Genomic DNA, 57,671 nt, shown 5'->3' with positions numbered 1-57,671 from the left:
TCGCGCCACTCTGCTGTCGCAGGCGCAGAATGCCTATATGCAGGCTGGGAAGGGGCGCCGCGCAACCTATCCCCTGATCAACGCCGCCACGGTCGCTTTTCTCAACGGCAGGCCGGATCATGCCGCACGCCTTGCCCGCGACGTCCTCGCGCTGCTGGAAAGCGGCGACCATGAAGCCGAAACCCGCTATTGGCTTGCCGCCACAATGGCCGAGGCGCATCTGCTGCTTGGGGACGAGACCGCGAGCAGGGCTGCGCTGGAGCAGGCAATAAGCCGTGCGCCGGAAGCTTGGGAAGATCATGCTGCGACATTGCGGCAATTCCGCCAGATCCTGACGCTGACGGGGCGATCGGCCGACTTGTTCGATCATTTGCGTCCCCCGCCGAGCCTGTATTTCAGCGGCATCATCGGCGTACCGGACGATGAGGAGGAGGCTCGGCACAAGATCGGCGAGGCGCTCGACCACATTCGTCCTGGCGCGCTTTACGGGGCACTGGCCGCGGGAGCGGACATATTGCTCGCCGAACTGGCGGTCGCCCGGGGCGCGGAACTGCATGTCGTCCTGCCGACGGCCCTGGACGTCTTTCGCGATGCCTCCGTGATCCGGTTTGGTGAACGATGGCGACAACGGTTTGACCGGCTGATCGATGGCGCCGCGAGTCTGGAGGCGCCGGAGAGCATCATGAACCTGTCCGAGGCGGCGATCACCAGAGGGGCGGAAATTGCCATGGGGTTGGCCTTGCGGCGTGCCAGCGCCTTTGCAACGCACGCGGTTGCGCTGAATGTTGGACGGCGATCCGGTGTCTTCATGGCGTCGGACATAGTGTGGCAGGCACGGGGCCTCCCCTTGCATCGCGTTGTTCTGGACCAGTCGATCCCGCCAAAGGCGGGAGCGCTCGACATGGCCGTGAACCGGATATTGCTTGCCTCATCATCCCCCTTTCTATTGCCCGGTGCATTCCGCCATCTGGAGAGGCAGCATCCGGTGAACGACATGTTTTTCCTGGAGCTGGATGATCTGCCGACGGCGATCCACCTTGCGCAAGCCATGGTGAGCGCTCGTCCGGAATGCAGGCTGGGGCTGGAATATCATACGGCTGCGTTGGCCGGGGACGAAGTGCCGGACGAGGATCGCCTGGCCTTTGTCCTGGCCCGTGCCGCGCCTGCCGGCAGTATATGGGCGCTCTGGCCCCAGGCCGTCGCCATGGATATACTGGCGCCGCAATGCCGTTTCGAATTCGCGGGGGAGATTGCGACGCCCAATGGCGATTTTCCGGTCGCTGAATTTTGTCCGACTGTCCCTCTGGCTGAATGAGCGCGGCATTCGAGGAGCGGGGTGAGAGTTTCCGCAGCACCCTCGGTTGGGACAGGCTCGCCATCGTCGGCCGCTATTGACTGATCTCCAGGAGTGTCACCGACTTGGATGCAATCTTCAGTTCCACCTGATCCTGGACGATCCGCGCGGGTAACGGTTTGGGGATGAAGGGATCGGGGGCATCGAAGCTTATGCGGGTATCGATGCGGTCGGCGGTAAGTGTTTGGGCGGTCGCGGTGCGCCATCTTCCGCCCCTGAGCGTGATGTAGACAGTGCTCGCCCGGGCAGGATCGAGATTGACGAGCGTCATGTGCAACTTGCCTGCCTTGTCCTTCGATGCGGACACGCTCAGGCCCGGCAGGCGGGTATCGCCCTCGACATAGGCGTGCGCCTGCACTTCCGTCGGCACGAGCGCGGCACCCTGATGCACCTTGTACAGATCGAACACATGATAGGTAGGCGTGACCACCATCTTTGCGCCGTCGGTCAGGATGAGCGATTGGATGACATTCACCATCTGCGCAAGGTTGGCCATCCGTACCCGATCGGCGTGGTGGTTGAAGATGTTGAGGCTCAGTCCTGCAATCACCGCGTCGCGCAGCGTGCTTTCCAGATAGAGTTGCGATGGGGCATCCTTCTCGCTCTGGAACCAGGCGCCCCATTCGTCCACCGCCAGGGCGACGCGCTTGTCGGGATCATATTTGTCCATGATAGCCGAATGACGGCGGATCAACTCGTCGGTCAGGTTGGCCCGCGCCAGCGCCGCAGCCCATTCGGCCGTGCCGAAGCCGATATTGCGTCCCTTGTTGCGCCAGTCATTGCCGGCGAAGGTATAGAAGTGCAACGATAGCCCCCACATAAGCGGCTGGTCGGTCGTATAGGCGAGCGGCGTCGGATGGGGGCGCCACATCATGGCCTGTGCCATGACACGATCGGTCCAGTCATAATCGTCCGTATCGGCCCCTACCGCAATCAGCTTCGCCCGTTCCCCCGAATAGCTGCGCAGGAAGCTGGCATAATTGCGGAAGGTCGCGGCATAGCTGTCGGCGGTCATGTTGCCGCCGCAGCCCCAACTTTCATTGCCGACGCCGATGAAGGGGACTGCCCATGGTTCGGCATGTCCATTGGCGGTGCGGCTTCTGCCCGGCTGGCTGGCGGTCGGCGCGGTCATGTATCGCATCCAGTCGTCGGCTTCCCTGACGCTGCCCGATCCGACATTGACCGACACAAAGGCCTCGGCCCCGATCTGGTCGAGAAAATCCATATATTCATGCGTGCCGAAGGCGTTGGTTTCGGCTGACTTGTCCCAGGCGGCGTTGATGCCCTGTGGCCGCTGGTTGGCAGGGCCAATGCCATCCGCCCAGTGATAGCCATCGGCGAAGCATCCTCCTGGCCAGCGGATCACGGGAATATGCACTTTGCGAAGGGCAGCGACGACATCGCTGCGGATGCCGCGGACATTGGGAATGGAAGAGTCGGAGCCGACCCAGATGCCCTCATAGACACCGCGTCCCAGATGTTCCACGAACTGGCCGTAGATATTGGGGTCTATGATCGGACCGGGCTTGTCGGTGTCCACGATCAGTCGTGCATCGCTCGTTGGACCGGGTGACTGCGTCGCCCCCGACGACGCACCCGGAACCAGCATGCTGATCGCGGCCATCCCGCACAAAAACATTCGCCTGATCGTCATTATGCGCCCTCCCCATTTGTCCGACTAATTTTGCGAATGGAGGCCGGCCTCGTCAAGCAAGGAATGGTCGTATTATCCATCATATGAAAATATGTTCCACATTGAGAAGTATGAGAAAGCGCCTTAAGCTTCGGCTGAAGATGTAATCACAAGCAGGGGAGGGGACGGAGATGTTTCGTGCGATATCAAGGCGTGGGATAGCTTTGCTCCTGGCTTTCTGCGGGTTGCAACTTGCGGCGTCGGCGTCGGCCGAGGATGCGCTTCTGTTCGATGGCCGCCACGCCGCTACCATCCTGCATGGAAAGGACCGCGCATTCGTGCTGGCGGCCAACATGCTGGCCAATGACTTCGACAAGGTGACGGGTATGCAGCCGCGGCAGTCGACCGACATGGGAGATTGCGGAAATCTGTGCGTCGTCATCGCGGACCGGCAATCGTCCCTGATCGATGCCGTCGCCCGGGATACCGGCCTTGATCTGGCGCCCCTGTCCGGACAGTGGGAACGCTATGTGCGGGTTATGTTGCCGTCGCGTAGCCGACCGACCCGGCGTTATCTGATCATCGCCGGATCGGACGTGCGCGGCGCGATTTGGGGGACGGTCGATCTGACGCGCGAGATGGGGGTGTCCGCTTGGGAATGGTGGGCCGACGTGACGCCGCGCAAGCTGGACCGGCTGGCCGTCGATGGTCGTTATCGGCTGTCGAATACTCCATCCGTTCGCTATCGCGGCATCTTCCTCAATGATGAGGATTGGGGACTGCAACCCTGGGCGGCCAAGACGTTCGAACCCGACGTCGGCGACATCGGTCCCCGCACCTATGCCCGGATTTTCGAGCTGATGTGGCGGCTCAAGGCCAACCTCATCTGGCCGGCCATGCATGACAGCACACGCCCCTTCTATCATATAGCCGGCAATGCGCAGACGGCGCGTGACTATGCGATCGTCATGGGCACCTCCCATGCAGAACCGCTGATGCGCAACAATGTCCGCGAATGGGACGAAACGAGCCAGGGGCCATTCAATTTCTTCAGCAATCGCAATAATATGATCGGCTATTGGCGCGATCGTGTCACTGCGGTCAAATCGTTCGAAAATATCTATACGGTAGGTTTGCGCGGCAAGCATGATTCCGCGATGGAAGGAGCGCAAACCCCGGAGGTTGCGCGCGATGCGATGGCCGATGCTATTGCCGTCCAGCGCGATCTACTGGCCAAGGCGCAAGCGAAACCGGTCGATCAGGTTCCGCAGGCGCTGACGCTCTACAAGGAAGTGCTCGACCTCTATTCGCTGGGCCTGAAGGTTCCCGATGATGTCACGCTGGTCTGGCCGGAGGATAATTATGGCTATATCCATCGGCTGCCGACACCGCAGGAGCGGAAACGTAGCGGCGGGTCGGGCGTCTATTATCATATTTCCTATTGGGGCCGCCCGCATGATTATCTCTGGCTGGCGACGACGCATCCTGCCCTGATCCGCGAGCAGATGGATCGCGCCTGGCAAATGGATGCGCGTCGACTGTGGATGGTCAATGTCGGCGATATCAAGCCTGGCGAATATCTGACTCAATATTTCCTCGATCTGGCGTTCGACCACCGAATATTCGCGCAGAAGCCGCGAGATCATCTGGCCGAATGGCTGGTAGGACAGTTTGATGCGACGGTGTCCGGCAGGATCGCCGACATTCTGACCGACTATTATGACCTGGCGTTCAAACGACGGCCGGAGTTCATGGGCTTCAGTCAGGTTGAACCCACCACATCGATCAGGATCGGCGATTATATCCGCACAGGCGGGCAGGAGGCGCAACGACGGATCGATCATTATGCCGATCTCGTCGGCCGCGCGGAGGCGCTGGCTGCCGAGATCGCACCCGACAGGAAGGATGCCTATTTCCAACTGGTACTGTATCCCGTCCGCGGAGCGGCCAGCCTGAATGAACGCAACCTCAAGCTTGATCTGGCTGCGCTCTACGCCCGGCAGGGCAGGCCGGTGGCGAACCGGCTGGCGCGCGAAGCGGAGGCGGCGCATGCGCGCATCGTGGCCGACACAGCGGCCTATAACGGCCAGCGAGGCGGCAAGTGGCGGGGCATCATGGACATGGCGCCACGAAACCTGCCTGTCTTTGCCAAACCGGCTTTTCCTCAGGCGGAATTCCCGACGAAGCCCGGCTGTGCGGTGGATGCATCAGAACTGACCTTCGTCGAGGGGCGACCTGCTCGCCACGCGCTGACTATTTATGGATGGGGTGTGGCTACGGACTGGCGGTTGTCGGATCAGCGGGGGCTTGCTTCGACTGCGCGCGCGGGCGGCTTGACTCTCGATAACGGCTATCAGCAACGGATCATGCTATCCTATGATGGCAGGTCGGCGATTGACTTTGGGACCCTGCTATGCGGCGGGAAAACAGTCGATATAGCGGGGCGATACATCCGTCGGACGGACGGAAATCTCCCCGTCGAAATCGATCACGTCCTGTCGTTGACCGCGGCTTCCGCGATCGCCACCAGCGATGAGTGGGAAGAAATTCCAGGACTGGGATCGCGTCAGGTGGCGTTGCGTTCCAGGCTCGCCTTGCCGTCGCACATGGGTCTCGAAGCGGCGCAGCCATTGCATTACGCTTTCGAAATCGCGGATCAGACCGATGCCGAACTGCGCGTCATCGCGCTTCCGGCTCACCCATTGACCTCGGCCAATGGGTTGCGGCTGGGGATCCAGGTGGATGACGGCCCGATGCAGATTCTCGATTTCGAGACGCATGGCCGCAGTGAGGAGTGGAAGCAGAATGTGCTCAGCAACACGGCCGAACGGCGCATCGCGATCCCGCAACTGCGCAAAGGCCGGCATGATATAAAGATCCACGCCATCGATCCCGGCTTTCTGCTCGACCGGATCGACATTCGGCTGAATGGGGCAGCCGATCCTTACGGCGCCCCGCCCCTTTCATGAGGGCCGCAGGCCGGTGGTCGTATCGGCAACGTCCGATCGGCCAGTTTGCTGTTGTAACGGCATCGTTGCGAAAAGAATATGATAGCGCTATCAGTTCTGCCCGGCGAGAGGAGAGGACAGATGAAGAGTAAGCGACGCACGATACCCCTGGCATTGGGGCTGGCCTTGGCAGCGTGCCAACAGGCGCCGCATGACGCCCAGAAGCCTGGGACGGAAAAGCGCGATCCATCCGAATATCTATCGCAGCCACTGGTCAAGGACATCTATACCGCCGACCCGTCCGCCCATGTGTGGAATGGCAAGATCTACGTCTATCCCAGTCATGATATCGATGGCCCGACGCCCGAGGATGATCTCGGCAGCCATTTCGAGATGCGCGACTATCATGTCCTGTCGATGGACAAGATCGGCGGGCCTGTGACGGTCGGTCCCGTGGCGCTAGACGTCAAGGATGTGCCCTGGGCCGAAAAGCAGATGTGGGCGCCTGATGCGGCCTACAAGAATGGTACCTATTATCTCTATTTCCCGGCCAAGGACAAGGAAGGCGCCTTCCGCATCGGCGTCGCCACGTCCAAGGATCCGATGGGTCCGTTCAAGGCGCAGCCGCAGCCGATCAAGGGCAGCTATTCGATCGATCCGGCCGTCTTCACCGACGATGACGGGCAGAGTTATGTCTATTTCGGGGGTATCTGGGGCGGCCAGCTTCAGCGCAATATCGACGGCAAATATGATCCGAACGGGTCGAAGACCGACCTGCAACAGGATGACAAGCCTGCGCTCGCGCCCCGCGTCGCCAAACTGACCGGAGACATGCTGGAGTTCACCGAGAAGCCCAAAGCTGTCCAGATACTGGACGACAAGGGGAAGCCGCTGCTGGGTGGCGACCATGACCGCCGCTTCTTCGAGGCGTCGTGGATGCACAAATATAAGGGCAAATATTATTTCAGCTATTCGACCGGTGACACCCATTATCTGGCCTATGCGATCGGTGATTCCCCCTATGGTCCATTTACCTACAAGGGGCGCATTCTGGAGCCAGTGGAAGGGTGGACGACCCATCATTCGATCGTGGAATGGAATGGCAAATGGTGGCTCTTCTACGCCGACACGCAATTATCGGGGCAGACGCGTCTGCGCAATGTGAAGGTGACGGAACTTCACTATAATCCCGACGGGACGATTCAGACGATCAACCCGCTGCTGCCCGCAAAGGGGCACTGATCAGATGGACGGGAGCGCGATCCGTAACAGTCGCGCTCCCGTCATTGCTCAATCCGCTGCCAGCGGCGTCCATTTGCTGTCGCCCGCCGCATTGGCGATGACGGTTTCAACAAATGCCATGGTGCGCAGTCCGTCCGCGATCGACGGACACCAGTCGGCGCCCCCCTTGGCGGTTTCCGCGGCTGCTTCCCCAGACCGTATTCGTGCAGCGAAAGCGCGGTAAAGATTGGCGAAAGCCTCGATATAGCCTTCCGGATGCCCGCTCGGCGTGCGCAGCCGGGGAACGGTGGACGGCGAAAGGCCGGGGCCGGCGGCGCGCACCATCTCGGCTGGGCGATCCAGCCAGCGCAGGGTGAGCGTGTTCGGCTCCATCTGCGACCATTCCAGCCCGCCATGCTCACCATGGATGCGCAACTTCAGGCCATTTTCGTCGCCAGCCGCCACCTGCGTCGCCTTCAGCACGCCGCGCGCGCCTCCGCTCAGGCGCAGCAATACGCTGACATCGTCGTCCAGTCGTCGGCCTTCGACATGGATGGACAGGTCGGCGCAGAGTTCCTCCACACACAATCCCGATACATGTTCGGCCAGATGGAAAGCGTGCGTGCCGATGTCGCCCAGGCATCCGCCCAGCCCTGCGCGTGCGGGGTCGGTGCGCCATTCGGCCTGCTTGTTGCCGTCGCGGTCGATCGCCTGGCTCAGCCAGCCCTGCGAATATTCGACCTGCACCAGTCGGATCCGGCCGAAGTCGCCACGCGCCACCCGTGCGCGAGCCTCTTCGACCAGCGGATAGCCGCTATAGGTGAAGGCGAGGCCGAACTGGCATCCCGATCGCGCGGCCGCCTGCGCAATCAGCCGCGATTCGGCCACGCTCATCGCCATCGGCTTTTCGCAGAAGACGTGGAAACCCGCATCCAGGGCCGCGATCGCCATGGGGGCATGAAGATGGTTGGGTGTCACGATGGCGATGGCATCGACACGATCGCCTATCGGGCGCGCATTCTCGCCTGCAAGTAGCGTGTCGAGCGAATCATAGGTTCGGTCAGGATCGATCCCCAGCATATCGCCCGATCGCCGATTGCGATCGGGGTCGCCGCTAAAGGCGCCCCCGACCAGACGCCAGTCGCCGTCCAGTGCAGCGGCAGCGCGGTGAACAGCGCCGATGAAGGCGCCTTCGCCGCCCCCGACCATGGCTAAACGAAAGGGCTGGTTCCGCATCTCTCTCCTCCTCTGTCGATTTACGTTAGCGCGATCATTCTTGGTCTTGATCTGTCATGATTTACCGGTAAATGATAGACGGAACAATAATATGGAGAGTCGGGGATGCGCAGGGTAGCAAGCCTCAGCCTGATATCGATCGGTGCAAGCGCCGCGATGATGTATGTCGCGCCGAGCATGGCGCAGGCGCCGCCTCCAGCCTTTAATGCCTGCCGTGTGTGTCACACCGTGCAGAAGGATGCGAAGAGCGGCCTTGGTCCCAATCTGAATGGGGTCGCCGGTCGTCCTGCGGCCGCGCTGCCCGGTTTCACTTATTCGGCGGCGCTGAAAGGGTCCAGGCTGCGCTGGGACGATCAGACGCTGAACGACTTCCTGGCGGCGCCGATGAAGAAGGTGCCCGGAACGCGCATGCCGATCGCAACGCCTGATCCGGCCAAGCGCGCTGCGATCATCGCCTATCTCAAGAGCCTGAAATGACGACACCTAACGCTATGCGTGGTCCTGCGATCTTTCTGGCGCAATTCATGGGGGATGCGGCCCCGTTCGACACGCTGGAGAATGCCGCGCGCTGGATGGCGCAGGCGGGTTACAAGGGCATTCAGGTGCCTAGTAACGATGCCCGCTGCATGGATCTCAAGCTGGCGGCGGAAAGCCAGGATTATTGTGACGAACTGGCTGGGCGTTGTCGCGAGGCGGGCGTCGAGATTTCCGAATTGTCGACCCATCTGCAGGGGCAGTTGGTCGCGGTGCATCCGGCCTATGATGCAGCCTTCGACAATTTTGCGCCGCTCGAATTGCGCGGCAAGCCGGCCGAGCGACAGGCCTGGGCGGTCGAGCAGTTGAAGCTGGCGGCGAAAGCCAGCCGTCGGCTGGGGCTGAAGGCTCATGCGACTTTTTCGGGCGCCTTTGCCTGGCCCTTCATTTACCCATGGCCGCAGCGTCCGGCAGGGTTGGTGGAAGAGGCTTTCGCCGAACTGGGGCGGCGTTGGCTTCCGATCCTCGATGCGTTCGAGGAAGAGGGCGTCGATCTCTGTTACGAGCTTCATCCGGGTGAGGATCTGCATGACGGTCTGACCTTCGAGCGCTTCCTGGAAGCGGTCGGCGGCCATGCGCGCGCCAACATCCTCTACGATCCCAGCCATTTCGTGCTGCAGGCAATGGACTATCTCCAGTTCATCGACATCTATCATGACCGCATCAAGATGTTCCATGTGAAGGATGCGGAGTTCAACCCGACCGGTCGCGCCGGCGTCTATGGCGGCTATGCCGATTGGGCCGACCGTCCTGGCCGCTTCCGATCGCTGGGTGACGGGCAGGTCGACTTTACCGGCATCTTCTCGCGCCTGACCCAATATGGCTATGATGGCTGGGCCGTGCTGGAATGGGAATGCTGCCTGAAGCATCCCGAGGACGGTGCGCGCGAAGGCGCGCCCTTTATCGAGGCACACATGATCCGCCGTCCGGAACGGGCCTTCGACGATTTTGCAGGCGGTGGCGATCCCGCCAATAACCGGCGCTGGCTGGGACTGGCCTGACAGCGACGCGAACATCACCCCGATAATAAGCATCAAACGGGGGCACAGGGTAGAGGAGCGGGTATGATGGGTATCAACCGGCAGAGGCTGTTTTGGCTGAGCGTCCTGGCGCTCTTCACCGCATCGATGAGCGCATCCCTGCGCGCGGCCGTGGCGAGCAGCCTCAAGGCGCAATGGATCGATCCAATCGCGCCGATCGCGGCAGGGGAACTGATCGGGGCGGCGCTCGGCTCCGCCTTTCTCGGCTTTTCGATCACCGTCTTCGTCGTCAGCGCATTGCTCGACAAATTGCACGTTCGCCGGGTGCTGATCGGCTGCGGCGTCGCCTTCCTGATCGGAACGACGCTGATCGTTGCGGCCGGTACGCTGGCCAGCGGCATGGCGATCTATCATCTGGTTTGGCTTGGCATGTTGCTGAGCGGCATCGGTTGGGGCTTTGCCGAAGCGTCGATCAATCCACTGACCGCCCGCCTTTATCCTGAAGACACGACGCACCGGCTGAACGTGCTGCACGCCTGGTATCCGGGCGGGCTGATCGTCGGCGGGCTTGCCGGCGTGTTCCTGGCGTCCATCCTGCCATGGCAGGCGATCATGGCGCTGGTGTTCATTCCCGCCATCGGTGTGATACTGATCGCGGCGACAACCATCTTTCCCGAACCGCCCAAGGCAGTCAGCGACCGGGGGATGAAGGACATGATGCTGGAAGTGGTGCGCCGTCCCAGTTTCTTCATCTGGTTCGGCGCGATGTTCCTGACTGCCTCATCCGAACTCGCGCCGGGGCAATGGATCGACGTTGCGCTCAGCAATCGCGTTGGTATGCGCGGCATATTGCTGCTGGTCTATGTCAGCGCGCTGATGTTCGTCTTCCGCCATTTCGCGGGCCGGATTGCTGGTCGCCTCTCCAATCCCGGTTTGCTCTGGGTATCGAGCCTGCTCGCCGCGATCGGCCTGTTCCTGCTGTCGCAGGCGCAGTCGCCCATGTCTGCCATTCTCGCTTCGACCATATGGGGGTTGGGTGTCTGCGCCATGTGGCCGACCATGCTGGCATCGGTGGCGGAGCGCTATCCGCGCGGCGACGCCTGGGCGCTGGGGCTGGTCGGATCGGCCGGCGCGCTCGCCAGCTTCTTCGTGCTGCCGCGCCTCGGCGAGATGTTCGACCAGGCCAAGGTGGAGATTGCCGGTGGGCCGGAAGCCTTCACCAGGCTGAGCGGCGCGGCGCTGCGCACGGTGGAGGATGCAGCGGCATCCCAGTCCTTTGCCCGGTTGACCTTCGTGCCGCTGACGCTGCTGCTGGTCTTCGGTTTCATCTGGCTGGCGGAACGGCGCGCCAATCGACGCGCGGCGCGTGTTGCGGAGGGTGTGGCATGAGCATTTCGAGACGCACGATGATCGCTGCCGGGCTTGCCACGGTCGCCGCTCAGGCCCTGTCGGCGGCTGCGGGCAAGGGCGCGTCCAACGCCGCGCATTTCTCGCTGGGCTATGCCCCGCATGAAGGCAGCTTCGCCAGCCGCGGCGGTCTGCTGGAACAGATCGCCTACGCCGCCGATCAGGGCTTTCGCGCCTGGGAGGATAATGAGGCGCGCAAGCGTCCGATCGAGCAACAGGAAGCGATGGCGCGTGTGCTCGCACAGCGGGGCATGGCCATGGGCGTCTTCGTCGCCAGCATGCCCAAATGGGCGGACTTCCGGCCGGTGTTGGGCGCCAATGACGATGCGGATCGGAATGCGTTTCTGGAGGATGTTCGCACTTCGGTCGAAGTCGCCAAGCGCCTCAATGCGAAGCATATGACAGTCGTCACCGGTTTCATGGACAGGAAGGTGCCGGAAGAAATCCAGATGGGGCGGATCATCGACTGTATGCGCCGTGCCGGCGATATCGTCGCACCGCATGGGCTGGTGTTGGTGATGGAACCACTCAACACCCGGACTAATCATCCCGGCGTCTTCATGCAGTCAATCGCTCAGGGCTACGCCGTGGCCCGAGGCGCCAACAGCCCGGGCGTCAAGATATTGGCGGACCTCTATCATGAGCAGATCCAGTCGGGGAATCTGATCCCGACGCTCGACGCCTGTTGGGCGGAGGTCGGTTATCTCCAGTTCGGCGACAATCCCGGCCGCAAAGAGCCGGGAACGGGCGAGATCAACTATGCCAACATCGTCCGCTGGCTGCGTGCGCGCAACTATGGCGGTGTGATCGGCATGGAACATGGCAATTCGGTGGAAGGACGCGCGGGCGAGGATCGGTTGATCGCCGCCTATCGGGCAATCGACACAATATAAAGGGAGCGAGAGGATGAAGCGCATCCGTATCGGCATGGCGATGGCGGCTGGCCTGATGGCCGGAACGCTGGTTCATGCACAGGACAGGCCGGGTTTCAAGGACACGCCGATCCTGCCGGGCGGCAACTGGCATGTCCATGATCCCGACCGTCCCGCGCCGACGGTGGTCACGCCTCCCGCCGCACTAGGCGGCGCGCCGTCCGACGCGATCATCCTGTTCGACGGCACATCGCTTGATGCCTGGCGCGGCGAGCGCGGTCCATGGACACTGGACAGGGGCGTGCTGACCATTCCCTCCCGTGCACAAAGTGGCGGCGAGAACAACCTGATCTCCCGCCAGGAGTTTGGTGACGTCCAACTGCATCTGGAGTTCCGCTCGCCCAACCCGCCGCAGAAAAGCTCGCAAGATCGAGGCAATAGCGGCATCTGGTTCATGCAGCGCTACGAGGTGCAGGTCCTCGACGGCTATCAGAATGCGACCTATGCAGACGGGACGGTGGGCGCGGTCTATGCGTGGAAGCCGCCGCTGGTGAACCCGTCGCGCAAACCGGGCGAATGGCAAAGCTACGACATCATCTTCGAACGCCCGCATTTCGCAACGGATGGCAGCCTGACGCGGCCGGCCTATGTGACGGTGCTGCTGAACGGCGTGCTGGTGCAGAACCATCAGGCGATGCTGGGCACGACCGCCTGGCGCAAGATTGCGCAATATCAGTCGCATGGCGACAAGGCGCCGATCCAGTTGCAGGATCATGACTCGCCGGTGTCGTTCCGCAATATCTGGGTCCGGCCCTTGCCGGAAGAAGCCATCGCGCAGGATCTGAAAGGGGCAGGACAATGATGGATCGCAGACATGCGCTCGGCGGCATCGTCGCCATGTTCGGCGCGCAGATTTTCGCGCCGCTAGCGCGGGCGGCAGGACTTGCCCCCGCCGCCGCCATCCCGGTCATTGACCAGGGCGCACCCAGCATTCAGGTCTTCACGCCCGATCAACGCATATTGATGACGGCGCTGTGCGAGCGGATCATCCCGACGACCGACACGCCCGGCGCCATCGCAGCGGGTGTGCCCGCCTATATCGAAAAGCTGCTGGCCGACTGGGCGGTGGCGGAAGATCGCGGGCCGATCCTGTCGGGCCTTGCCGAAATCGACGCGCGCAGCCGGCAGGATTACAAGCTGCCTGCGGTGAAGGCCACGCCGGAGCAGCAGGACGCGCTGATCACGCTGGCGATGAACGACGAGTTACCGGACGGCGAGGAGTTTTTCGAAGCCTTCCGGCAGATGGTTATTGTCGGCTATTATACGTCAGAGATCGGTATCACGCAGGAACGTGAATATTTGCCGATACCGGGCGAATATAATGGCGCCTTCCCCTATTCCCAGGTCAACAAGGTCTATTCCGCATGATCATCAATCGTCGCTCCATGATGCTGGGCGCCGGCGGTCTTGCCGCACTCGCCAGCCAGCCCTTCATCACCGGAACCGCCCGCGCCGCGCAGCTCCGCAGCATTGGCCTGCAACTCTACACGGTGCGAGAGCTTTTCTCCGCTGATCCGGTCGCGACCTTGGAAAAGGTGGCCAAGGTCGGCTATCGCGAGGTCGAATATGGCGGTGGCGGCTATGACGCCATGGACCATGCCCTGCTGCGCAAGACGATGGATCGACTGGGCCTTAAATGCCCGTCCCTTCATATCGGCTATGACGCGCTGCTGGAGAAATTCGACGCCAGCGTCGCCATGGCCAAGACCCTGGGCGCGGACACGGTCGTCCTTCCCTATATGGTCGACAAGCATCGCGATGTTGAGGCGTGGGACGCCGCGCTCGTCAACATCAATCGGTTCGGCGAACAGTTGAAGGCGGCGGGACTGGGCTTCGCCTATCACAACCACGACTTCGAATTTACCGTGAAACCCGGTGGCGTCAGCCTGTTCGATCGGTTGGTGAAGGCGTGCGATCCCGCGTTGGTGAAGATCGAACTGGATATTTACTGGGCCGTCCATGCCGGGCAGGATGTGCAGGCGCTGATCCGCAGCCTCGCCGGACGCATCTATTCCTATCATGTGAAGGATATGCGCGCCGACCGCAGCATGACCTCGGTGGGTTTGGGTACGATCGACTTCGCCGCCATCTTCAAGCTGAATGCGCTTGCAGGGGTGCGGCATTTCTATGTCGAAAACGACCAGTCGCCCGCGCCCTATATCCCGGACATCACCAAAAGCTTCCAGACGCTGCGCGCGCTGCGTTTCTGAACGACATCCTTTAGGAGAGGATCATCATGGCTTCGACGGACAGGTTCGATGCGATCGTCATCGGTTCGGGCATCAGCGGCGGTTGGGCTGCAAAGGAACTGACGGAAAAGGGGCTGCGCGTGCTGATGCTCGATCGCGGCCATATGGTCGAGCATGGCGAAGGCTATACCTATGACGGGCGGCCCGCCTATGACGTGCCGGCGCGCAACATCATGCCGGACACGCTGCGCGAGAGCGACTATTTCATCGCCCAGCACGGCTATGTCGCGCCGAGCAATCAGGCCTTCTACAATAATGACCGGCTGAACCCCTATGATTATGGGGAGGGCAGCAAATTCTACTGGATCCGCCCGGCTGCGGTCGGCGGCAAGTCGCTGATCTGGGGGCGCTGGAGCTTCCGCTGGAGCGCGGAGGACTTCGAAGCGAACAAGCGCGAGGGTATCAATGGCGCCTGGCCGATTGGCTATGATGATCTGGTGCCTTGGTACAGCTATGTCGAGAAATATATCGGCGTGTCCGGATCGCGCGAGAATCTCTCTTATCTGCCCGATAGCGAGTTCCAGCCACCCATGCCGATGAACGTCGCGGAAAAATGGATGAAGCAGCGGCTGGAGCAGGAATTTCCCGGCCGCAAGATGATCAACGCCCGCCTGTCCAACATGACCGAGGACAAGCCGGAGCAGGGCCGGACCAAATGCCAGTTCCGTAATCAGTGCGGCAATGGCTGTTCCTTCGGCGCCTATTTCTCGACCCAGGCGGTCACGCTGCCCGCCGCGCGGGCGACGGGACGGCTCACGCTGCGGTCCGACGCGGTCGTCACCAACCTTGAATATGATCCTGCGAACCGGAAAGTGACGGGTGTCCGCTTCGTCGACGCCAAGACCGGTCAGGCCGAAGTCGTGACCGCGAAGCTCGTCTTCCTCAATGCCTCGACCCTTGGTTCGGTGCAGATCCTGATGAACTCGCGCGCGCAGGGCAGCGAGCGGAGCCATTTCGATTCCAGCGGCACGCTGGGCCGCTATGTCATGGACCATATCTTCCGCGTCGGCGTGAAGGGCGACATCCCCGGCATGGAGGAATTTATCGAATTCGGCCGCCGACCCGGCGCCATCTACGTCCCGCGCTTCCGCAACATCGGCAAGGATGAGGATGTCGGCTTCCGCCGTGGCTATGGCTATCAGGGCGGGGCTTATCGCGAACCGTCCAAGCCGGTCGGCTTCGGCGCGTCGATGAAGGAAGGGATGCGCCGCTATGGCGGCTGGAAGTTCCAGATGGGCGCATTCGGCGAATGCCTACCCTATGAGGATAATCATGTCGCGCTCAACCCGAACAAGACCGACCGCTTCGGCATTCCACTGATGCGGTTCAACGTCACCTTCCGCGACAATGAACTGCGGATGATGGCGGACGCGCGCGAACAGGGCGAAAAAATGCTGCGCGCGGCAGGTCTCACCAATGTCGAGAGCAAGGTGAAAGAGCATGTACCGGGTGACGCGATCCATGAGATGGGCGGCGCGCGCATGGGAGCCGATCCCCGCGCTTCGGTACTCAACAAATGGAGCCAGGCGCATGATGCGTCCAACCTGTTCGTCACGGACGGTGCGCAGATGGCGTCGATTTCCTGCGTCAATCCTTCACTGACTTTCATGGCCCTGACCGTGCGAGCGGTGGATCATGCGGTCAAGTCGCTCAAGGCAGGAGCGGCCTGATCCTTGTCTGGTCCGTTTCGCTACTATGACGCCAGCCGAAACCCGCTATCAGGGGGCCGGGGGCAATGGTGATGGCGAGACGAAAACGAAGTGGCGTAACGATCCGTGCGGTGGCGGAAAAGGCTGGCGTGTCCGCCATGACGGTGTCGAACGTCATCAACGGTGTCGGCCGAGCAAGCGCCACCACGGTCGAGGCAGTCCGGGCGGCAATAGCGGAACTGGGATATGTACCCAATCTGGCGGCGCGCCGACTGGCCAAGGCGCGAGCGACGACCGTCGGTCTGATCTATAGTGACCGGCGCACGCCCTTTCTGGATGCAGTGCTGGTAGGCACGCTGCGCGCGACCAATGCGCATGGTCTCCAGTTGATCCTGCGCGATGGCGAGGGCGTAACTCGGGGCGAAGCGGAACGGATCGCCCAGGAACTCGTGCGCAGCGGCGCCGATGCGCTTCTGCTCATTCCGCCCTTTGCCGAACAGTTGAGCGGATCCCCGGTCCTCGCCACGTTGGGCGTGCCCTTGGCGGCGATCGCGACGGGCACGGCCATGCCTGACGTCACGACGGTCCGGGTCGACAACCGGGCCGCCATGTATTCCATTACCGAACGTGTCATCGCCCATGGCCACCGCCGGATCGCCTATGTCGCCGGCCCCGATCATTACAGCGTCGTATCTGCCAGGCTCGATGGCTTCCGCGCCGCATTGAGCAGGCATGCCATTCCCGAGGAAGCACGTCTGCTCGTGCAGCATGGAGAGTTCGACTATGCGTCGGGTATTGCTGCAGCACAGGCGCTACTGGACCGGGATGATCGGCCGACGGCCATCATTTGCAGCAGCGACGATCTGGCGGCCGGTGTCATATCCCAGGCAAACCAGATGGGCCTGCAATTGCCGCGCGATCTGGCGGTGACGGGTTTTGACGACACGATCCTGGCGTCGCGGATCTGGCCCCCTCTCACGGTGATCCGGCAGCCGGTGGAAGACATGGCTTTTCGCGCGACCCAATGCCTGATCGCCGCGCTCGGCAATGTCGATCGGTCGGCAAGGGTGAGCGACGAGATTTTCGATCACGACATAGTCGAGCGGCAGTCCGTCTCGGTTGCGATAGCCGATATGCCCTAAATATGATCATCATCGGGTGGAGCATGAAGCTCCACCCTCATTGCGAGGGAATGATATCGTGAAGACCAGCAGGAGGGAAATGGCCGCCATGATGGCGATGGGTGGCGTAGGCGCAGCCCTGTCTTCGGCCAAGGCGGCGCCGCCGCCGGAGGAGGCGAGGCTGGTGCATCATGTCTTCTTCTGGCTTAAAACACCCGGATCCCAAGCCGATCGCGACCAGTTGATCGCGGGCCTGCGAATGCTCAAGGATATTCCGATCATCCGCAAGCTACAGATCGGCGTGCCCGCTGGCACGGAAAGGCGCGATGTGGTGGACGCCAGCTATGATGTGTCGGAACTGATGCATTTCAACAGTGCGACGGACCAGAAGGCCTATCAAGACCATCCGATCCATCAGGCATTCGTCAAATCCTGCGAGCATCTCTGGCAGAAAGTGCTGGTCTACGACATGGAAGTCGTTCCTGACCCATAGTCTGCCTTGGAGCCTGATGGCCTTGGTCGCGGGGCGCCGGTCGAGAGGAAAGCCGGCGCATGTTCATGGCTGGAATTGGCGGACAAGCCTCGCTATGGCGGGTCATCCCCGACCGGAAACAGGATCATCCGCGCCTCATGACTGTCTTGTCGTCGCCCCGAGCCATTGGCCCCTTCACCCTGTCGCCCGTCGGCCTCGGTTGCATGAATCTGAGCCATGCCTATCTGCCGCGCCCCGAACCGCGCCAGGCGGAAAAGCTGCTTCTTCATGCGCTCGACCAGGGCGTGGATTTTTTCGATACCGCCGCGCTCTATGGTTTCGGCGCCAATGAGGAGCTGCTTGGCCGCACCCTGATGGATTGGCGCGACGAGTTCGTGCTGGCCAGTAAATGCGTGCTGGGGGGCAAGGATGGCCAGCGTGGACTGGACGGTTCGCCGCAGGCGATCACCGCCACGCTGGAGGATTCGCTGCGGCGGCTGAATGTCGAGCATATCGACCTCTACTATCTCCACAGGCTCGATGCGAACGTGCCGATCGAGGAGTCTGTCGGCGCTCTGGTGCGGGCGGTGGAGAGCGGAAAGATCGGCGCGATCGGCCTGTCCGAAATGTCGGCAGCGACGTTGCGGCGTGCCCATGCCGTCCATCCCATTGCGGCAATGCAAACGGAATATTCCCCGTGGACGCGCAATGCGGAAGTCGCTGTGCTGGATGCGTGCGTCGAGCTGAGTGTCGGCTTCGTGGCCTTTTCTCCAGTCGCGCGGGGTGTATTGGCGGGCGGTGTCGGTCCGGCGGGAGTTCCCAAAGGCGATATTCGCGGAGCCATGCCCCGTTTCCAGTCGCCGCATCTCGAACGCAATCTCGCATTGGCCGGGCAATTCAAGGCCATCGCGGATCAGGTGGGTTGCACCATGGCGCAACTGAGCCTGGCATGGGTTCTTTCGCGCCGGCCCAATATCGTGGTGATCCCCGGCACGACCAGCACCGTCCATCTGGATGAGAATCTGGCGACATTGACACTTGATCTGCCGGCTGATGTCTTTGCGGCGGTCGATGCGCTCTTCACTTTCGAGGCTGTGTCCGGACCGCGTTATCCCAAATCCGCCCAGGCGCAGATCGACACCGAAACCTGGCCCGGCGAGCCGCTGGAATAATCCCGAACCGCGCGAAGCCGGATAATATAATCAAAGGAGATGATGATGACCGCCACGCCGCCCGCAAGGCTGCGCTCCTGGCTTTTCGCACCGGGAGACAGCGAGAAGAAGATGGCCAAGGCAGCCGACAGCGCGGCGGATATCGTGATCTTCGACTTGGAAGATGCCGTCGCACCGGACAATAAAGCGCAGGCCCGTCAAATGGTGCATGATGCTCTGGCGGCGCGGGCGGATGGGCGCGATCGTCTCTGGATCCGGATCAATCCGCTCGACGGACCATATATGCTCCAGGATCTGGTCGCCGTCATGCCGGCGCGGCCGGGCGGCCTGATGCTGCCCAAGGTCAATGGCCGGGCCGATGTGGAGCGACTGGACCATTATCTTTCCGCGCTGGAAGTGGTGAATGGCATAGCGGAAGGATCTACGCCCTTGATCGTCCTCGTCACGGAGACAGCGGAATCGATGTTCCATACGAGCGACTATAAGGATGCGCCGCGTGTCGTGGCATTGAGCTGGGGGGCGGAGGATCTGGCGGATTCGATCGGCGCCAGCAGCAACCGCAATCCCGACGGCAGCTATGGATTTACCTATGAACTGGCCCGCAGCCTGTGCCTGCTGGGTGCGGCCGCCGCCAATGTCGCCGCGATCGAGACGATCCACGGCGATTTTCGTGATCTCGACGGCTTGAAGGTGCGGGCGGAAAAGGTGCGCCGTGACGGCTATCGTGGCATGCTGGCGATCCACCCGGCGCAGGTCGATGTCATCAACGCCGCTTTCTCGCCCCAGGAAGAGGATATTGCCGAGGCTCAGGCGGTTGTGGCGCTTTTTGCGGCCCACCCTGGCGCGGGTACGATCGGTTATAAGGGGCGTATGCTCGACCGGCCGCATCTCAGCCGGGCGCAACAGCTGTTGCGCCAGACCGGGTCGTAGGGCGGTGCGCCATCGGTCCGTTCGTGCCGGTGGCGCGTGCGATCGTTCAGGCCAGTTCCTCCGGCCAGTAGAGACGCATCGGATTGTCTATGAGCAGCTTGCGCTGAAGCTCTTCGGTCGGCGCGATCCGGGGGATCATGTCGACCAGATGGCCGTCGTCGGGAATATTGTCCTGCATATTGGGGTGTGGCCAGTCCGTGCCCCACAGGACACGGTCCTGATAGTCCGCGACCAGCGGGGCGACGGCGTCGGCAAAAGCGTTCCATGGATCGCCTGTCGGGTCGAGCCGATCGGGGCAGGTGGCCTTGAACCAGATATCGTCACGGCTGTTCAGGAAAGCGCGGAACGCCTTCATGTCGGCCCCGTCCGGTCCCTGCGTCACGTCGGGGCGGCCCATATGATCGATCACCAGCGGCACCGGGATCGCATCCATGAAGGGGCGCAACTCGTCCAATATGTCCGCCTCGAAATAGATGACGACATGCCATCCGGCAGGCAGCCGCTTGGCGACGTCGAGGAACTTGTCCTTGGGGGCGTCGTCGACCAGACGCTTCAGGAAATTGAAGCGGATGCCGCGAATGCCGCCGTCATGCAGGGCGACGAGTTCGGATTCCGAAATGGCGGGATCGACCACGGCGACGCCGCGGGCCTTGCCATTGGACTTGGCGATGCCGTTCAGTGTCGCGGCATTGTTGGTGCCATGGCAGCTGGCCTGGACAATGACGTTGCGGTCGAAACCCAGATGGTCGCGCAACGCGAACAGCATGTCCGGACCGGCATCCTCGGGCAGATATTTGGCCTTAGCACTGAACGGGAACTCCGCCATCGGACCGAAGACATGGCAATGGGCGTCGATCGCGCCGGCCGGCGGGATATGGCGTGGCTTCGATGGATTGCCGTGCCAGCTGGTTATACGATCTGTCATGCGAAAATCTCTCCATCCATGAGCTTGCGCGCGGTGCGCAGCATGGCGGCGCTGGTGACGGCGCCGCTTTCGTCCAGTTCCATGACGCAGGTCGTTTCACCGGTCGGATGCTCGACCGACAGCGTCTTGCGATTGCCTTCGGGGACCGACGCGACTTCGGCCGCGGGCGATCCTTCGATCAGGCAGGCGGTGGCGACGCTGACCGCGCCGAGCACGCCGATAGAGGCATGGGCGCGATGCGGGATGAAGCTGCGCACCGTGACCGCGCCGCCATTGCGGGGCGGGGCGACCAGCATCATCTTGGGCACCGACTTTTCCCTGACGTCGCCGAGATTCATCCGCTCGCCGACCGCGAGGCGGATCGCCTCGATCCGCGCCTTGAGCGCTGTGTCATTGTCCAGCGTGTCGCGGTCCTCATAGCCGGTCACGCCGACATCCTGCGCCTTCATGACAACGCAGGGCATGCCATTGTCGATCAGCGTGACGCGCACGCCCTCGACTTCATCGACCGCATTGCCGGTCGGGAGCAGCGCGCCACAGGAGGAGCCGGCGGTGTCGCGAAACTCCAGCGGGATCGGCGCGGCGCTGCCGGGGACGCCGTCGATCTTCGCTTCGCCGTCATAGCGCACCTTGCCGCCCGGCGTTTCCACCGTGGCGATGGCGATCTGGCCGGTATTTTCCATGAATATGGCGACGCGGGTTTCGCTTGTCCGCGCGGCGACAAGACCGCGCTCGATCGCGAAGGGGCCGATGCCCGCGAGGATATTGCCGCAATTCTGCGCGTCGCTGACGATCGCTTGGTCGACGAAGACCTGAAGGAAGAGATAGTCGACGTCGACGCCCTCGCGCTCCGACTTCTTCACGACCGCGACCTTGCTGGTCAGCGGATCGGCGCCGCCCATGCCGTCGATCTGGCGTGGGTCGGGTGATCCCATGACGCGCAGCAGGAAGGCGTCGCGCGCTGCCGTGTCGGACGGCAGATCCTCGGCGAGAAAATAGCCGCCCTTGGACGTGCCGCCGCGCATCCACATGACACGGCTTTGGGTGAAATCTGTCACGTCAAACCTCCGTTCGGTTCGAGCCTGTCGAGAACTCCGCGCGCCGGTTCTCGACAGGCTCGAACCGAACGAAGCTTGGGATTTCAAATATATTTCAGGCCCATCTCTTCCAGACGCGGGCGCATATTGTAGATGTCGAGGCCCAGTTCTCCGGCGGCGAGGCGAACGCGCTTGGCTTCCTCGGCGGCTTCGCGAGCCTGCGCCTTTTCAAGGACGGCAGCGGCATCGGCGCGAGGAACGACGCATACGCCGTCATCGTCGGCGATCACCACGTCGCCGGGATTGACCAGCGCGTTGGCGCAGACGACCGGGATGTTGACCGACCCGAGCGTATTCTTGACCGTACCCTGCGCGTGAACCGCCTTCGACCAGACGGGGAAGTTCATCTGCGTCAGGTCGCGCACGTCACGGATGCCTGCGTCGATGATCAGGCCACGGCAACCGCGCGCCTGCGCCGAGGTGGCGAGCAGGTCGCCGAAATAGCCATCGGTGCACGGGCTGGTCGGCGCGAGAAGGAGGATATCGCCTTCCTTCAACTGCTCGATCGCGACATGGACCATCCAGTTGTCGCCCGGCGCGGCCGAGATGGTGACGGCGCTGCCGGCGATGCGTGCGCCGCTGTAGATCGGGCGCATATAAGGGGCGAGCAGGCCGGTGCGGCCCTGCGCTTCATGGACGGTCGCGACCCCGCACTTGGCAAGGCCATCAATGACGGAGAGGTCCGCCCGCTGGATATTCTGGACGACGACGTTGGACATGGAACGGCTCCTTCTCCCAAGATGGACAGCGACATGGACAGCTTCGTGGCAATGCTCAAATCCGTTCTGGCGCAAGCCCATTAAATTTTGATAATCATCAAACATGCAACCCGATCAGTTCAATATCCGTCACCTTGCCGCCATGGCCGCCGTCGTCGATCAGGGCAGCGTCAGCCTGGCGGCGCGCGCGGTCAATCTGACCCAGCCGGCGGTGACGCAGGGCATCGCCAAGCTGGAGGCGCAACTGGGCGTGCGGCTGTTCGACCGCCAGCCCGGCGGCATGGCGGCGCTGGAGGCGGCGCTGCGACTGAAGCCGCGCATCGACGTGGCGTTGCGGCTGATCGGCAGCAACCGGGTCACGGCGGCGCAGGTGCGTGCCTTCGTCGCGCTGGCGCGGGCGGGGAGCTATGCCGCCGCCGCCGCCGTCACGGGCGTGGCGGAGCCGTCCCTGCATCGGGCGGTCGGCGATCTGGGGCTGGCCGTAGGCAGCCGCTTGGTCGACCGGCGGGGCAGGGGGGTGACGCTGACCAAGCCAGGCATGGCGCTGGCGCAGCGGTTGCGGCTGGCACTGGCGGAATTGCGGCAGGGGCTGGAGGACCTGGCCGACCTGAAGGGGGAAGAGGGCGGGCGCATTCTCGTCGGGGCCATGCCGCTGTCGCGCGCGCGGCTGCTGCCCGACGCCATCGCCCGTTTTCGCGCCGATTTTCCGCAGGTCGACATATCGGTCCATGAAGGCTCGCACGCCGAACTGGTGGGGCCGCTGCGCGATGGCGAGATCGACATGATGATCGGCGCGTTGCGCGATCCAGCGCTGGCGCTCGACCTTGGCCAACGGCCCTTGTTCGAGGATCGGCCGACCATATTGGCGCGACGTGGCCATCCGCTGGAACAGGGCTGGGACGCCGATGCGCTGCGTCGTTTTCCGTGGATATTGCCGCCCGAAGGCACGCCGCTGCGCCAATTATGGCGGGCGATATTTGCGGAACTGGGCGGCGACCTGCCCGCCGTGCCGATCGAATGCGGGTCGGTGATGACGATCCGGCAATTGCTGGTCGGCGGCGATTATCTGACGCTCCTGTCCTATGACCAACTTGCGCTGGAACTGGAGGCGGGGCTGTTGGCGGACATCGGTCCGGCGCCAGGCGCGATCAGCCGGACGATTGGCCTGACGACCCGTGCCGACTGGCGGCCGACCCGCCTCCAGCAGCAGTTCATGGCGGCCGTCGAAGCATCCGCCGGAGATATGAGTTCGTAAATTCTTATGGATTCATGGTGGATTCGATTGGTCGCCCTTCGCCCGATGCGTCATCCGTTGCCGTCATGGAGCAGGAAGTTGGTCTGATCGGGTTCGGCGAAGCGGGGTCTACCTTTGCACTGGCAGGGGACTGGGCTGAAGTCGCCCATGTTTTTGATATCAAGACGGATGATGCCGCGACGCGCGATGCGATGCTGGTGGCCTATGCCGATGCTGGCGTGTCGCCGGCGCTCGCTCTGGCGGGTGCACTCAGCAAGGTTGGACTGATCCTGTCGCTGGTGACGGCGGATCAGGCGCTGGCCGTGGCGGAAGCCGCCGCTGCGCTGATCGCACCGGGTGCGCTCTATTGCGATCTCAACAGCGTCGCGCCGCAGACCAAGCAGGCGGCGGCGCAGGCGATCGAGGTAGCAGGCGCCCATTATGTCGACGTTGCGGTGATGGCGCCGGTCGATCCGGCGCGGCTCAACGTCCCGCTGCTGTTGAGCGGCGTGCGGGCCGGGGAAGCGGAGCAGCTTTTGCGCACATTGGGCTTCACCAACAGCCGCGTTGTCGGTGCAGGCGTCGGCCGGGCCTCGTCGATCAAGATGATCCGGTCGGTGATGGTCAAGGGGATCGAGGCGTTGACCGCCGAGTGCGTGCTTGCGGCGGATGCGGCGGACGTGCTGGACGAAGTGCTGGCTTCGCTCGATGCGAGTGAAAAGGCCCGGCCTTGGGCGGCGCGGGCGGACTATAATCTCGACCGGATGCTGGTGCATGGCACCCGCCGCGCCGCCGAGATGGAGGAAGTGGTCAAGACGCTCGAAGGTCTGGGCACCGGCGCGGCGCTGACGCGCGGCACGGTCGCGCGGCAGCGGGCGATCGGCGCGCTGGGCATGAAGGCGCCGCCCGAAGGGCTGACGGGCAAGCTGAATTTTCTTTCCGAATGAACGATATTTTGAGGTTGAGTGCATGAGCCTGATTATCGACTGCCACGGTCATTATACCGTATTGCCCAAGGGGCACGACGCCTGGCGTGAGGAGCAGAAGGCGGCGTTCAAGGCCGGCACGCCCTGTCCGCCCTATCCCGAGATCAGCGACGGGGAAATCCGCGAGACGATCGAGGCGAACCAATTGCGTCTGATCAAGGAACGCGGCGCGGATCTCACCATCTTCTCCCCCCGCGCGTCGGCGATGGCGCCGCATGTCGGTGACGAGGCGGTGGCCAAGGAATGGGCGATCCGCTGCAACGACCTGATCGCGCGTGTCGTGGCCATGTTTCCCGAGACTTTCGTCGGCGTGTGCATGCTGCCCCAGTCGCCGAAGGCCGACATGAGCAACTCGATCGCCGAGCTGGAGCGCTGCGTCAACGAGCTGGGCTTCATCGGGTGCAACCTCAATCCCGATCCGGGCGGCGGCCATTTCACCCATCCGCCGCTGACCGACAAATACTGGTATCCCTTCTACGAGAAGATGGTCGAGCTGGACGTGCCGGCGATGATCCATGTGTCGGGCAGCTGCAATCCGGCGATGCATGCGACCGGTGGCTATTATATTGCCGCCGACACGATCGCCTTCATGCAGTTGCTGGAAGGCGACCTGTTCAAGGATTTCCCGACGCTGCGCTTCATCATCCCGCATGGCGGCGGCGCGGTGCCCTATCATTGGGGTCGCTATCGCGGTCTGGCCGACATGCTCAAGAAGCCCGACCTTTCGACGCACCTGATGAACAACATCTTTTTTGACACCTGCGTCTATCACCAGCCGGGCGTCGATCTGCTGGCAGACGTGATCGAGAACAAGAATATCCTGTTCGGGTCGGAAATGGTCGGCGCGGTGCGTGGCATCGACCCGACCACCGGCTTCTATTTCGACGACACCAAACGCTATGTCGATGCGCTGGAGATCAGTGACGAGGAGCGCGCCGCGATCTTCGCAGGCAATGCCCGTCGCGTCTTCCCGCGTCTCGACGCAAAATTGAAGGAGAGGGGACTATGATAACAGAAGATCCCAAGCATCAGGACATCCACGAATATCTGGCCGAGATGGAAGATATCCCCGGCACGCGCGTCTTCACCGCCGCGCGCGCCCGTGTGGGCTATCATATCAACCAGTTCGCGATGAGCCTGATGAACGCCGAGAACCGCGCGAAGTTCAAGGCGGACGAGCGTGCCTATATGGACGAATGGCCGTTGACCGAGGACCAGAAGCAGGCGCTGCTGGCGCGCGACTATAATCGCTGCCTCGACCTGGGCGGGAATGTCTATTTCTTGTCGAAGCTGTTTTCGACCGATGGCATTCCGTTCGCGGAAGCGGTCAGCACGATGACCGACATGAAATTCCCGGAATATCGCGAGATGATGATGCAGGGTGGCCGCTCGCCCGAGGGCGTGCGGTCAATCAAAGCCAATGAAGCGGCAGCCGCCGCGAAGAAAGAGGATCGCTGATATGGCGCGGATTACCGCTGGCGTGGCGTCGAGCCATGTGCCGCTGCTGGGCGTGGCGTCCGACTTCAACAAAGATCGCGACGAGTATTTCGGGCCGATCTTTGCGGGCTACGACTGGACTCGCGCGTGGGAAGAAGCCGAAAAGCCCGATGTCGTCGTGCTGGTCTATAACGACCATGCCTCCGCCTTCGACATGAAGATCATCCCGACCTTCGCGATCGGCTGCGGCGAGCGCTACAAGTCGGCCGACGAAGGCTGGGGGCCGCGCACCGTGCCGGACGTGGAGGGGCATCCCGACCTTGCCTGGCACATGGCGCAGAGCCTGATCCTGGATGAGTTCGACATGACCATCATCAACGAGATGGACGTCGACCATGGCCTGACGGTGCCGCTCAGTATGATGTTCGGCAAGCCAGACGCCTGGCCGTGCAAGGTCGTGCCGTTGGCTGTCAATGTCGTCACCTATCCGCCGCCGTCGGGCAATCGCTGCTGGGCGCTGGGCGAGGCGGTGCGCAAGGCGGTTGAGAGCTTCCCGGAGGATCTGAACGTCCAGGTGTGGGGCACGGGCGGCATGAGCCACCAGTTGCAGGGGCCGCGTGCGGGCCTGATCAACAAGGAATGGGACAATATGTTCCTGGACGGGCTGATCGGCGACAGTGACCATCTGCGCCGCATCCCGCATATCGAATATCTGCGCGAAACGGGCAGCGAAGGCATCGAGATGGTGATGTGGCTGATCATGCGCGGGGCGCTGGGCAAGAAGACCCGCGCGCTGCACCGCCATTATCATGTGCCCTGTTCCAACACCGCGATCGGCCATCTGGTGCTGCGTCCCGACAATGGCGAGGGACTGGACATGGCCGGCAGCGGCGTGACGGCGGTCGCGGCGGAGTAGCGAAAATAAAGCCCCTCCCTTTCTAGGGAGGGGTTGGGGTGGGTCGCGAGCGCAGCGAGCGTCCAGCCTATCCCACATAGGTCAATGGCGATTGCTGATGCAATCGTACCCACCCCCAACCCATCCCTGGAAAGGGAGGGGAGTTAAGATACGGAGTTTCCCATGCGTATTGCCCTGGCCGGTGCCGGCGCCTTTGGCGAAAAGCATCTCGACGGTCTCAAGAATATCGACGGTGTGACCGTCACCTCGATTATCGGCCGCGAACTGGACGCGACGAAGAAGGTCGCGGAGAAATATGGCATCGGCCATGTCACCACGGACCTCAACGAGACGCTGGCGCGCGACGATGTCGACGCGGTGATCCTCTGCACCCCCACCCAGATGCACGCGGCGCAGGCGATCGCCTGCATGGACGCGGGCAAGCATGTCGAAGTCGAAATTCCGCTGGCGGATAGTTGGAAGGATGCACAGGCCGTTCTGGCCAAGCAGAAGGAAACCGGCCTCACCTGCATGGTCGGCCACACCCGCCGCTTCAACCCGTCGCACCAGTTCGTCCACAACCGCATCCAGGCCGGCGAGTTCAACGTCCAGCAGATGGACGTCCAGACCTATTTCTTCCGTCGCAAGAATATCAATGCGAAGGGTGAGCCGCGCAGCTGGACCGACCATCTGCTGTGGCATCATGCCGCGCATACGGTCGATCTGTTCGCCTATCAGGCGGGCAAGATCGTGGCGGCGCACGCCATGCAGGGACCGATCCACCCGGAACTGGGCATCGCCATGGACATGTCGATCCAGCTGAAGAGCGAGACGGGCGCGATCTGCACCCTGTCGCTGTCCTTCAACAATGATGGGCCGCTCGGCACTTTCTTCCGCTATATCGGCGACACCGACACCTATATCGCCCGCTACGACGATCTGGTGAATGGCAAGGAAGAGCCGATCGACCTCGCCGGCGTCGCCGTCTCCAACAATGGCATCGAATTGCAGGACCGCGAATTCGTCAGCGCAATCCGCGAAGGCCGCGATCCCAATTCGAGCGTCGCCAAGGTGTTCGACTGCTATCGTGTGCTGGGCGAACTGGAGACTCAGCTGGGCTGAGCCTTCGACCCGGACGGTCCGAGTCGCCGGGTGTTCCGCCCGGAATAGCAAATGCTTCAAATCCCTTCGGGGTCGCAGGGAAGGGCGTGGCGGGATGACCGTCACGCCCTTTTTGCCCTATTCCCAAGGACGGTAGGCCCCATGTCATGGGTGCCGCTTGGCAAGGGGGCAAAGCGCAGCTATGCACCCCCGTGATCGATGGGATATTCCATCGGTTGTTGATCGCGCCGGTGCCCCGCAAGGGGCTTCAAATGGGAATGCGGTGAGGGGGTTTTGACCTTCAATTCCGCGGCTGTCCCTGCAACTGTAAGCGGCGAGCGCGATGCACAGGCCCTCTTGTCGAGGGCGGCCACTGGACCCAACGGTCCGGGAAGGTGTGCATCAAGCCCTGACCCGCGAGCCAGGAGACCTGCCGGCGTCTGGTCGCTCTTGCTTTGGTCCAGGGGATGGCCGGGGCACGGTAGGTTTTCCGTCTGAGCGACGAAATCGTGTGGCTGGGGCTGCACGGTGCGGGATGCCGGGCGCCGTCGCGCCCGCCCGTCGTCGCGCGCCGGCTGGCGTCCATCGGGGCGTCGGCAAGCCCCCGCCCGTCGTCGTTCGGCGCGGGGGAGTCTGTCGGGTTGACCGATCTTGCAAAATTGCCCGTGACCATCGTCACCGGCTTTCTGGGCGCGGGTAAGACCACGCTCATCAGCCATCTGATCCGCAATGCGGGTGGGCGGCGGTTGGCCGTCGTTGTCAATGAATTCGGCACTTTGGGGGTCGATGGCGATATCCTCAAAAGCTGCGCCATCCCAGATTGCCCGGCGGAAAATATCGTCGAGCTGGCCAATGGCTGCATCTGCTGCACCGTGGCCGACGATTTTATCCCGACGGTCGAGGCGCTGCTGGCGCTGGAACCGCGGCCCGACCATATCCTGATCGAGACATCCGGGTTGGCGCTGCCCAAGCCCTTGCTCAAGGCGTTCGACTGGCCGGCGATCCGGTCGCGCATCACCGTCGATGGCGTGATCGCGCTCGCCGATGCGGAGGCGGTGGCGGACGGCCGGTTCGCCCCCGATCTGGCGGCGCTGGACGCCCAGCGTAGCGCCGATCCGGGCATCGATCATGAAACGCCCCTGTCCGAAGTGTTCGAGGATCAGCTTGCCTGTGCTGACATGGTGCTGCTGACCAAGGCGGACCTGGCCGGGCCGGAAGGCGTGGCGGCTGCGCGCGCGGTGATCGCGGCGGAAACGCCCCGGCCGCTGCCCGTGGTCGAACTGGTCGACGGTGTGATCGATCCGCGCGTCGTGCTGGGCCTTGGCGCGGCGGCCGAAGATGATCTGGCGGCGCGTCCCTCGCACCATGATGGCGAGGAGGATCATGAGCATGAGGATTTCGACAGCATCGTCGTCACGCTGGGCGACATTGCCGATCCGGCCGATCTGGTGGCGCGTATTGACCGGTTGGCGCGCGAACAGCAGATATTGCGGGTAAAGGGCTATGCTGCCGTTGCCGGCAAGCCGATGCGGCTGCTGGTGCAGGCGGTGGGCGCGCGCGTCCGCCACCAATATGACCGGCCCTGGCGTCCAGGCGAGGCGCGCGCGACGCAGCTGGTCGTGATCGCCGAGCATGATCGCATTGACCCAGCGGCGATCCGGGCAGTCCTTCAGGACTGATCCCGCGACATGCATGTCATCTTCCGCGAGACCCACGGGATCGAGGAGGCGGCTGTCCCGCAGGATCTGGGGCAGACGCCCGCCGATCTCGTGCTGCTGTCCTTTTCGGACAGCGACCTGGGAGCGTTCGCGGAGGGATGGCATCGGGCGCAGGGCGGGCTGCCGACCCTGCGGCTCGCTAATCTGGCAACGCTGGCGCATCCTCTGTCGGTCGATACCTATATCGACCGGACGCTGTCGGGCGCTAAGGCGATCCTGATCCGGCTGATCGGCGGCGCATCCTATTGGAGCTATGGGCTGCAACAGGTCGAGGCGATGGCGCGGACGCGCGGGATTGCGCTGGCGGTGTTGCCGGCCGATGGTCGCCCCGATGCGCGGCTGGATGCGGCGTCGACCGTACCGGTCGAAACGCTGCGAGCGCTGGCACGGCTTTGCGATGAGGGCGGCGCGGCGGCGGCGCAGGCGGCGCTCGGCTTGTTGGCGCGGGAAACGGGGCTGATCGACGGCCCTGCCGGGGTGACGCCCTCCTTGCCGATTGTAGGCGCTTGGGACGGTGACGTGACATGCCCCGCAGCCTTTGCGCTGACGGCGGTGCGCCCCCGCATCCTTCTGGTCTTCTACCGATCCTATCTGACCGCTGCCGACATGCACCCGTTCGAGGCCTTGCGCGACAGCTTCGCCGCGCGCGGTTTCGATGTGATCGGTCTGTTCGCCCCATCGCTCAAACCGCACGACATACGCGGCTGGATCGCGCGCTGGGTGCGCGTGTTCGGTCCTGCCGCGATCGTCAATGCCACCGCCTTTTCGGCGCGGGGCGAGGATGGCAAGACGCCGCTCGACGGAGCAGGGGTGCCCGTCTTCCAACTGGCGCTGGCGACATCCGGGCGGCAGGCCTGGCAGGAATCGGCACGCGGGCTTTCACCGGCGGATCTCGCCATGCATGTGGTGCTGCCCGAAGTCGATGGGCGGCTGTTCGCGGGCGTGGCGAGTTTCAAGGAAGCGCAGGTCCGCGACGCCGCGCTGGAGTTCGTGCGCGGCGCGCACCGGGCCGATCCGGCGCGGATCGATGCGATCGTGGAGCGGGTGATCGCCTGGGTGCGGCTCGCTGCGACACCGGCGGCGGCGCGGCGGCTGGCGATGATCCTGTCAACCTATCCCGGCAAGGCACATCAGATGGCCCATGCCGTGGGATTGGATGCGATCGCATCGGCCGAGGCGATCCTGAGCGATCTTTCGGCGGCAGGCTATGCTGTCGAGGCTGCGGGCGATCTGGTGGGTGCGCTTCAGGTCGAGCGGCTATATTGGCCGCTGGTCGACTATCGCCACGCGCTGGCGACCTTGCCCGCATCGTTGCGCGATGACCTCCATGCGGCCTGGGGAGAACCGGAGGATGATCCGGCCGCGCAGGATGGCGCCTTCGCCTTTTCGGCTGTGCGGCGCGGCGGCGTGCTGGTGGCGCTGCAACCCGAACGGGGGCTGAGCGTCGATCGGGTCGAGAACTATCACGACCTGTCACATTGCCCGCGCCATGCCTATGTCGCCTTCTACCTCTGGCTGCGGGAGCAAGGGATCGACGCGCTGGTCCATATGGGTGCGCATGGCACGCTGGAATGGCTTCCCGGCAAGGCGGTTGCGCTTTCCAATGCCTGCTGGCCGGAGGCGCTGGTCGGCCCGACGCCGTTACTCTATCCCTTTATCGTAAACGATCCGGGCGAGGCGGCGCAGGCCAAGCGGCGGACCGGCGCGGTGACGATTGGTCACGCGCCGCCGCCGCTCGCACCGTCGCGCGAGGGTGCGGGGTTGGGGCGGATCGAGACTTTGCTCGATGAATTTTCCAACGCCGATGGCCTCGACCCGGCGCGACGAACACGATTGCAGGCGGACATTCGCGACGAGGCGCGGGCGCTGGGGCTGGAGGCGGACCTTGGCATCGACGCCGCCATGTCCCCGGCGGAGGCGATCAGCCGGATCGACCGCTTCGTTTGCGACATCAAGGAAAGCCAGTATGGCGATGGCCTGCATGTCTTCGGTCGGGGCGAACAGGGCGCGGCCGAGCGCGCGGGCCTGCTGGCGGCATTGGATGGGCGTCGGCTCGCGCCCGGTCCGTCCGGTTCGCCGCATCGCGGCCGGTCCGATGTGCTGCCGACGGGGCGCAACCTGTTCATGGTCGACCCCCGCGCCGTTCCGTCCCGCGCCGCCCATGCGCAGGGCGTGCGGCTGGCGGAGGAACTGATCCGCCGCCATTTGCAGGACCAGGGCGACTATCCCAGGGGGCTGGTGGTCGACCTGTGGGGATCGGCGACGATGCGCACGGCGGGCGAGGATTATGCCATGGCGCTGCACCTGCTGGGCGCGAAGCCGGTCTGGGATCTGGCGTCGGAGCGGGTGAAGGGAGTGGAAATCCTGCCGCTCGCGATGATGGACCGGCCACGCCTCGACGTGACCCTGCGCGTGTCGGGCCTGTTCCGCGATGCCTTCCCGACCTTGCCCTTGCTGTTCGGGCAAGCGGTGCGGGCGTTGTGCGAACGGGACGAGCCAACCGATTGGAACCCCTTCGTCGGCGCCGCGCAGGCATCGCGCGTTTATGGCCCGGAGCCGGGGCGCTACGGCCTCAACATGGGCGATGCCGCCGACAGCTACACCGCCGATAGCCGGCGCGCGGCAGGGGAAGCGTGGCTGGCGGCATCGCGCCATGCGCTGGATCGCGACGAGGCGGATGATGCGGGCCTGCGCGCGCGCGTCGCCGCCGCCGACGCCTTCGTCCATGCGCAGGATCTGCCCGAAACCGACCTGCTGCTGGCAGCCGACTATGCCGCGCATGAGGCTGGCTTTGCCGCCGCGCAGGGTGTGACAGGGGGCAGGGCCGCGCTCTACCATCTCGATGCGCGCGACCCGGAACGGCCGGTCGCGCGGCCGCTGGCCGAGGAGATCGCGCGCGTCGTGCGGGCGCGGGCGGCCAATCCCGGCTGGGTCGAGGGCATGATGCGGCACGGCTTTCGCGGCGGAGCGGAACTGGCGGCGACGCTCGACCATCTGGGCGCGTTCGCCCATCTAGCCGGAGGCGTGCCGGACCATCTGTTCGACCTCTATCATGATGCGACGATCGGGCAGGCGGCGGTGCGCGATTTCCTGGCGCAGGCTAATCCCGGCGCGCTGGCGGCGATGGAGGCGCGCTTTGCCGCGCTTCTGGCCGCCGGCCTGTGGCGCACGCGGCGCAACTCGATCCTCGCCAGCCTGGGGGATGCGCCATGAGTATGGTGAAGGGCTGGTGCCCCGATGCCTGGCATCCGATGGCGGCGGGCGATGGCCTGCTGGTGCGGGTGCGGCCGCCGTTGGGGCGGATCAACGCGGCGCAACTGATTGGGCTGAGCGAAGCGGCTGCGATCCATGGCAATGGGCTGATCGACCTGACCAGCCGCGCGAACCTGCAAATCCGGGGGGTGAGCGAACAGGGCTGGCGACCGCTGGTCGAACGGCTGGTGTCGCTGGGACTGACAAATGCCGATCCGAGGATGGAAGCACGGCGGTCTCTGATGGTGGCGCCAGAGTGGCAAGCGGGCGACGACACGGCGCGGGTCGCCGAAGAACTAATCGGGCGGCTGGCCGAATTGCCGGAGTTGCCGGCAAAAATCGGCTTTGTCATCGATGCAGGCCATGCGCCGCAGTTGATAGGGGAAGCGGGCGATTTTCGGATCGAGCGCGGGGCGCATGGCGGCTTGATCCTGCGCGCGGACGGTCGGGCGCTGGGCGTGGACGTCATTGTCGGGCGGGAGGTCGATGCGCTGATAGCGCTGGCGCACTGGTTCGTCGCCAGCGGCGGCTCTGCGGCCGGGCGCATGGCGCGACATGACGCGCGCTTGCCTGATTGGGCGGAGGGCCATATCGCGCCTGCCAGTGCAGTCATCCCGGTCCGGGCCGGCGCCCATCCGCTCGGCTTTGCCTATGGCGTGCCGTTCGGGCAGATCGAGGCGCCGACGCTGGCGGAACTGGCGACTGGTGCGGTCCGCCTCACCCCCTGGCGGACGCTGATCGTCGAGGGCGATGCAGGGCGTCCGATCCGGGGATTGCTGCACGACCCGCTCGACCCGCTGCTGCGTGTCGATGCTTGTCCCGGAAAGCCGCGCTGTCCGCAGGCAAGCGTCGAGACGCGCCTGCTGGCGCAGCGCATCGCCCCGCATGTCGACGGGCGCCTGCATGTCTCGGGCTGCGCCAAGGGCTGCGCATGCGCTACCGCCGCCCATCTCTGCATCACCGGCAGGGACGGCCATTACGATATCGCGAAGAACGCCAAAGCGGGATCGCCGCCAGTGCGGGCCGGCATGGATATGCCCGCCCTGCTTGCCTATCTGGGAGTATATTGATGCCGCATGTCTATGAAACCGATGGTGCGGCGATCTATCGCCAATCCTTCGCCATCATCCGGGCGGAGGCGGCGCTCGGGCGGTTTTCCGCCGAGGAAGAGCCGGTGGCCGTCCGCATGATCCATGCCGCCGGCATGGTGGAACTGGCGCCGCATATCCGCTTTTCTCCCGGCTTTGCCGAAGCGGCGCGCGAGGCGTTAGCCGGCGGCGCACCGATCCTGTGCGATGTGCGCATGGTGTCTGAAGGGGTGACGCGGGCGCGGCTGCCGACGAACAATTCAGTTATCTGCACGCTGGGCGATCCGTCCGTGCCGCAACTGGCGCAGGCGATCGGCAACACCCGGTCCGCCGCCGCGCTGGAACTATGGCGGCCGCATCTTGGGGGCGCTGTGGTGGCCATCGGCAATGCGCCGACCGCCCTGTTTCATCTGCTCGACATGCTGTCCGACCCGGATTGCCCACGTCCGGCGGCGATCATTGGCTGCCCGGTCGGCTTCGTCGGTGCGGCGGAATCCAAGGCAGCGCTCTGGAAGGAACAGCCCGTGCCCTGCTGCATCGTCGATGGGCGGCTGGGCGGCAGCGCCATCACCGTCGCGGCGGTGAACGCGCTGGCGAGCCGCGCGGAATGAGCAACATGTTGGGCACCATTCACGGCGTCGGCCTCGGCCCCGGCGCGCAGGATCTGCTGAGCGTCCGCGCGGACCGGTTGGTGCGGGACGCGCGCCATGTCGCCTATTTCCGCAAGGCCGGCCGGCCGGGGCAGGCGCGGCGCATCGTCGAGGGGATGCTGCGGCCCGATGTGGTCGAGATCGCGATGGAATATCCGGTGACGACCGAAATTCCGCTCAGCGACCCGCGCTACAATGAATGCCTTTCCACCTTCTATGCCGACTGCACCGAACGGCTCGCCACGCTGGCGCAGGCGGGCGAGGATGTCGTGGTGCTGTGCGAGGGCGATCCCTTTTTCTACGGCTCCTTCATGCACCTGCACAGCCGGTTGTCGGGCAGCGTGCCGGTGCGGATCGTGCCGGGGATCAGCGGCATGGCGGGCGCATGGACCGCCAGCGGCGCGCCGATCACCTGGGGCGACGACGTGCTGACAGTGCTGATGGCGACCCTGCCGGAGGCGGATCTGGCCCGCCGCATCCGGGACACCGACGCGCTGGTGGTGATGAAGATCGGCCGAAACCTGCCCAAGCTGCGCCGCGCGGTCGCGGCGGCGGGGCGCGAAGCGGAGGCGTGGCTGGTCGAATATGCCGCCATGCCCGAACAGAAGGTGACGCCGCTGGGGCAGGCGGAGAGCGTCACGCCCTATTTCTCGATCCTGCTGATCCACGGACAGGGCCGTCGGCCATGAGCGGGTGGATCGCTATAGCCGGGCTGGGACCGGGCGACGAGGCGCTGGTGACGCCCGAAGTGACGGCGGCGCTGGCGGAGGCGACCGACGTGGTCGGCTATATCCCCTATGTCGCGCGGATCGCGCCGCGTGAGGGGCTGACCCTGCATCCGTCCGACAATCGGGTGGAGCGCCAGCGGGCCGCCCATGCGCTGGAGATGGCAGCGGCGGGGCGGCGCGTGGTCGTGGTGTCGTCGGGCGATCCCGGCATCTTCGCCATGGCGGCGGCAGTGTTCGAGGCGCTGGAGGCCGGGCCGGACGACTGGCGCGCGCTCGACATCCGTGTGCTGCCGGGCATCACGGCGATGCTGGCGGCGAGCGCGCGCGCGGGGGCGCCGCTGGGTCATGATTTCTGCGCCATCAACCTGTCGGACAATCTGAAGCCCTGGGCGCTGGTGGAGCGGCGGTTGCGACTGGCGGTCGAGGCGGATTTCGCGATCGCCCTCTACAATCCCCGGTCGAAGGCGCGACCGGAGGGCTTTGCCCGTGCGCTCGACCTGCTACGCGATGCGAGCGGTGACGATCGCCCTGTCCTGTTCGCGCGGGCCGTGTCGACGCCGGAAGAGGCATTGCGCATCGTGCCCTTGTCGCAGGCGACGCCCGACATGGCGGACATGCGGACGGTCGTCATTATCGGGTCGAGCCTGACGCGGATTATCCCCCGTGAGGGCGCACCGATCCTTTACACGCCCCGGTCGGCGCCATGATCGATCCAGTGCAGCACGGCGCGGGGATCATGCAGTTCCAGCCGGTCGAGCAAGGCGGGGCGATCGATCATCAGCACCGGCAGGCCGAGGTTGCGCGCGGCGATCAGCTTGGCCCGCGCGCCCGTGCCGCCGGCATTCTTGCTGAGGATGAGATCGATGCCGTGCGCCTGCATCAGGTGCATGTCGCTTACCACGTCAAATGGTCCGCGATCGATAACCAGATGGTAATGGAGCAAGGCCGGCGGTGTGGCCGGCTGGTCGACGAAGCGCAGGAGATAAAAATGCTGCGGCTGCGCGGCGAAGGCGTCCGCGTGCATCCGGCCGAGCGCCAGCATGATCCGGCGCGCGGGGCCGTCGAGCGCCGCGATAGCCGCGGCAAGGTCCGGCACATGGGTCCAGCGATCCCCGGCCGTGGCGCGCCAGGCCGGGCGGGTCAGCGCGACATGGGCGACGCCGGCCATGCGCGCGGCCGTCACTGCATTGGCGCTCATCGTCGCGGCGAAGGGATGGGTGGCATCGACCAGATGGGTCACGCCCTGCACCCGCAGATGGTCGGCCAGCCCCTCCGCGCCGCCAAAACCGCCGATCCGCACCGGCACGGGCTGCGGGCGCGGGCTGTCGACCCGGCCGGCATAGCTGAGCGTCGCCCGTTCGCCACGCTCGGTCAGCAGGCGGGCAAGCGCGCTCGCTTCGGTGGTGCCGCCCAATATCAGGATGTTGCGCGTGGTTGAAAGTCCGGCACGGCCATGGCTGACGATCGTCGGCATCGGCGAGGATGGATGGGACGGGCTGGCCGCACCGGCCCGCGCGGCGATCGATGCGGCGGAACTGGTCATGGGACCGGCCCGGCATCTTGCGCTGCTGGACGAGCATAGAGGGCGGACGCTGATATGGCCAGTCCCCTTCGCCGACGGCGTCCCTCTATTGCTGGCGGAGCGCGGACGGGCGGTTGTAGTGCTGGCGTCGGGCGACCCCTTCTGGTTCGGCGCGGGGAGCAGCCTGACGCGGCATTTGGAGCGGGAAGAATGGGTGGCGCATCCCGTGCCTTCCACATTTTCGCTGGCGGCGGCGCGATTGGGCTGGGCGTTGCAGGACATGGCCTGCGTCGCGATCCATGCCGCGCCGGTGATGCGGCTGCGACCGCATCTCGCGCCGGGACGGCGGATCGTCGCGCTGCTGCGGGACGGCGCGGCGGTGCGCGAGGTGGCCGCCTGGCTGACCGGGCAGGACTTCGGCGCGTCGACGCTGTACATATTGGAGTCGCTGGGCGGCCCGCGCGAACGCGTGCGAACGGTGCGTGCCGATGCGACGGTGCCGGAGGATGTGGCGCATCCGGTGGCGCTGGGAATCGACTGCACCGGCGGGGGCAGAGTGCTGCCCTGCGCATCGGGCCTTTCCGACGACTGGTTCGATCATGACGGGCAGATCAGCAAGCGGCCGGTTCGCGCGCTAACCCTGTCCGCGCTGGCGCCGAGGCCGGGCGAACTGCTGTGGGATATTGGTGCGGGGTCAGGCTCGATCGGGATCGAATGGCTGCTCGCTCATCCCGCCAACCATGTCGTGGCGCTGGAAGCCGATCCGGCACGCGCGATGCGGGTGGCGGCCAATGCCACGGCTCTGGGCGTCGACCGGATCGATGTCCGGATCGGCCGCGCACCCGAAGCCCTGCCCGAAGGACAGCCCGATGCCGTCTTTATCGGCGGCGGCCTGTCACAGGCTCTGCTGCAGGCGCTCTGGGCGCGGCTGTCGATGGGGTGTCGGCTGGTCGCCAATGCGGTGACGCTGGAGTCCGAAGCGCTGCTGGCGCAGTGGCAGGCGGACAAGGGCGGGCATCTGTTGCGCATCGATCTGGCAGAGGTCGCGCCGATCGGATCGCGCCGCGGTTGGCGGGCGAGCTATCCGCTGGTGCAGTGGAGCGTGACGCTATGATCGTCGCTGGCTTCGGCTTCCGCGCGGGCGCGACGGAGGCGTCGCTGCGCGCGGCGTTGGAGGGCGCACAACGCAGCGCGCCGCCCGTAACCCTGCTCGCCGCGCCTGAGGACAAACTGGCGTTGCTCGCGCCGCTCGCCAAGAGGCTCGGCCTGCCACTGACCGGCATTGCGCCCGACGCGCTGGCCGCAGCCGAAACGCAGACCCGCTCGACCGCGAGCATGGCCGCGCGCGGCACCGGCAGCGTGAGCGAAGCGGCTGCACTTGCCGCCGCGGGCCCCGGCGCTTTGCTTCTCGTCCCCCGTTTCATCGCCCCCGATCGCATGGCGACCTGCGCCATCGCCAGAGGACCGCAATCATGACCATCCACTTCATCGGCGCCGGTCCCGGCGCGCCCGACCTGCTGACCTTGCGCGGACGCGATCGGATCGCGGCCTCGCCGGTTTGTCTCTATGCCGGTTCGCTGGTGCCGCAGGCGCTGCTCGACCATTGCCCGCCCGGAGCGCGGATCGTGAACACCGCGCCGCTCTCGCTCGACGGTATCATCGCCGAAATGGCGGCGGCCCATGCGGCGGGGCAGGATGTGGCGCGGCTCCATTCGGGCGACCTGTCGGTCTGGTCGGCGATGGGTGAGCAGTTGCGGCGGCTGCGCGCACTGGACATCCCTTATGAGGTGACGCCGGGCGTGCCCTCCTTTGCCGCCGCCGCCGCCGCATTGCAGGCGGAACTGACTCTGCCCGGCCTTGCCCAGTCGCTGGTTCTGACCCGCACGCCGGGGCGCTCCAGCGCGATGCCACCGGGCGAGGCATTGGGGGCCTTCGGTGCGACCGGCGCAACGCTCGCCATCCATCTGTCGATCCATAATCTGGCGCAGGTGATCGCGGACCTGCTGCCGACGCACGGGCCTGACTGCCCCGTCGCAGTGGTGTGGCGGGCAAGCTGGCCCGACCAGCGGATCGTGCGCGGCACGCTGTCCACCATCGAACAGGCGGTGGCCGGCAGCATGGAGCGCACGGCGTTGATCCTGGTGGGACAGGTATTGGCGGCCGAGGATTTCGGCGAAAGCAGCCTTTATGCGCCCGATTATGACCGGCGTTTCCGGCCGCGATCGGCAGACTCGCCTTTTACGGGAGTGAACGAATGACCGTCCCAGGATTGATGATCGCCGCCCCGGCCTCCGGCACCGGCAAGACGACGGTGATGCTGGGCCTGCTGCGCGCGCTCCGCGAGGATGGGCTGGCCATTCAGCCGTTCAAGAGCGGGCCGGATTATATCGACCCGGCCTTCCACCGCGCGGCCTGTGGTCGGGCCTCCTTCAACCTCGACAGCTGGGCGATGACGCCGGGCCTGATCGACGCCATCGCTGCGGAGGCGAGCGGGGCGGACATGATCCTCGCCGAAGGATCGATGGGCCTGTATGACGGCGTCGCCAGCGCCGGCGGGACCGGGTATGGCGCCAGCGCCGACATCGCCCGGCGCATGGGTTGGCCGGTGATATTGGTGATCGACGTGTCGGGGCAGGCGCAGTCCGCCGCGGCGACGGCAATGGGCTTTGCGCGCTTCGATCCCGACCTGCCCTTTGCCGGGGTCATCCTCAATCGCGTCGCCAGCCCACGCCATGAACGACTGGTGCGCCGGGGGATGGAGGCGGCGGGCATCCGCGTGCTTGGCGCACTGCCCCGGCGCGGCGATCTGACCCTGCCGGAACGGCATCTGGGGCTGGTGCAGGCGGTCGAGCATCCCGATCTCGATCGGGCGATCGCCGACTATGCCGCCTTCCTGCGCGATCACGCGGATCTGGCCGTTATCCGAGACATAGCGGCGGCAGGGCTGACCGGCGGTGCGGCTGGACGCCTGCCGATCCCGCCCGCCCAGCGTATCGCGCTGGCGCGGGATGCGGCCTTTTCCTTCACCTACCCCCATCTGCTGGAAGGCTGGCGTCGCGCGGGGGCAGAGATATTGCCCTTCTCGCCGCTGGCGGACGAGGCACCGGCGATCGACGCCGACCTTGTCTGGCTGCCGGGCGGCTATCCCGAACTTCATGCCGGGCCGATCGCATCCGCTTCACGCTTTCTGGCGGCGTTGCACCATCATGCGGGGACCCGGCCGGTGCATGGCGAATGCGGCGGCTATATGGTGCTGGGCGAAGCATTGATCGACAAGGATGGGCAGCGTCATGCCATGGCCGGGCTGCTCGGCCTCGTCACCAGCTATGCCCAGCGGCGGATGCATCTGGGCTATCGTCATGCCCGGTTGCTCGCGCCCATCGCCGGCATGGCCGCCGACACGACGCTGCGCGGGCATGAGTTCCATTATTCCACCATCCTCGACCAGCCCGACGCGCCACTGGCCCATGTCACTGATGCCGATGGCGTCGCCGTCGCTGAAACCGGATCGTATCGCGGCCGCGTGACCGGCACCTTCTTCCACATGATTGCGCCGGCCCCATGATCGACCTGACCCTGATCGGCATCGGCACCGGCGATCCCGACCAGCTCACACTGGCGGCGATCCGGGCGATGAACGCTGCCGACCTCATCCTGCTGCCGCGCAAGGGGGGGGAGAAGGCGGACCTGATCGCGGTGCGGCGCGATATGTGCGCGCGCGTCCTTACCGGTGCGACCCGGACGGTGGAGTTCGACCTCCCGGTGCGGCGGCAGCAGGGCGATTATCTGGGCGCGGTGCAGGACTGGCATGATGCGATCGCGGCCTGTTGGGCCGAACAGATCGCCGTGCACCTGCCTGACGGTGGTCGGCTGGCCCTGCTCGTCTGGGGGGATCCCTCGCTCTATGACAGTACATTGCGGATCGCCGACCGGCTCCGCGCGCAGGGCATGGCATTGCGCGTGTCGGTGGTTCCGGGCATCAGCAGCCTCCACGCCCTGACCGCTGCCCATGCCATCACCTTGAATGCGCTGGCTGAGCCGGTGGTGATCACCACCGGGCGGCAGTTGCGCGATCATGGCTGGCCGGCGCAGGCGGATAGCGTCGCGGTGATGCTGGACGGCGGCTGCGCGTTTCAGGTGGTTGACCCGACCGGCGTGCATATCTGGTGGGGCGCCTATCTCGGCATGGCGCATCAGGCGCTGATCGCCGGGTCTCTGGAGTCGGTCGGCCCCCGGATCGTTGCTAAACGGGCGGCGCTACGGGCGCGGCACGGCTGGATCATGGATGTCTATCTGATGCGGAAGGAAAGAGGATGACGCAGGTCGACGAAGCGCGCCATGCTGAGAAGATGCGCAAGAAGCAGGCGGCGCAGGCCAAGATCATGGCTAACAAGACCCAGGAAAAGGGGCTGCTGATCGTCCACACCGGCAAGGGCAAGGGCAAGACCAGCGCGGCGCTCGGCATGGTGGTGCGCGCTATCGGTCATGGCATGAAGGTCGGTGTCGTCCAGTTTGTGAAGGGCGCCATGGCGACCGGCGAAAAGGCGGTGTTCGACGCCTTCCCCGACAATATCGAGTTCAAGCCGATGGGCGAGGGCTTCACCTGGAACACGCAGGATCGTTCGCGCGATGTCGCGGTGGCGCGCGAGGCTTGGGAGGAAGTGAAGCGGATGATCGCCGATCCGGCCTATGACATGGTGCTGGCCGACGAACTCAACATCGTGTTACGCTATGACTATCTGCCGCTGGACGAAGTGCTGGCGGCCGTGACGGAGCGGGATACGATGAAGCATGTCATCATCACCGGACGCAACGCGCCCGATGCCCTGATCGAGGCAGCCGATCTCGTAACCGACATGGTGATGGTGAAGCATCCCTTCCGGTCGGGCGTGAAGGCGCAGAAGGGCATCGAATTTTGAGCACAGCGCCGCCCGATTTCGACGCCACTTTTCTGGAGCAATTCGACGCGCTGCTGTGCTGGCGCCGCGATGTCCGGCATTTTCGGACCGATCCGGTGCCGGAGCCTGTCATGCAGGCGCTGCTCGCTTCGGTTAGCCTGGCGCCTTCGGTCGGCAATGCGCAGCCCTGGCGTCTGGTGCGGATCCGCTCAACTGACCTGAAGGCGCAGATCGCCGACCATATTGACCGGCAGCGCATCGCTGCCGCCGATCGCTATGCGGACGCCGACCAGCGCGCCCATTATCTCTCGCTCAAGCTGCATGGCGTGCGTGAGGCGCCCGAACTGCTCGCGGTCTTTTCGGAAGAACATCCCGACACGGGCCATGGGCTCGGCATCGCGACCATGCATGAGATGCTGCGCTATTCGACCGTGATGGCGATCCATACCCTGTGGCTGGCGGCACGGGCGCGGGGTGTCGGGCTGGGCTGGGTGTCGATCGTCGATCCGGCCACCGTCAGGACGATGCTCGATGTTCCAGACCACTGGAGCCTGATCGCCCTGCTCTGCATCGGCTATCCGGACGGGCCATGCGCCACACCCGAACTGGAGCAGCGCGGGTGGCAGGCGCGCGAGGCGCTGGCGGATCGCCTGTTCGAGCGATAATCGTGCCCAGCCGTCAATATCTTGGCGATACCTTGAGGACACCGGCTTTGCGCGGGAATTTCCGGTCGGCGCCGACAATGTCGCTGTCGCTCGCCTCGCGTGCCGCCAGCAGTGTGCAGACATGGCCGGCAATGCGTTTTCGGTCCGCCTGGGACAATTCCTTGTAGCTTTGCGCTATCGACGCATTGCCCTCATACCATTGTTCGAAGCCGCCTTCCCACACCGCGTCCATCGCGGCGAGATTCTGTTCGAGATGGCGATACAGCGCCAATAGCGGGCGCCATCGATGCTCGTTGAAGCTGAAGTCGCCTTGGGTAAACTTGCGCCCCGCCTGCCAGCCCCACCCATATTGCTGCACGGTGATGTGAGCGTTGAGCGGCGCCCCTTTCCGCCGATGCCATTTATAGGAATACACGGACTGTGGTGACAATGATCGCTCTGGCGGGCAGACCGCATTATGTGCTGACAATCGAGAATTTCACGTCATTCGTCCGATATGTCTGGGAGGCCGCTCCCTCCGAGCCTGCGCTTGTCATCTATTAGGGCGGTTTCCCCTCGCGGCCGACCATTCAGAAACTTGTGCTGGAGGCGTGGCGTCCGGTATTTCATTGCGGCGACATGGACGCTGGCGATGTGCGGATTTTCCGGCATCTTGAATGCGCATTGGCTGAAGGATCGGTCGCTTTGCAGCCGCATATGATGGATGCTGAACTACTGCGTCGTTTTGGCCAGCGGTCACAACGCAAATTGGGTGCGATGGGAGATCTGCAGGGAAGCGCAATCGAGTCTTTGGCAAAGGCTGTGATAGAGAAGCTTGTTCATGAACAGGAAACCTTCGATCCCTGTCGCCCTGTCGCCCTGTCGCCCTGTCGCCCTGTCGCCCTGTCGCCCTGTCGCCCCTGTCGTGGATTTTCCGACCTCTGCCACTTGATCTGGTGTCGGTCTCCTGTCGCATAGCCGGTGATGCACAGGCTTGAATTCCTAGCCTTCCTCACACGGCAGGCTCCGTTCGACCGCAGCCTAGCGTCCGCTAACCTACACATCCGACCCCCAACATGCCTTTCCGCTCCCGGCCACATCGGTGGTCAGAAATCAAATAGCTGACGGTCCGCAACTAGGATCGGAAAAATTGCCGTTGAGCGTCCAACAAAGGTCGATGGCGGGAACGACTGCAGCCTTTCGAATTAACTTTCCAACTATCTATTGCAAACGTTTGCGCAACGCTATACGGTTCGCAATGAAGCAGTTTGGGATGGGTGTTTGAGCGCGACCAGGCTTGTTTCTATCTTGGGGAGGATGTCGTTGGGACTGCACGCTTGACGGCGTCCTCCTCCCATGAAGAGGGCGCCGATGTGACGATATTCTGGACAGCTGCGCATGTTGCTGCAATTCTCCCGTCACCGATCGCCATCGCCCCAATCACCGACCAGGATTTCGCCCCGGTCGCATTTGATTTGGGCATTTGGGATGCGTGGCCGATCCAGCGCCGGGACGGTGAGCCCTTTACCAACGCGTCGGGAGGCGAGCTTTGGATGGCGCTTGGCGCCCCCCGGTTTGATGATCCAGACGCGCGCCACGGTCATGCACGTATTCATCTGCTCCGCCACGAGGATGGCGGCTGGTCCGATCTTGGGCCGGCCATGCCAGATGGCTTTTCTCCGGGAAGCCGGGAATGGTCTGGATCGGCCATCGTCGATGAGGCGACTGGCGATGTGATCCTCTATTTCACGGCTGCTGGGCGGCGTGGCGATAATGGGCTGACCTTTGAGCAGCGCATGTTCAGCGCGCGGGCCAGTCTTGGCGATGACGGTTGCCTGGCGGATTGGCGCGACCTGTGCGAAGTGATCCCGCCCGAGCCCGACTGGTATATGGCGACCACGGGTGGTGGCGCCATCGGTACGATCAAGGCCTACCGCGATCCCGCTTATTTTCGCGATCCTGCAGATGGTCGCCATCATCTGTTTTTCGCCGGCTCGCTTGCGGGATCGACATCGGCGTTCAACGGGGTTGTCGGGGTTGCCACCGCCCCGGCGGATCGCCCGGACGACTGGACTGTCGAACCGCCGCTGATTGTCGCGGACGGCATCAATAATGAACTGGAGCGGCCGCATGTCGTGTTCCATCACGGCCGCTATTATCTATTCTGGTCGACTCAAGCCCATGTGTTCAATCCACAAGGGCCGACAGGGCCGACCGGCCTGTACGGCATGGTCGCCGATACATTGAGCGGCCCCTGGCGCCCGATCAATGACAGCGGCCTTGTCTTCGCCAACCCGGACGAGGCGCCCGCACAAAGCTATAGCTGGATGGTGCTGCCTGATCTGCGCGTCACCAGCTTCGTCGACAATTGGGGGGGAGGGGCCAAGCGGCGGTTCGGCGGCGCCTTTGCGCCGTTCGTCCAGCTGTGGCTTGATGGCGATGCGGCCGGAGTGGTGGCATGACGCGCCCTTTGATCGCGGGCGTCGAACTGGGCGGGACCAAGGTTTTCGTCCTGCGTGCACGCGGAACGGAGATTGTCGAGCGGCGATTGGTGCCGACGACGACACCGGACGCGACATTGGGCGCGGTGCAGCAAACCCTGACCCGCTGGTATGCGGAAGAGGCCTTGGCTGCGTTGGGCATTGCATCTTTCGGCCCCTTGCGGCTCGACAGGAATGCCCATGACTTTGGCCGGATGCTGCCCACGCCCAAGCCCGGCTGGAGCGGAGCGGACATTTTCGGCGCCTTGGCCGGGGCGCTGCCCTGTCCGGCGGCGATCGATACCGATGTGAATGCGGCTGCATTGGCCGAGGCGCGCTGGGGTGCTGGCACGCAGGAACAGGGGCGGTCCGACTGCCTCTGCTACCTTACCATCGGTACGGGGCTGGGCGGCGGTTTTGCCCTGAATGGCAAGACGCTGCATGGCGCGATGCATCCTGAACTCGGGCATATCGCCATTCGCCGAGCGGAGGGGGATGATTTTCCCGGCGCCTGTCCTTTTCATGGCGACTGTATCGAAGGGCTGGTTTCTGGCCCCGCACTGGCCAAACGTTTTGGCAAGCCGGGCGACCAGATCGATGCCGACGATCCCAGATGGGATCATGTCGCCCATGACCTTGCTCAGCTCGTATCAACTATTCTGCTCATGACGGCAGCGCGGCAGGTGCTGATTGGCGGCGGCGTCGGGATGGGCCGTGCAAATCTGCTCGATCGGGTCCGGGGCAAGGTTCTGGTGCAACTGAATGGTTATCTGCCGTTTGTGACACCGGACACTATCGCTGCGATCCTGCGTACTGCCGAGTTGGGAGATCAGGCAGGGCCGCTCGGCGCTGTCGCGCTGGCACTTGATGCCTTGGCGGAAAGGCAAGGATGATGACTATGCCGTCCGTTCGATCATTGTGCCTGGCGGCCGCCGCCTTCACGGCTCTTGCCTATCCCGACGTCCTTTGGGCAAAGGTCAGCGCAACAGCGGATGGCCGCATGATGCGGCTCGATGGCGGCGGCGTGACCTATGCCATGGGGGTGGATGAACAGGGCTATCTCCAGCCGCTCTATTGGGGCGCAACGCTGGACGAAAAGGCGCCACTCGTCGCCCGGCATCCCACCGAATTGTCGGGCTTCGACCCGGCCGGATCGATCACTGCGCAGGAATATGCCGGGCAGGGGGAGGGGCTGGTCAGCGAACCGGGCATCAAGGCGGTGTTCGCCGACGGCAATCGCGACCTGGTCCTCAAATATCGACGCCACACCATAGCCGGTGAGACGTTGACCGTGGAACTGGCCGATATCCGTCGGCCCCTTACGGTCATGTTGCGCTATGCGATCGATCCGACGACCGGCGTAATCGCCCGATCGGCCAGTGTGCGCAATGGCGACAGCAAGCCGGTGCGCATCGACCAGATCGCAGCGGCGACCTACACGCTGCCGGTCGGCAGCGACTATCGCCTCCACTATCTGACCGGCCGCCATGCGTCGGAATGGTCGCAGGTGGAAACGTCGGTGACGCCAGCCCTGACTGTCTTGGAGAGCCGTCGGGGATCGACCGGCCATGGCAATCAGCCCTGGTTCGCGCTGGTCAAGGACGGCAAGAGCAGCGAGACGGATGGTCCGGTCTGGTATGGGGCGCTGGCCTGGTCCGGTTCCTTCCGCCTGTCAGTCGGCCTCGACAATCTCAGCCGGCTCCGGATCAGCGGCGGCTACAACCCCTATGATTTCAGCTGGACGCTAAAGCCGGGCGAAAGCCTGGATACGCCGGTCTTCTACACGGGCTATACGAGTAAAGGGATGGGCGACGCCTCGCGCCGCTTCCACGCCTTTCAGCGCGCCGCGATCATCCCCGGTGGCGCCAAGGCCAAGATCCGGCCGGTCCTCTACAATAGCTGGGAAGCGACGACCTTCAACGTGACCGAGGCCGGGCAGATGGCATTGGCCGAGAAGGCGGCGAAGATCGGGGTGGAACGCTTCGTCGTCGATGACGGCTGGTTCGGCGCGCGCGACGACGACAAGGCGGGCCTGGGCGACTGGACGGTCAATCCGCGCAAATTCCCCAAAGGCCTCAAGCCTTTGATCGACCGGGTGAAAGCGCTGGGCATGGATTTCGGCCTCTGGGTCGAGCCGGAGATGGTGAACGTCAATTCGGACCTCTACCGCGCCCATCCCGACTGGGTGCTGAATTTCCCCGACCGGCCGCGCACCGAAGGCCGCAACCAGTTGGTCCTGAACCTCGCCCGGACCGATGTGCGCGATCATCTGCTGGCCGTGCTGGACCGGCTGGTGGGCCAGAATGATATCGCCTTCCTCAAATGGGACTATAACCGCAACTGGACCGAGGCGGGCTGGCCCGAAATGGCGTCGGAGGATCAGCAGCGGGTGCAGGTCCAATATGTCCGCAACCTCTATTACATCCTGTCCGAACTGCGGCGGCGACATCCGGGGCTGGAGATTGAGGGTTGCTCTGGGGGCGGCGGGCGCATCGACCTTGGCATCATGGGCCTGACCGACCAGAGCTGGACGTCGGACAATACCGATCCCTATGATCGCCTGATCATTCAGGACGGCTTTACCCAGGCCTATGCGCCGTCGATCATGATGGCCTGGGTTACAGATAGTCCCAATTGGGCGAACGGGCGGGAAACCAGCCTCGACTATCGCTTCCTATCCGCCATGCAAGGGAGCCTGGGTATCGGCGCCAATCTGGATCATTGGCAGGATGCGGATTTCGCCACGGCCACGAAATGGATCGCCGCCTACAAGTCCATTCGCGACATCGTGCAGCGCGGCGACCTTTACCGGATCGCGCCTCCCCGGCCGGACGCGGCGATGTCGGCGACCTTCCATGTCGCCCCGGACAAGCGCCGGGCCGTCCTGTTCCAGATGCTGCACAGTTCATCCTTCCGCGACAATGTCGAGGCGTTGCATCCGGCGGGCCTCGATCCCGTGCGCAGCTACAGGGTGCGGATGCTGGACGGATCGGCCTTGCCCGACGGCGTACCGGCGGAGGCCAGCGGCGCCTACTGGATGGAACAGGGGCTGCGCGTGAAGCTGAAGGGCGATTACAGGGGCGCGGCCTATCTGTTCGAAGGCTGATCCGTCAGCGGCGCGGTGGGCTGATGTCGAAGGCGATCGACAGCCGTTCGCCATCCGCGAATGGCACGGTGCCGTGCCACAGGGTGGAAGGGAACAGGATCAGGCGGCCGACCCTGGGTTCGATCTGGCGATAGGCCTTCAGGTCCAGCCCCAGCTCTGGCGGCGGCGTGCCGAACCGCAGCCAGCCCGATGGTGCGTCACCCATCGCCGAAATGTCAGGCAAGGCGATATGCAGCGCCGAACTGATCCAGCCGACCGGATGGGTATGTGCGGCATGAAAACCCTGGGCGGAAAGACGCACGGACCAGCTTCCCGCAAATTTCACCTCGCCGCGTGGCGTTCCGAGTAGCGGATGGCCCGGTTCTTGGGGTGGCAGGCGACTGATATAGTCGCGCACTGCTGCCTCGATGGCGGCGCGGGTGCGCTGCATGATCGGTTCATGCCGGAACAGCAGCGGCCGGTCGGTCTGCGTTCCGCCGCGCACCGACTGATCGGGATAGGGTGAAGTGGCGGTGTGGAGTGTGCGGAGAAGGTCGGCAAGGTCCGATAGTTCCTGCGCGTCCAGGCCGATGTCGACCGCGCGGATCAACTGGTCGGGTCGATCGAGCCAGGCCGCCCGATCATCTCCCAGCAAACGCCAGCCGATGGAAAGATAGGGCCAGAATAGGGGCGCGGACGGGGAACGAAGTTGGGCGAAGGCGATTTCTACCGCCTTGTCCGGTGCGCCGCAGCGCAGTGCGTGGCGGACACGGGCAAGCGCCAGACCGGAATCGTGCCGGTCGGCCAGCCCGTCGAACAGGTCAGGCTTGTCCGCCGCAGCACCCGATTCCGCTTCGAGATAGAGGCGCGCAACCTCCAGCGCGCTGGACTCTCCGCAGGCGCGTGTCGCCTCCCCCAATGCGGCGCGGGCATCATCCCATCGCTTCGCCTTGGCCAGCCAGTGAAAACGGCCAAGATGGAGTGCCAGATTGCGCGGTTCGGCGCGCAGCGCCTCCGCAAAGCCCCCATCCTCCTGCCCATTCGCCCCGGCAAGGCGGTGTAATGTAGCGCGGTAGGTCTGGCCCTCGACCCAGCCCGGTTGATCCTGAAGCGCCGCCGCCATCAGCGCCAGCGCCGCATCGCTGTCCCCCTCCGCCGTGAGTGCGCCGGCATGGCCACGGACCAGCGCCAGATCCGAAGGAGCGAGCGCACGCGCGACAGTGAATTGCGCAGCGGCGTCGCGCCCGGTTTCAAAGCGCAACTGAGCGAGCAGCGCCTGCGCCGGCGGATTGTCCTTTGCCAAGGCCGCAGCGCGCTCGGCCGCAAGCAGCGCCGGCTCATGCGCCTGCGCCTCGCGCAGGACCAGCGCCTTCAACCAGAGCAGGCGAACATGGTCGGGCCAGCGAAGGCAGGACTGTTCCAGCGTTGAGGCCAGATCCTCCCCGGTCCCCGACCGAAACGCCGCAAAGACGGCCGACTCGATCGCTCGCAGCCAGTCGTCGGTCTCGGGCGCAGAAGGCGACGCCGGCTGAGTGGAAGCAAGATCGGCTGGACTGCCCCGATACTCCATCCTCTGCCTGACCTCCCCTGTTTTCGCCGTCAAAACAACCGTTATTGACTGGCACTATAGCAGCATGCCTAAATCTTGCGAGATGAAATGCAAACGTTTGCTGAAATATGTTGCAAAGGTTTGCGGGGCGACATATGCAGGCATTCAACCGACCGCGAAGTGATGCGCGGCGGCCCTTAAGGAGGGGATGATGAAGACCAGCATTCAGCCAAGCCGCATTTCCACGTTCGCGCTGGCCATGGCGTGCCTTGGCGGGCCTGCCCTGGCGCAGGACGCCGCACCCGCCGACACGCAAGCCCCCGCTGCGGAGGAACGCGCGCCCATCAGTGGCGAAGATATCGTCGTCACCGCAGCGGCCGGCGACAAGTCGCGTTTCCGATCGTCTATTTCGGTGTCGCAGGTCAGCCAGGAAGCGATCCAGAATTTCACGCCGCGCTCCGAAGCCGAAGTGTTGCGCTCCATCCCCGGCCTCCAGCCCTCCGATACGGCGGGTCCGGGCGGCAACGCCAATATCGGCGTGCGCGGCATCCCGGTGTCGACCGGCGGCTCGGAATATGTCGCGCTTCAGGAGGACGGCCTGCCCGTCACCCTGTTCGGCGACATTCAGTTCGGCAATAACGATTATTGGCTGCGCTTCGACCAGAATGTCGAACGCGTCGAGGCCGTGCGTGGCGGCTCCGCCTCCACCTTCGCCAGCCAGGCGCCCGGCGCGGTCATCAACTATATCAGCAAGACCGGCGAGAAGGAGGGCGGCTCGATCGGCCTGTCCAAGGGCGTCGGCTTCCGCGAGACGCGTGTAGACTTCGACTATGGCGGCCCGATCAGCGACACGCTGCGCTTCCATGTCGGCGGCTATGCCCGCGAGGGTGGCGGGCCGACCAACGAGGATTTCAACATCCTGCGTGGCTATCAGGTGAAGGCCAACCTCACCAAGGATCTGGGCGACGGCAGGGGCTTTATCCGCTTCAATTTCAAGCGGCTGGATGAACATGCGCCGACCAACACCACCATGCCTTCGCTGGTGACGATCGACGGCAACAAGATCACCGATTTCAAGCCGCTGCCCAACTTCGACGCGCGCGACGGATCGACCTATTCCATCTATCAGCGCAGCTTCCAATATGTCGACAGCAACGGCGTGCTCAAAAATGCTGATGTGGCGGGCATCCACCCCCGCGTCACCTCCGTGGGTGCGCAATTCCATTATGAGCTGAGCGACGCGCTGACCGTCGACAACAGTTTCCGCTACACCGACATGAGCGGCAATTTCACCACCCAGTTCCTGAACGTCGCGACGACCGCCAGCGTGCTGGGATCGACCGTCAACGGCCAGACGGTGGGCGCGATCCGCTATGCGGCGGGGCCAAACAAGGGGCAGGCCTATACCGGCACCTATCTGAACAATAATCCCAACATCAACACGCTGATGAAGGATATGGGCAGCCTGGCCAACAATCTGGCGCTGACCGGCAAGTTCGATGTTGGCGGCGGCAAGGTCACGGTGCAGGCGGGCTGGTTCCACATGAGCCAGAACATCGTCCAGGACTGGCATGTGAACCGTCAATATAGCGCGCTGGAAGGCGAAAATGCCGCGCCGCTCAATCTCTTCTCCACCACCGGCACGCAGATCACCGCTGCGGGCCAGGCGGGCTTCAACGACAATTGGGGCAATTGCTGCGCCCGCAGCGTCGACCTCAAATATACCGACGACGCGCCTTTCCTGTCCGCCAACTATTCGGGCGGCGGCTTCGATCTCGACGCCAGCGTCCGCTTCGACCGGGTGCGCGGTGAAGGCACGGCGCAGGCGGGCGTCATCGGCCCCGATTATGTCGTCAGCGATGAGGTCGGCAGCGCGACCCTGCCGTCTATGTTGCCGGGCGGCGCGATCGAGCGGATCAACTACAAGCGCAGCTACACCAGCTGGTCGTTCGGCGCACTCTATGCCTTCGACAACAGCACCAGCATCTTCGCCCGCGTCAGCCGGGGCGGGCGCTTCAACGCCGACCGGCGCACGCTGGGCGGCAACTTCAATGCCGACGGGTCGCTCAACAGCCAGGGCGCCAGCACGGCCATCAACTTCCTCAACCAGCAGGAAGTGGGCGTGAAGCATCGTGGCTTCGTCGGTGGGTCGGGCAATTATTCGGTGGAAGTCACCGGATTCCGCTCGACCCTCACCGAGAATAATTATGACTTCACCCGGATCAACAATCCGCCGCCCAACAATGACCCGAACATCTCCAACGATTACCGGTCCTGGGGCGTGGAACTGACCGGGCGACTGAACCTCGGCAATTTCCATCTGGCGGTCGATGCGACTTGGGTGAATCCGAAGATCAAGGACAGCGCGACGGCGGCATTGGCCGGCAACCGGCTGGGCGGTATTCCCAAGCTCACCTATCTGATTTCGCCCTCATATGATGCGGGCCTGTTCGCGGTCGGCCTGTCCGCCAGCGGCCAGAGCAGTGCGCCGAACGACGATTTCAACCTCTACACCGTGCGCGGCACGACATTCTTCAACGGCTTCGTGAAAGTGCGGCCGGTCGAAAATCTGGAACTGGGCCTCAACGCCAACAATCTGTTCGACACGCTGGGCTATCGCGGCGGCGGCCAGTTGCTGCCGATCAGCGCGACGACCGGCATCTTCCAGAACAGCGCCGTCTATGGCCGCACCGTGACCGCCTCGATCCGTTACAATTTCTGATCCGATCCGACGCCGGAGCGGCCGTTCCTCCTCTCCGGACCGGTTGTTTCGGCCACCTGAAAGGCCCGGTTCCGTCAAGGAACCGGGCCTCTTCTTGTCAGCTCGATTCCCGCGCCACGATCTCCGGCTCGATCTGGATGGAGCCGACGTCCTCGCCCGCGAGCCGCTGGCACAGCCGCTCGACCAGCAGCGCAGCCCCCCGCTGTATATCCTGTCGGATGGTGGTGAGCGGCGGATTGGACAGCCGCGCCAGCGGCACATCGTCGAAGCCCACCACCGAAAGCTGGTCGGGCACGCGGATATCCTGCTCAGCTGCGGCGGTGATGACGCTCATGGCCGTCACGTCGGACGCTGCGAACACCCCGTCGGGGCGATGCCCCGCTGCAAAATAGTCGGCCGCGACGCGATAGCTGGCTTCAGGCGTCACATGAGCATGGACCAGCTCGACCCGATCCCGCGCCTCGGCCGGCAGAGCGGAGAGAAACCCCTCATATCGGGCAGCAAATTCCGGCACCGCGACATTGCCGAAAAAGGCGAGCTTGCCGCGCTCGCGCTCCAGCAAATGCTTCGCCGCCAGAGCGCCGCCAGCCACATTGTCGGTTCCTACGGTCAGATATTGATTACGCTCGGCATGAGCGCCCCAGATGACGAGCGGGCGATAGTGGCTGGCGGTGCGGTCCAGGACGGCGCTCTGGTTGGACTGGCCGATGATGATGACGCCATCGACCCGGCCAGCCCGGATAAAGGCGTCCAGCCAGTCCTCGCCATCGGGCAGCACGCGGGACAGTAGCAGGTCATAACCGCGCTCGGTCAGTTCGTCCGCCAGAAAGCCCAGCATCGCCATGAAGAAGGGATCGGACAGATGCTGCCCGCGCTCATGCCCCAGTGGCAGCAGCACGGCGATCGCTCCGGTGCGGCCCAGCCGCAGATTCTGCGCGGCGACATTGAGCTGGAAGCCGTGCTTGGCCGCCAGTTCCTGAATGCGCCGCCGCGTATCCTTGTTGAGCGCGCCCTTGGACGTCAGCGCGCGGGACACGGTCGACACCGATACCCCCGCGATCCGGGCAAGGTCGGTTATGCTGCGGACAGGTTCGTCATGATGATCCGTCATATCCTATCATCTAGGCCACTGAAGGGCATGGGACAATCCGGATCGCGGCGCATCAGTTCTTGCGGGGCGTCCTGACCATCAACGTAGCGGCCCCAGCGGCGATCATCATCATACCGCTCATCAACAGGATGTTGCGCGGATCGCTTTCCAGCAGCGGACGGTAGATGACCGGCACGATCAAAGTCTCAAGCAGCATCGGAATGACGATGAACATGTTGAAGATGCCCATATAGACGCCGGTCCGCTCGGGCGGGATGGCATTGGCCAGCATGACATAGGGATTGCCCATCATGCTGGCCCAGCCGATGCCGATGCCGATCATCAGCAGGAACAGGTGCGTATGATCGCTGGTGCCGGGGATGGCCAGCATCGCGGCACCGGACAAGACAACGGCGACGGCATGAATATAATGCGGCCCGATCCGCCGGCTGAGCGGCACCATGGCGAACGCAGCGAGGAAGGCGACGGCATTGTAGAGCGCGCCCGCCTGTCCGGTGAGCAGCACCGCCTGGCGAAAGCCGCTGCTCGCTGGATCGGCAGTGTCGAAGATCGCGCGGGCCAGCGCGAAGCTGATGAACTGCCAATAGGCGAACATCGCGAACCATTGCAGCAGCATCGACAGGGCGAGTTGTCGCATGGCCGTGGGCATTTCGCGCACTGCGGCCATAAAGTCGCGCAGCGCTGTGCCGAAGGATAGGCGGTCGCTCTGCATGCGTGCGATCTCCTCTGGCGGCAGCGGCAACTCCGGCACGCGCAGCACCGACCAGAGGATGGTCGAAATGGATATGACCGCACCGATCAGAAAGGCGATCCGCGTGACATCGGGTATGCCGTTGGCATCGACCAGATCGGCGTCGAAGCCCCACCAGACCAGCAGCGACGGAGCCAGATAGGACAGGGTCTGAGCCAGCCCGGTAAAGGCGCTTTGCGTCAGGAAGCCGACCGATCGTTGGCTTTCGTCCAGCCGGTCGCTGACATAGGCGCGATAGGGTTCCATGGTGATGTTGTTCGCCGCATCGAGCATCCAGAGCAGGCTGGCCGCAAACCAGAGGGTCGGGCTATAGGGCATCATCAGCAGGCCCAGGCTGCACAGCACGGCGCCGATCAGGAAATAGGGCGTGCGCCTGCCCCATCGGCTGACCGTCCGATCGCTGAGCGCGCCGACAATGGGTTGAACGAGCAATCCCGTGACCGGCCCGGCCAGCCAGAGCAGCGGCAGATGCGCTTCATCCGCGCCAAGATAGCGATAGATCGGCCCCATATTGGCCTGTTGCAGCCCAAAGGAGAATTGGATGCCGAGGAAGCCGAGATTCATTTCGACGATGCGTGACAGACGCATTCGTGGTTTGGTGGCTCTGTCCCGCATATGCTCCTCTCCGTCGCCTTTGCGACCTGTCGAACGTCGATCATACAGACGAAATAGCGATATGCAAACGTTTGCTTTATAGGGTTCACTGGAACGACTGCGGGTCTTCATTTTCCAGGAGCCGCAATGGCAACCAACCTGAAGGCCTGCCCAAAAGCTGCCAGCCGGCAAACAGCCACATTTGGGTATGTAGGAGGGAAAGCAGACGGACCGCGCGTACCGCCAATGCGGCGGCTTGGCGTCGGTATCGGCCACCATCCGGTAGAAGGAATATCGTTCCCGAACGCGGAAACGCCGCCGACGATGGGGGCGTTCGACCTTCTGTCCGATGACGGCGGTGCGTTGCCGGTCGTCATGCAGATGAAGGCGCGTGACGAAGACGTCGATAATGGTCTCGGCCGCTGCTGCGCTCGACCGGCTTGAGACGGACAATTTGAAAGCGTTGATCAAACCGCTTGATAGGCCAATTTCTCGGTTACAGGATGAGCAATTATCATAAGGCCCTAGGAACGAGAAATCAGATTCTGAATGGCTGACAAGGTTTAGGGTTTCGGGCGCTTGGGTACGAAAGCCTCCCATGCAGGAATCCGCGGGCGCAGCAGCTTGCCCTATGGAGATTTGTGCTTTCGGTAGGTTCGGTTCGATATGGCTAGTACGTTGATTGACGCGCGACAGCGGCGGAGCGGCAGGGGTTGGGATGCGCCAGAGGCGTGTGCTATGGTTGGCGCCTTCAGGTGGGCGCTGGCCTGATCTCCTCCCCTCCCCCTGAGTGGCCCAGAGACTATGATAGTCTGGACCACGAAAGGGACGATGAATGCCAAGCAAGAAGCACAAGCCGGAAGAGATCATCGGCAAGCTGCGTGAAGTTGATATCGTGCTGGCGCAGGGGGCATCGACAGCCGAAGCCTGCCGGCGGAACGCGGTCAGATAATGGCGCCGAATTTATCGCCAATGCCGTCCAGCAATGGCTGCGGCAGATCGGCGTGAAGACGCTCTACATCGCGCCGGGATCACCATGGGAGAATGGCTATAACGAAAGCTTCAACGGGTCGCTTCGCGACGAACTTCTTAACGGCGAAATCTTCTACAGCCTCGCCGAAGCCAAGGTGCTGATCGAAGCCTGGCGGCGGCATTACAACACCGTGCGCCCGCACAGCAGTCTTGGATACCGGCCACCGGCACCAGAAACGGCGACACCGCCATATCCGGCCTCCGGTTCCGCTTCGCTCCACCTCCACCCGGATATGGCGGCGATGGGCTTAATCCATCTGTGGACGCCCCGATTAACGCAAGTGGTATTTGGAGGTAGGCACGTAGTCGGATGCTGCCATCTGTCCGGCCTCTGATGCAGCGATGATGGCTGCGGGCCCGTATGGGAGTTCGCGGACCGGAACCACATCACTAACGCGTGCTGATGAAGCACGGTGGATTAACCTGGTTCTTCCGATCCCGTCTCGCCGACTGTTGTGCCATACCCTCCTTCGACCGACTACGTTCCGACGACCTCTGGCCCGCCTTGGCTTACGCCGTGGCTGCGACCGGAGCTTTGTAAACTTCATCCTTCGTCAGCAGCGCCCAGACGATCCGTGCCGTCTTGTTCGCCAGCGCAACCGTCACCAGCATGCGTGGCTTGCGCGCCAGCATCTGCTCGAGCCACGAGCCTTTCGCCGCCCCGCGCTTGCTCGCCTGTAGCACTACCGCGCTACTGCCAATAATCAGCAACCTTCGCAGCGTGCGCTCGCCCATTTTCGAGATAGATCCCAGCTTCTGTTTCCCACCAGTTGAGTGCTGACGAGGGGTGAGGCCGACCCAAGCGGCGAAGTCACGCCCCTTGGCGAATGTTTCTGACGGCGGCGCAAGCGCGGTGATCGCCGTTGCCGTGATCGGTCCGATTCCTGGGATCGTCATCAGGCGGCGCGCGACTGCATCCTCGCGAGAGCGCCGGACTATCTCTTTGTCGAGTAGCGCGATCTGCCGGTCAAGCGTTGCCAGAGTATCAAGCAACACCATACACACCGACCGCACCCCTTCGGGCACCGCTGACCGATCGGAGACCAGCGCCCTGAGCGCTTCCAGATGCGCCAAGCCCTTGGGTGCGATCCAACCATATTCTGTCATGTGCCCGCGCAGGGCATTGCCGATCTGGGTGCGCTGGCGGACCAGCAGATCACGCGCCCGGAACACCATCGCGGCTGCCTGCTGTTCCTCAGTTTTCACCGGCACGAACCGCATGCTCGGACGCTGTGCTGCCTCACAGATCGCCTCAGCATCAGCCACATCGTTCTTTTGGCGCTTCACAAAGGGCTTCACATACGCCGGAGCGATCAACCGCACATCATGACCGAGCTTGAGCAACTCGCGCGCCCAATGATGGGCTCCGCCGCACGCCTCCAACACAATTAGGCAACGTGGATGAGCGGAAAAGAAGGGCAACAACTTCGAACGCGTGATCTTCTTGCGCAAAATCGCATGGCCTGACGCATCTACCCCATGCGCCTGAAAAACATGCTTGGCGATATCCAACCCGATTATGCTAACTTCCGACATGGACGCCTCCCTAAAGTGGTGTTCAACACCTCCACTGTGGCACATCGATGCCGTCGGGGGGCGTCCACCCCATCACTAA

50 protein-coding genes, 1 pseudogene and 1 riboswitch (1 of these 52 running past the window's edge) are annotated in these 57,671 nt (G+C 64.0%); of the genes and pseudogenes, 40 read left to right on the top strand and 11 right to left on the bottom strand.

The window, feature by feature from the left end; genetic code table 11:
- Nucleotides 1-1,315, top strand: partial view of a TRAFs-binding domain-containing protein gene (locus DM806_RS18305; RefSeq protein WP_179044600.1) — the 3' portion only. It extends 170 nt beyond the left edge of the window; the window shows 1,315 of its 1,485 coding nt (coding positions 171-1,485); its start codon lies beyond the left edge, outside the window; its stop codon occupies nucleotides 1,313-1,315.
- Between the two features lie 73 nt (nucleotides 1,316-1,388).
- Here the strand turns inward: DM806_RS18305 and DM806_RS18300 are convergent, their stop codons facing one another.
- Entirely contained in the window at nucleotides 1,389-2,978 is a 1,590-nt protein-coding gene (locus tag DM806_RS18300; protein ID WP_256869383.1) for an alpha-N-arabinofuranosidase, read from the bottom strand.
- A 233-nt stretch (nucleotides 2,979-3,211) separates the two neighbouring features.
- Here DM806_RS18300 and DM806_RS18295 point away from each other — a divergent pair, with 233 nt between their 5' ends.
- Together DM806_RS18295 and DM806_RS18290 are read left to right on the top strand one after the other, a co-directional pair.
- Nucleotides 3,212-5,956 carry a glycosyl hydrolase 115 family protein gene (locus tag DM806_RS18295; protein WP_256869382.1) on the top strand — a complete coding sequence of 915 codons (2,745 nt, stop codon included), beginning with the start codon at nucleotides 3,212-3,214 and terminating at the stop codon, nucleotides 5,954-5,956.
- A gap of 120 nt (nucleotides 5,957-6,076) precedes the next feature.
- Entirely contained in the window at nucleotides 6,077-7,177 is a 1,101-nt protein-coding gene (locus DM806_RS18290; RefSeq protein WP_179044597.1) for a glycoside hydrolase family 43 protein, read from the top strand.
- Nucleotides 7,178-7,225: 48 nt separating this feature from the next.
- Here DM806_RS18290 and DM806_RS18285 read toward each other — a convergent pair whose 3' ends face one another.
- Nucleotides 7,226-8,392 (bottom strand): Gfo/Idh/MocA family protein, encoded by a 1,167-nt coding sequence (locus DM806_RS18285; RefSeq protein ID WP_179044596.1) that lies wholly within the window; start codon nucleotides 8,390-8,392, stop codon nucleotides 7,226-7,228.
- Nucleotides 8,393-8,497: 105 nt separating this feature from the next.
- Here DM806_RS18285 and DM806_RS18280 point away from each other — a divergent pair, with 105 nt between their 5' ends.
- The 12 genes from DM806_RS18280 (at nucleotide 8,498) to DM806_RS18225 (ending at nucleotide 19,838) form a co-directional block, all read left to right on the top strand.
- Complete coding sequence (locus DM806_RS18280; RefSeq protein ID WP_256869381.1) at nucleotides 8,498-8,869, top strand: c-type cytochrome; 372 nt, start codon at nucleotides 8,498-8,500, stop codon at nucleotides 8,867-8,869.
- Entirely contained in the window at nucleotides 8,866-9,927 is a 1,062-nt protein-coding gene (locus tag DM806_RS18275; RefSeq protein ID WP_256869380.1) for a sugar phosphate isomerase/epimerase family protein, read from the top strand. The genes DM806_RS18280 and DM806_RS18275 overlap by 4 nt, the downstream gene beginning before the upstream one ends.
- A 63-nt stretch (nucleotides 9,928-9,990) precedes the next feature.
- Nucleotides 9,991-11,295 (top strand): MFS transporter, encoded by a 1,305-nt coding sequence (locus DM806_RS18270; protein WP_179044595.1) that lies wholly within the window; start codon nucleotides 9,991-9,993, stop codon nucleotides 11,293-11,295.
- Nucleotides 11,292-12,206: a hydroxypyruvate isomerase family protein gene (locus DM806_RS18265; RefSeq protein WP_179044594.1), complete on the top strand. Its 915-nt coding sequence runs from the start codon at nucleotides 11,292-11,294 to the stop codon at nucleotides 12,204-12,206. Before DM806_RS18270 ends, DM806_RS18265 begins: the two co-directional genes overlap by 4 nt.
- Before the next feature lie 13 nt (nucleotides 12,207-12,219).
- A complete protein-coding gene (locus tag DM806_RS18260; protein WP_179044593.1) occupies nucleotides 12,220-13,047 on the top strand; it encodes a 3-keto-disaccharide hydrolase in 828 nt (275 codons plus the stop codon).
- Complete coding sequence (locus DM806_RS18255; protein ID WP_179044592.1) at nucleotides 13,044-13,613, top strand: gluconate 2-dehydrogenase subunit 3 family protein; 570 nt, start codon at nucleotides 13,044-13,046, stop codon at nucleotides 13,611-13,613. Before DM806_RS18260 ends, DM806_RS18255 begins: the two co-directional genes overlap by 4 nt.
- Nucleotides 13,610-14,455, top strand: coding sequence for a sugar phosphate isomerase/epimerase family protein (locus tag DM806_RS18250; RefSeq protein WP_179044591.1), 846 nt, complete (start codon nucleotides 13,610-13,612; stop codon nucleotides 14,453-14,455). The genes DM806_RS18255 and DM806_RS18250 overlap by 4 nt, the downstream gene beginning before the upstream one ends.
- 26 nt (nucleotides 14,456-14,481) lie before the next feature.
- Nucleotides 14,482-16,164, top strand: coding sequence for a GMC oxidoreductase (locus DM806_RS18245; RefSeq protein ID WP_179044590.1), 1,683 nt, complete (start codon nucleotides 14,482-14,484; stop codon nucleotides 16,162-16,164).
- Between the two features lie 71 nt (nucleotides 16,165-16,235).
- Nucleotides 16,236-17,285 carry a LacI family DNA-binding transcriptional regulator gene (locus tag DM806_RS18240; protein ID WP_179044589.1) on the top strand — a complete coding sequence of 350 codons (1,050 nt, stop codon included), beginning with the start codon at nucleotides 16,236-16,238 and terminating at the stop codon, nucleotides 17,283-17,285.
- A 58-nt stretch (nucleotides 17,286-17,343) separates the two neighbouring features.
- Nucleotides 17,344-17,757 carry a Dabb family protein gene (locus DM806_RS18235; protein WP_372859622.1) on the top strand — a complete coding sequence of 138 codons (414 nt, stop codon included), beginning with the start codon at nucleotides 17,344-17,346 and terminating at the stop codon, nucleotides 17,755-17,757.
- Nucleotides 17,758-17,894: 137 nt separating this feature from the next.
- Nucleotides 17,895-18,908, top strand: coding sequence for an aldo/keto reductase (locus DM806_RS18230; RefSeq protein WP_179044617.1), 1,014 nt, complete (start codon nucleotides 17,895-17,897; stop codon nucleotides 18,906-18,908).
- Between the two features lie 45 nt (nucleotides 18,909-18,953).
- Entirely contained in the window at nucleotides 18,954-19,838 is an 885-nt protein-coding gene (locus DM806_RS18225) for an HpcH/HpaI aldolase/citrate lyase family protein (RefSeq protein ID WP_256869379.1), read from the top strand.
- 46 nt (nucleotides 19,839-19,884) lie between these two features.
- Here DM806_RS18225 and DM806_RS18220 read toward each other — a convergent pair whose 3' ends face one another.
- The 3 genes from DM806_RS18220 to ligK all read right to left on the bottom strand — a co-directional run bounded on the left by DM806_RS18220 (nucleotide 19,885) and on the right by ligK (nucleotide 22,579).
- A complete protein-coding gene (locus DM806_RS18220; RefSeq protein WP_179044588.1) occupies nucleotides 19,885-20,763 on the bottom strand; it encodes an amidohydrolase family protein in 879 nt (292 codons plus the stop codon).
- Entirely contained in the window at nucleotides 20,760-21,794 is a 1,035-nt protein-coding gene (locus tag DM806_RS18215; RefSeq protein ID WP_179044615.1) for a 4-oxalomesaconate tautomerase, read from the bottom strand. Before DM806_RS18215 ends, DM806_RS18220 begins: the two co-directional genes overlap by 4 nt.
- Before the next feature lie 110 nt (nucleotides 21,795-21,904).
- A complete protein-coding gene (gene ligK / locus DM806_RS18210) occupies nucleotides 21,905-22,579 on the bottom strand; it encodes a 4-carboxy-4-hydroxy-2-oxoadipate aldolase/oxaloacetate decarboxylase (protein ID WP_179044587.1) in 675 nt (224 codons plus the stop codon).
- 103 nt (nucleotides 22,580-22,682) lie between these two features.
- Between ligK and DM806_RS18205 the strand changes: the two genes are divergently transcribed.
- From DM806_RS18205 to cobJ, 12 genes are all read left to right on the top strand, one after another.
- Nucleotides 22,683-23,834 (top strand): LysR substrate-binding domain-containing protein, encoded by a 1,152-nt coding sequence (locus DM806_RS18205; protein WP_179044586.1) that lies wholly within the window; start codon nucleotides 22,683-22,685, stop codon nucleotides 23,832-23,834.
- Nucleotides 23,835-23,899: 65 nt separating this feature from the next.
- Nucleotides 23,900-24,760, top strand: coding sequence for an NAD(P)-dependent oxidoreductase (locus DM806_RS18200; protein ID WP_179044614.1), 861 nt, complete (start codon nucleotides 23,900-23,902; stop codon nucleotides 24,758-24,760).
- A gap of 22 nt (nucleotides 24,761-24,782) precedes the next feature.
- Nucleotides 24,783-25,808, top strand: a complete 1,026-nt coding sequence (locus DM806_RS18195) for an amidohydrolase family protein (RefSeq protein ID WP_179044585.1) — start codon at nucleotides 24,783-24,785, stop codon at nucleotides 25,806-25,808.
- Nucleotides 25,805-26,257, top strand: coding sequence for a protocatechuate 4,5-dioxygenase subunit alpha (ligA, locus tag DM806_RS18190; RefSeq protein ID WP_093017341.1), 453 nt, complete (start codon nucleotides 25,805-25,807; stop codon nucleotides 26,255-26,257). The genes DM806_RS18195 and ligA overlap by 4 nt, the downstream gene beginning before the upstream one ends.
- A gap of 1 nt (nucleotide 26,258) precedes the next feature.
- Entirely contained in the window at nucleotides 26,259-27,152 is an 894-nt protein-coding gene (locus DM806_RS18185) for a class III extradiol dioxygenase subunit beta (RefSeq protein WP_179044584.1), read from the top strand.
- A 162-nt stretch (nucleotides 27,153-27,314) separates the two neighbouring features.
- Entirely contained in the window at nucleotides 27,315-28,253 is a 939-nt protein-coding gene (locus DM806_RS18180; RefSeq protein WP_179044583.1) for a Gfo/Idh/MocA family oxidoreductase, read from the top strand.
- A gap of 211 nt (nucleotides 28,254-28,464) precedes the next feature.
- A riboswitch (cobalamin riboswitch) is annotated at nucleotides 28,465-28,684 on the top strand.
- A gap of 189 nt (nucleotides 28,685-28,873) precedes the next feature.
- On the top strand, nucleotides 28,874-29,911 hold the full coding sequence (cobW, locus tag DM806_RS18175) for a cobalamin biosynthesis protein CobW (RefSeq protein WP_179044582.1): 1,038 nt from the start codon (nucleotides 28,874-28,876) through the stop codon (nucleotides 29,909-29,911).
- A gap of 9 nt (nucleotides 29,912-29,920) precedes the next feature.
- On the top strand, nucleotides 29,921-33,163 hold the full coding sequence (cobN, locus tag DM806_RS18170) for a cobaltochelatase subunit CobN (RefSeq protein ID WP_179044581.1): 3,243 nt from the start codon (nucleotides 29,921-29,923) through the stop codon (nucleotides 33,161-33,163).
- A complete protein-coding gene (locus DM806_RS18165; protein WP_179044580.1) occupies nucleotides 33,160-34,272 on the top strand; it encodes a cobalamin biosynthesis protein CobG in 1,113 nt (370 codons plus the stop codon). Before cobN ends, DM806_RS18165 begins: the two co-directional genes overlap by 4 nt.
- Nucleotides 34,272-34,901 carry a precorrin-8X methylmutase gene (locus DM806_RS18160; RefSeq protein ID WP_179044579.1) on the top strand — a complete coding sequence of 210 codons (630 nt, stop codon included), beginning with the start codon at nucleotides 34,272-34,274 and terminating at the stop codon, nucleotides 34,899-34,901. The genes DM806_RS18165 and DM806_RS18160 overlap by 1 nt, the downstream gene beginning before the upstream one ends.
- A gap of 5 nt (nucleotides 34,902-34,906) precedes the next feature.
- Nucleotides 34,907-35,629 (top strand): precorrin-2 C(20)-methyltransferase, encoded by a 723-nt coding sequence (gene cobI / locus DM806_RS18155; RefSeq protein WP_179044613.1) that lies wholly within the window; start codon nucleotides 34,907-34,909, stop codon nucleotides 35,627-35,629.
- Nucleotides 35,626-36,375: a precorrin-3B C(17)-methyltransferase gene (cobJ, locus tag DM806_RS18150; protein WP_179044578.1), complete on the top strand. Its 750-nt coding sequence runs from the start codon at nucleotides 35,626-35,628 to the stop codon at nucleotides 36,373-36,375. Before cobI ends, cobJ begins: the two co-directional genes overlap by 4 nt.
- On the opposite strand, the gene DM806_RS18145 is transcribed toward cobJ, so the two are convergent.
- Nucleotides 36,351-37,142, bottom strand: coding sequence for a cobalt-precorrin-6A reductase (locus DM806_RS18145; protein ID WP_179044577.1), 792 nt, complete (start codon nucleotides 37,140-37,142; stop codon nucleotides 36,351-36,353). The genes cobJ and DM806_RS18145 overlap by 25 nt on opposite strands.
- Here DM806_RS18145 and cbiE point away from each other — a divergent pair.
- From cbiE to bluB, 7 genes are read left to right on the top strand one after another with little or no spacing between them, the layout of a single operon-like run.
- Nucleotides 37,099-38,304 (top strand): precorrin-6y C5,15-methyltransferase (decarboxylating) subunit CbiE, encoded by a 1,206-nt coding sequence (gene cbiE, locus DM806_RS18140; protein WP_372859618.1) that lies wholly within the window; start codon nucleotides 37,099-37,101, stop codon nucleotides 38,302-38,304. The genes DM806_RS18145 and cbiE overlap by 44 nt on opposite strands.
- Nucleotides 38,301-38,666 (top strand): cobalamin biosynthesis protein, encoded by a 366-nt coding sequence (locus DM806_RS18135; protein ID WP_179044575.1) that lies wholly within the window; start codon nucleotides 38,301-38,303, stop codon nucleotides 38,664-38,666. The genes cbiE and DM806_RS18135 overlap by 4 nt, the downstream gene beginning before the upstream one ends.
- Complete coding sequence (gene cobM, locus DM806_RS18130; RefSeq protein ID WP_179044574.1) at nucleotides 38,663-39,448, top strand: precorrin-4 C(11)-methyltransferase; 786 nt, start codon at nucleotides 38,663-38,665, stop codon at nucleotides 39,446-39,448. Before DM806_RS18135 ends, cobM begins: the two co-directional genes overlap by 4 nt.
- Nucleotides 39,445-40,755 carry a cobyrinate a,c-diamide synthase gene (locus DM806_RS18125; RefSeq protein WP_179044573.1) on the top strand — a complete coding sequence of 437 codons (1,311 nt, stop codon included), beginning with the start codon at nucleotides 39,445-39,447 and terminating at the stop codon, nucleotides 40,753-40,755. The genes cobM and DM806_RS18125 overlap by 4 nt, the downstream gene beginning before the upstream one ends.
- Nucleotides 40,752-41,507, top strand: a complete 756-nt coding sequence (gene cobF / locus DM806_RS18120; protein ID WP_179044572.1) for a precorrin-6A synthase (deacetylating) — start codon at nucleotides 40,752-40,754, stop codon at nucleotides 41,505-41,507. The genes DM806_RS18125 and cobF overlap by 4 nt, the downstream gene beginning before the upstream one ends.
- A complete protein-coding gene (cobO, locus tag DM806_RS18115; RefSeq protein WP_179044571.1) occupies nucleotides 41,504-42,109 on the top strand; it encodes a cob(I)yrinic acid a,c-diamide adenosyltransferase in 606 nt (201 codons plus the stop codon). Before cobF ends, cobO begins: the two co-directional genes overlap by 4 nt.
- Nucleotides 42,106-42,753, top strand: a complete 648-nt coding sequence (gene bluB, locus DM806_RS18110; RefSeq protein WP_179044570.1) for a 5,6-dimethylbenzimidazole synthase — start codon at nucleotides 42,106-42,108, stop codon at nucleotides 42,751-42,753. Before cobO ends, bluB begins: the two co-directional genes overlap by 4 nt.
- A gap of 13 nt (nucleotides 42,754-42,766) precedes the next feature.
- On the opposite strand, the gene DM806_RS18105 is transcribed toward bluB, so the two are convergent.
- Entirely contained in the window at nucleotides 42,767-43,183 is a 417-nt protein-coding gene (locus tag DM806_RS18105) for a hypothetical protein (protein ID WP_179044569.1), read from the bottom strand.
- Between the two features lie 922 nt (nucleotides 43,184-44,105).
- On the opposite strand from DM806_RS18105, the gene DM806_RS18095 reads away from it, so the two are divergent.
- Genes DM806_RS18095 through DM806_RS18085 form a run of 3 tightly spaced genes read left to right on the top strand, consistent with a single transcriptional unit; the run spans nucleotide 44,106 to nucleotide 48,318 of the window.
- Entirely contained in the window at nucleotides 44,106-45,194 is a 1,089-nt protein-coding gene (locus tag DM806_RS18095; RefSeq protein WP_179044612.1) for a glycoside hydrolase family 68 protein, read from the top strand.
- Nucleotides 45,191-46,105, top strand: coding sequence for an ROK family protein (locus tag DM806_RS18090; RefSeq protein ID WP_179044567.1), 915 nt, complete (start codon nucleotides 45,191-45,193; stop codon nucleotides 46,103-46,105). Before DM806_RS18095 ends, DM806_RS18090 begins: the two co-directional genes overlap by 4 nt.
- Nucleotides 46,105-48,318, top strand: a complete 2,214-nt coding sequence (locus DM806_RS18085) for an alpha-galactosidase (protein WP_256869378.1) — start codon at nucleotides 46,105-46,107, stop codon at nucleotides 48,316-48,318. Before DM806_RS18090 ends, DM806_RS18085 begins: the two co-directional genes overlap by 1 nt.
- Before the next feature lie 4 nt (nucleotides 48,319-48,322).
- Here DM806_RS18085 and DM806_RS18080 read toward each other — a convergent pair whose 3' ends face one another.
- Entirely contained in the window at nucleotides 48,323-49,867 is a 1,545-nt protein-coding gene (locus DM806_RS18080; protein WP_179044566.1) for a putative 2OG-Fe(II) oxygenase, read from the bottom strand.
- Nucleotides 49,868-50,057: 190 nt separating this feature from the next.
- Between DM806_RS18080 and DM806_RS18075 the strand changes: the two genes are divergently transcribed.
- Complete coding sequence (locus tag DM806_RS18075) at nucleotides 50,058-52,568, top strand: TonB-dependent receptor domain-containing protein (protein WP_256869377.1); 2,511 nt, start codon at nucleotides 50,058-50,060, stop codon at nucleotides 52,566-52,568.
- Between the two features lie 97 nt (nucleotides 52,569-52,665).
- On the opposite strand, the gene DM806_RS18070 is transcribed toward DM806_RS18075, so the two are convergent.
- Nucleotides 52,666-53,679: a LacI family DNA-binding transcriptional regulator gene (locus DM806_RS18070; RefSeq protein WP_179044564.1), complete on the bottom strand. Its 1,014-nt coding sequence runs from the start codon at nucleotides 53,677-53,679 to the stop codon at nucleotides 52,666-52,668.
- A 52-nt stretch (nucleotides 53,680-53,731) separates the two neighbouring features.
- Nucleotides 53,732-55,045: an MFS transporter gene (locus DM806_RS18065; RefSeq protein WP_179044563.1), complete on the bottom strand. Its 1,314-nt coding sequence runs from the start codon at nucleotides 55,043-55,045 to the stop codon at nucleotides 53,732-53,734.
- Nucleotides 55,046-55,171: 126 nt separating this feature from the next.
- On the opposite strand from DM806_RS18065, the gene DM806_RS18060 reads away from it, so the two are divergent.
- Both DM806_RS18060 and DM806_RS18055 read left to right on the top strand, forming a co-directional pair.
- Nucleotides 55,172-55,468, top strand: coding sequence for a hypothetical protein (locus tag DM806_RS18060; RefSeq protein ID WP_179044562.1), 297 nt, complete (start codon nucleotides 55,172-55,174; stop codon nucleotides 55,466-55,468).
- 497 nt (nucleotides 55,469-55,965) lie between these two features.
- Nucleotides 55,966-56,391, top strand: a pseudogene (locus tag DM806_RS18055) (integrase core domain-containing protein); the annotation flags it as partial.
- 175 nt (nucleotides 56,392-56,566) lie between these two features.
- On the opposite strand, the gene DM806_RS18050 reads toward DM806_RS18055, so the two are convergent.
- Nucleotides 56,567-57,592 carry an IS110 family transposase gene (locus DM806_RS18050; RefSeq protein ID WP_179044561.1) on the bottom strand — a complete coding sequence of 342 codons (1,026 nt, stop codon included), beginning with the start codon at nucleotides 57,590-57,592 and terminating at the stop codon, nucleotides 56,567-56,569.
- Between the last annotated feature and the right edge of the window lie 79 nt (nucleotides 57,593-57,671).

Source organism: Sphingobium lactosutens (assembly GCF_013393185.1).
Lineage (GTDB): Bacteria > Pseudomonadota > Alphaproteobacteria > Sphingomonadales > Sphingomonadaceae > Sphingobium > Sphingobium lactosutens_A.
The sequence above is the reverse complement of the archived record's forward strand: the minus strand, read 5'-3'. Positions and strand labels throughout refer to the sequence as shown.

Excerpts from the sequence above, each read along its gene's own strand:
- DM806_RS18245 (WP_179044590.1), top strand. The coding sequence starts at position 14,482 with ATGGCTTCGACGGACAGGTTCGATGCGATCGTCATCGGTTCGGGCATC.
- DM806_RS18200 (WP_179044614.1), top strand. The coding sequence starts at position 23,900 with ATGGAGCAGGAAGTTGGTCTGATCGGGTTCGGCGAAGCGGGGTCTACC.
- DM806_RS18125 (WP_179044573.1), top strand. The coding sequence starts at position 39,445 with ATGACCGTCCCAGGATTGATGATCGCCGCCCCGGCCTCCGGCACCGGC.
- DM806_RS18065 (WP_179044563.1), bottom strand. The coding sequence starts at position 55,045 with ATGCGGGACAGAGCCACCAAACCACGAATGCGTCTGTCACGCATCGTC.
- DM806_RS18185 (WP_179044584.1), top strand. The coding sequence starts at position 26,259 with ATGGCGCGGATTACCGCTGGCGTGGCGTCGAGCCATGTGCCGCTGCTG.
- DM806_RS18070 (WP_179044564.1), bottom strand. The coding sequence starts at position 53,679 with ATGACGGATCATCATGACGAACCTGTCCGCAGCATAACCGACCTTGCC.
- DM806_RS18160 (WP_179044579.1), top strand. The coding sequence starts at position 34,272 with ATGCCGCATGTCTATGAAACCGATGGTGCGGCGATCTATCGCCAATCC.
- DM806_RS18265 (WP_179044594.1), top strand. The coding sequence starts at position 11,292 with ATGAGCATTTCGAGACGCACGATGATCGCTGCCGGGCTTGCCACGGTC.
- cobM (WP_179044574.1), top strand. The coding sequence starts at position 38,663 with ATGACCATCCACTTCATCGGCGCCGGTCCCGGCGCGCCCGACCTGCTG.
- DM806_RS18165 (WP_179044580.1), top strand. The coding sequence starts at position 33,160 with ATGAGTATGGTGAAGGGCTGGTGCCCCGATGCCTGGCATCCGATGGCG.
- DM806_RS18215 (WP_179044615.1), bottom strand. The coding sequence starts at position 21,794 with ATGTGGATGCGCGGCGGCACGTCCAAGGGCGGCTATTTTCTCGCCGAG.
- DM806_RS18195 (WP_179044585.1), top strand. The coding sequence starts at position 24,783 with ATGAGCCTGATTATCGACTGCCACGGTCATTATACCGTATTGCCCAAG.
- DM806_RS18230 (WP_179044617.1), top strand. The coding sequence starts at position 17,895 with ATGACTGTCTTGTCGTCGCCCCGAGCCATTGGCCCCTTCACCCTGTCG.
- DM806_RS18270 (WP_179044595.1), top strand. The coding sequence starts at position 9,991 with ATGATGGGTATCAACCGGCAGAGGCTGTTTTGGCTGAGCGTCCTGGCG.
- DM806_RS18060 (WP_179044562.1), top strand. The coding sequence starts at position 55,172 with ATGGCAACCAACCTGAAGGCCTGCCCAAAAGCTGCCAGCCGGCAAACA.
- cobI (WP_179044613.1), top strand. The coding sequence starts at position 34,907 with ATGTTGGGCACCATTCACGGCGTCGGCCTCGGCCCCGGCGCGCAGGAT.
- DM806_RS18300 (WP_256869383.1), bottom strand. The coding sequence starts at position 2,978 with ATGGCCGCGATCAGCATGCTGGTTCCGGGTGCGTCGTCGGGGGCGACG.
- cobJ (WP_179044578.1), top strand. The coding sequence starts at position 35,626 with ATGAGCGGGTGGATCGCTATAGCCGGGCTGGGACCGGGCGACGAGGCG.
- cobN (WP_179044581.1), top strand. The coding sequence starts at position 29,921 with ATGCATGTCATCTTCCGCGAGACCCACGGGATCGAGGAGGCGGCTGTC.
- DM806_RS18260 (WP_179044593.1), top strand. The coding sequence starts at position 12,220 with ATGAAGCGCATCCGTATCGGCATGGCGATGGCGGCTGGCCTGATGGCC.
- DM806_RS18050 (WP_179044561.1), bottom strand. The coding sequence starts at position 57,592 with ATGTCGGAAGTTAGCATAATCGGGTTGGATATCGCCAAGCATGTTTTT.
- cobO (WP_179044571.1), top strand. The coding sequence starts at position 41,504 with ATGACGCAGGTCGACGAAGCGCGCCATGCTGAGAAGATGCGCAAGAAG.
- DM806_RS18290 (WP_179044597.1), top strand. The coding sequence starts at position 6,077 with ATGAAGAGTAAGCGACGCACGATACCCCTGGCATTGGGGCTGGCCTTG.
- DM806_RS18280 (WP_256869381.1), top strand. The coding sequence starts at position 8,498 with ATGCGCAGGGTAGCAAGCCTCAGCCTGATATCGATCGGTGCAAGCGCC.
- DM806_RS18255 (WP_179044592.1), top strand. The coding sequence starts at position 13,044 with ATGATGGATCGCAGACATGCGCTCGGCGGCATCGTCGCCATGTTCGGC.
- DM806_RS18090 (WP_179044567.1), top strand. The coding sequence starts at position 45,191 with ATGACGCGCCCTTTGATCGCGGGCGTCGAACTGGGCGGGACCAAGGTT.
- DM806_RS18225 (WP_256869379.1), top strand. The coding sequence starts at position 18,954 with ATGACCGCCACGCCGCCCGCAAGGCTGCGCTCCTGGCTTTTCGCACCG.
- DM806_RS18080 (WP_179044566.1), bottom strand. The coding sequence starts at position 49,867 with ATGGAGTATCGGGGCAGTCCAGCCGATCTTGCTTCCACTCAGCCGGCG.
- DM806_RS18220 (WP_179044588.1), bottom strand. The coding sequence starts at position 20,763 with ATGACAGATCGTATAACCAGCTGGCACGGCAATCCATCGAAGCCACGC.
- ligA (WP_093017341.1), top strand. The coding sequence starts at position 25,805 with ATGATAACAGAAGATCCCAAGCATCAGGACATCCACGAATATCTGGCC.
- DM806_RS18135 (WP_179044575.1), top strand. The coding sequence starts at position 38,301 with ATGATCGTCGCTGGCTTCGGCTTCCGCGCGGGCGCGACGGAGGCGTCG.
- DM806_RS18205 (WP_179044586.1), top strand. The coding sequence starts at position 22,683 with ATGCAACCCGATCAGTTCAATATCCGTCACCTTGCCGCCATGGCCGCC.
- DM806_RS18275 (WP_256869380.1), top strand. The coding sequence starts at position 8,866 with ATGACGACACCTAACGCTATGCGTGGTCCTGCGATCTTTCTGGCGCAA.
- DM806_RS18240 (WP_179044589.1), top strand. The coding sequence starts at position 16,236 with ATGGCGAGACGAAAACGAAGTGGCGTAACGATCCGTGCGGTGGCGGAA.
- cobF (WP_179044572.1), top strand. The coding sequence starts at position 40,752 with ATGATCGACCTGACCCTGATCGGCATCGGCACCGGCGATCCCGACCAG.
- DM806_RS18180 (WP_179044583.1), top strand. The coding sequence starts at position 27,315 with ATGCGTATTGCCCTGGCCGGTGCCGGCGCCTTTGGCGAAAAGCATCTC.
- DM806_RS18145 (WP_179044577.1), bottom strand. The coding sequence starts at position 37,142 with ATGCCGACGATCGTCAGCCATGGCCGTGCCGGACTTTCAACCACGCGC.
- DM806_RS18285 (WP_179044596.1), bottom strand. The coding sequence starts at position 8,392 with ATGCGGAACCAGCCCTTTCGTTTAGCCATGGTCGGGGGCGGCGAAGGC.
- DM806_RS18085 (WP_256869378.1), top strand. The coding sequence starts at position 46,105 with ATGACTATGCCGTCCGTTCGATCATTGTGCCTGGCGGCCGCCGCCTTC.
- DM806_RS18250 (WP_179044591.1), top strand. The coding sequence starts at position 13,610 with ATGATCATCAATCGTCGCTCCATGATGCTGGGCGCCGGCGGTCTTGCC.
- ligK (WP_179044587.1), bottom strand. The coding sequence starts at position 22,579 with ATGTCCAACGTCGTCGTCCAGAATATCCAGCGGGCGGACCTCTCCGTC.
- DM806_RS18075 (WP_256869377.1), top strand. The coding sequence starts at position 50,058 with ATGAAGACCAGCATTCAGCCAAGCCGCATTTCCACGTTCGCGCTGGCC.